55 protein-coding genes, 2 tRNA genes and 1 pseudogene (2 of these 58 cut by a window edge) are annotated in these 57,671 nt (G+C 49.1%); 13 read left to right on the top strand and 45 right to left on the bottom strand.

Annotated features, from left to right (window positions below; translation table 11 throughout):
• Positions 1 to 295, top strand: partial view of an aminopeptidase P family protein gene (locus tag DXD02_RS09965; protein ID WP_118666804.1) — the final stretch only. The gene continues 1,493 nt to the left of window position 1, outside the view; 295 of the gene's 1,788 nt are visible here — the last part of the coding sequence; the start codon falls outside the window, past its left edge; the stop codon is at positions 293 to 295.
• Positions 296 to 374: 79 nt separating this feature from the next.
• Here the strand turns inward: DXD02_RS09965 and DXD02_RS09960 are convergent, their stop codons facing one another.
• From DXD02_RS09960 to DXD02_RS09890, 16 genes are all read right to left on the bottom strand, one after another.
• Positions 375 to 1,118 carry an amino acid ABC transporter ATP-binding protein gene (locus DXD02_RS09960; protein ID WP_118666786.1) on the bottom strand — a complete coding sequence of 248 codons (744 nt, stop codon included), beginning with the start codon at positions 1,116 to 1,118 and terminating at the stop codon, positions 375 to 377.
• Positions 1,108 to 1,797, bottom strand: a complete 690-nt coding sequence (locus tag DXD02_RS09955; RefSeq protein ID WP_055217777.1) for an amino acid ABC transporter permease — start codon at positions 1,795 to 1,797, stop codon at positions 1,108 to 1,110. Before DXD02_RS09955 ends, DXD02_RS09960 begins: the two co-directional genes overlap by 11 nt.
• A gap of 94 nt (positions 1,798 to 1,891) precedes the next feature.
• Positions 1,892 to 2,692, bottom strand: a complete 801-nt coding sequence (locus tag DXD02_RS09950; RefSeq protein ID WP_306665737.1) for a transporter substrate-binding domain-containing protein — start codon at positions 2,690 to 2,692, stop codon at positions 1,892 to 1,894.
• Between the two features lie 618 nt (positions 2,693 to 3,310).
• The gene (locus tag DXD02_RS15450) at positions 3,311 to 3,460 is read right to left on the bottom strand and encodes a hypothetical protein (RefSeq protein ID WP_158565004.1); all 150 of its coding nucleotides are present in this window, start codon (positions 3,458 to 3,460) and stop codon (positions 3,311 to 3,313) included.
• A gap of 114 nt (positions 3,461 to 3,574) precedes the next feature.
• The gene (locus DXD02_RS09940; RefSeq protein WP_055228257.1) at positions 3,575 to 3,787 is read right to left on the bottom strand and encodes a DUF378 domain-containing protein; all 213 of its coding nucleotides are present in this window, start codon (positions 3,785 to 3,787) and stop codon (positions 3,575 to 3,577) included.
• Positions 3,788 to 3,950: 163 nt separating this feature from the next.
• A complete protein-coding gene (gene gatB, locus DXD02_RS09935) occupies positions 3,951 to 5,387 on the bottom strand; it encodes an Asp-tRNA(Asn)/Glu-tRNA(Gln) amidotransferase subunit GatB (RefSeq protein WP_055228256.1) in 1,437 nt (478 codons plus the stop codon).
• A 15-nt stretch (positions 5,388 to 5,402) separates the two neighbouring features.
• Positions 5,403 to 6,863 carry an Asp-tRNA(Asn)/Glu-tRNA(Gln) amidotransferase subunit GatA gene (gatA, locus tag DXD02_RS09930; protein ID WP_118666785.1) on the bottom strand — a complete coding sequence of 487 codons (1,461 nt, stop codon included), beginning with the start codon at positions 6,861 to 6,863 and terminating at the stop codon, positions 5,403 to 5,405.
• A 15-nt stretch (positions 6,864 to 6,878) separates the two neighbouring features.
• Positions 6,879 to 7,172, bottom strand: coding sequence for an Asp-tRNA(Asn)/Glu-tRNA(Gln) amidotransferase subunit GatC (gene gatC, locus DXD02_RS09925; protein WP_022462350.1), 294 nt, complete (start codon positions 7,170 to 7,172; stop codon positions 6,879 to 6,881).
• Positions 7,173 to 7,211: 39 nt separating this feature from the next.
• On the bottom strand, positions 7,212 to 8,540 hold the full coding sequence (gene aspS, locus DXD02_RS09920; RefSeq protein ID WP_022462351.1) for an aspartate--tRNA(Asn) ligase: 1,329 nt from the start codon (positions 8,538 to 8,540) through the stop codon (positions 7,212 to 7,214).
• Positions 8,541 to 8,734: 194 nt separating this feature from the next.
• The gene (locus tag DXD02_RS15445; RefSeq protein ID WP_158555021.1) at positions 8,735 to 8,884 is read right to left on the bottom strand and encodes a hypothetical protein; all 150 of its coding nucleotides are present in this window, start codon (positions 8,882 to 8,884) and stop codon (positions 8,735 to 8,737) included.
• Between the two features lie 167 nt (positions 8,885 to 9,051).
• Complete coding sequence (locus DXD02_RS09915; protein ID WP_055265995.1) at positions 9,052 to 10,266, bottom strand: LL-diaminopimelate aminotransferase; 1,215 nt, start codon at positions 10,264 to 10,266, stop codon at positions 9,052 to 9,054.
• Positions 10,267 to 10,293: 27 nt separating this feature from the next.
• The gene (locus DXD02_RS09910) at positions 10,294 to 10,842 is read right to left on the bottom strand and encodes an ANTAR domain-containing response regulator (RefSeq protein WP_022462354.1); all 549 of its coding nucleotides are present in this window, start codon (positions 10,840 to 10,842) and stop codon (positions 10,294 to 10,296) included.
• 23 nt (positions 10,843 to 10,865) lie between these two features.
• Complete coding sequence (gene glnA / locus DXD02_RS09905) at positions 10,866 to 12,197, bottom strand: type I glutamate--ammonia ligase (protein WP_117761554.1); 1,332 nt, start codon at positions 12,195 to 12,197, stop codon at positions 10,866 to 10,868.
• Positions 12,198 to 12,336: 139 nt separating this feature from the next.
• The gene (locus DXD02_RS09900) at positions 12,337 to 13,821 is read right to left on the bottom strand and encodes a glutamate synthase subunit beta (protein ID WP_022462356.1); all 1,485 of its coding nucleotides are present in this window, start codon (positions 13,819 to 13,821) and stop codon (positions 12,337 to 12,339) included.
• 14 nt (positions 13,822 to 13,835) lie between these two features.
• Entirely contained in the window at positions 13,836 to 18,374 is a 4,539-nt protein-coding gene (gene gltB / locus DXD02_RS09895) for a glutamate synthase large subunit (protein ID WP_117761555.1), read from the bottom strand.
• A 229-nt stretch (positions 18,375 to 18,603) separates the two neighbouring features.
• Entirely contained in the window at positions 18,604 to 20,214 is a 1,611-nt protein-coding gene (locus DXD02_RS09890; RefSeq protein WP_117761556.1) for a CTP synthase, read from the bottom strand.
• 464 nt (positions 20,215 to 20,678) lie between these two features.
• Between DXD02_RS09890 and purF the strand changes: the two genes are divergently transcribed.
• The 4 genes from purF (at position 20,679) to DXD02_RS09870 (ending at position 24,702) form a co-directional block, all read left to right on the top strand.
• Positions 20,679 to 22,115, top strand: coding sequence for an amidophosphoribosyltransferase (gene purF / locus DXD02_RS09885; protein WP_117761558.1), 1,437 nt, complete (start codon positions 20,679 to 20,681; stop codon positions 22,113 to 22,115).
• A 120-nt stretch (positions 22,116 to 22,235) separates the two neighbouring features.
• Positions 22,236 to 23,936: a S8 family peptidase gene (locus DXD02_RS09880; RefSeq protein WP_158580124.1), complete on the top strand. Its 1,701-nt coding sequence runs from the start codon at positions 22,236 to 22,238 to the stop codon at positions 23,934 to 23,936.
• 146 nt (positions 23,937 to 24,082) lie between these two features.
• Entirely contained in the window at positions 24,083 to 24,325 is a 243-nt protein-coding gene (locus tag DXD02_RS09875) for a helix-turn-helix transcriptional regulator (RefSeq protein ID WP_022462361.1), read from the top strand.
• A gap of 92 nt (positions 24,326 to 24,417) precedes the next feature.
• The gene (locus DXD02_RS09870; protein WP_055228247.1) at positions 24,418 to 24,702 is read left to right on the top strand and encodes a hypothetical protein; all 285 of its coding nucleotides are present in this window, start codon (positions 24,418 to 24,420) and stop codon (positions 24,700 to 24,702) included.
• 88 nt (positions 24,703 to 24,790) lie between these two features.
• Here DXD02_RS09870 and DXD02_RS15595 read toward each other — a convergent pair whose 3' ends face one another.
• Positions 24,791 to 24,940, bottom strand: a complete 150-nt coding sequence (locus tag DXD02_RS15595) for a hypothetical protein (protein WP_172680771.1) — start codon at positions 24,938 to 24,940, stop codon at positions 24,791 to 24,793.
• Positions 24,941 to 25,077: 137 nt separating this feature from the next.
• On the opposite strand from DXD02_RS15595, the gene DXD02_RS09865 reads away from it, so the two are divergent.
• Both DXD02_RS09865 and DXD02_RS09860 read left to right on the top strand, forming a co-directional pair.
• Complete coding sequence (locus DXD02_RS09865) at positions 25,078 to 25,440, top strand: hypothetical protein (RefSeq protein ID WP_055217741.1); 363 nt, start codon at positions 25,078 to 25,080, stop codon at positions 25,438 to 25,440.
• Positions 25,437 to 25,736 carry a hypothetical protein gene (locus tag DXD02_RS09860; RefSeq protein WP_022461427.1) on the top strand — a complete coding sequence of 100 codons (300 nt, stop codon included), beginning with the start codon at positions 25,437 to 25,439 and terminating at the stop codon, positions 25,734 to 25,736. Before DXD02_RS09865 ends, DXD02_RS09860 begins: the two co-directional genes overlap by 4 nt.
• 76 nt (positions 25,737 to 25,812) lie before the next feature.
• Here DXD02_RS09860 and pgsA read toward each other — a convergent pair whose 3' ends face one another.
• The 5 genes from pgsA to DXD02_RS09835 are packed head-to-tail and all read right to left on the bottom strand — an operon-like array spanning position 25,813 to position 28,852.
• Positions 25,813 to 26,349 carry a CDP-diacylglycerol--glycerol-3-phosphate 3-phosphatidyltransferase gene (gene pgsA, locus DXD02_RS09855; protein ID WP_055228244.1) on the bottom strand — a complete coding sequence of 179 codons (537 nt, stop codon included), beginning with the start codon at positions 26,347 to 26,349 and terminating at the stop codon, positions 25,813 to 25,815.
• On the bottom strand, positions 26,346 to 27,671 hold the full coding sequence (rimO, locus tag DXD02_RS09850; RefSeq protein ID WP_117802405.1) for a 30S ribosomal protein S12 methylthiotransferase RimO: 1,326 nt from the start codon (positions 27,669 to 27,671) through the stop codon (positions 26,346 to 26,348). Before rimO ends, pgsA begins: the two co-directional genes overlap by 4 nt.
• A 1-nt stretch (position 27,672) precedes the next feature.
• A complete protein-coding gene (gene rpoZ, locus DXD02_RS09845) occupies positions 27,673 to 27,951 on the bottom strand; it encodes a DNA-directed RNA polymerase subunit omega (RefSeq protein ID WP_022461424.1) in 279 nt (92 codons plus the stop codon).
• A gap of 15 nt (positions 27,952 to 27,966) precedes the next feature.
• Complete coding sequence (gene gmk / locus DXD02_RS09840) at positions 27,967 to 28,581, bottom strand: guanylate kinase (RefSeq protein ID WP_022461423.1); 615 nt, start codon at positions 28,579 to 28,581, stop codon at positions 27,967 to 27,969.
• Positions 28,574 to 28,852: a DUF370 domain-containing protein gene (locus DXD02_RS09835; protein ID WP_055218332.1), complete on the bottom strand. Its 279-nt coding sequence runs from the start codon at positions 28,850 to 28,852 to the stop codon at positions 28,574 to 28,576. The genes gmk and DXD02_RS09835 overlap by 8 nt, the downstream gene beginning before the upstream one ends.
• 151 nt (positions 28,853 to 29,003) lie before the next feature.
• Here DXD02_RS09835 and DXD02_RS09830 point away from each other — a divergent pair, with 151 nt between their 5' ends.
• Entirely contained in the window at positions 29,004 to 30,746 is a 1,743-nt protein-coding gene (locus tag DXD02_RS09830; protein WP_055228242.1) for an Rqc2 family fibronectin-binding protein, read from the top strand.
• A gap of 215 nt (positions 30,747 to 30,961) precedes the next feature.
• The gene (locus DXD02_RS09825) at positions 30,962 to 33,430 is read left to right on the top strand and encodes a cation-translocating P-type ATPase (protein WP_118666783.1); all 2,469 of its coding nucleotides are present in this window, start codon (positions 30,962 to 30,964) and stop codon (positions 33,428 to 33,430) included.
• A gap of 89 nt (positions 33,431 to 33,519) precedes the next feature.
• Here DXD02_RS09825 and DXD02_RS09820 read toward each other — a convergent pair whose 3' ends face one another.
• From DXD02_RS09820 to DXD02_RS09810, 3 genes are all read right to left on the bottom strand, one after another.
• Positions 33,520 to 34,083 carry a TIGR01440 family protein gene (locus tag DXD02_RS09820; RefSeq protein ID WP_118666782.1) on the bottom strand — a complete coding sequence of 188 codons (564 nt, stop codon included), beginning with the start codon at positions 34,081 to 34,083 and terminating at the stop codon, positions 33,520 to 33,522.
• 94 nt (positions 34,084 to 34,177) lie between these two features.
• Entirely contained in the window at positions 34,178 to 36,583 is a 2,406-nt protein-coding gene (gene leuS / locus DXD02_RS09815) for a leucine--tRNA ligase (protein WP_022461418.1), read from the bottom strand.
• A 233-nt stretch (positions 36,584 to 36,816) separates the two neighbouring features.
• Positions 36,817 to 38,907 (bottom strand): elongation factor G, encoded by a 2,091-nt coding sequence (locus DXD02_RS09810; RefSeq protein ID WP_022461417.1) that lies wholly within the window; start codon positions 38,905 to 38,907, stop codon positions 36,817 to 36,819.
• A 398-nt stretch (positions 38,908 to 39,305) separates the two neighbouring features.
• On the opposite strand from DXD02_RS09810, the gene DXD02_RS09805 reads away from it, so the two are divergent.
• Both DXD02_RS09805 and aroA read left to right on the top strand, forming a co-directional pair.
• Complete coding sequence (locus DXD02_RS09805; protein ID WP_055265977.1) at positions 39,306 to 40,418, top strand: prephenate dehydrogenase; 1,113 nt, start codon at positions 39,306 to 39,308, stop codon at positions 40,416 to 40,418.
• A gap of 34 nt (positions 40,419 to 40,452) precedes the next feature.
• The gene (gene aroA / locus DXD02_RS09800) at positions 40,453 to 41,736 is read left to right on the top strand and encodes a 3-phosphoshikimate 1-carboxyvinyltransferase (protein WP_117812817.1); all 1,284 of its coding nucleotides are present in this window, start codon (positions 40,453 to 40,455) and stop codon (positions 41,734 to 41,736) included.
• A gap of 60 nt (positions 41,737 to 41,796) precedes the next feature.
• Here aroA and DXD02_RS09795 read toward each other — a convergent pair whose 3' ends face one another.
• The 20 genes and pseudogenes from DXD02_RS09795 to DXD02_RS09720 all read right to left on the bottom strand — a co-directional run.
• Positions 41,797 to 42,708, bottom strand: coding sequence for a phosphatidylserine decarboxylase (locus DXD02_RS09795; protein WP_242991173.1), 912 nt, complete (start codon positions 42,706 to 42,708; stop codon positions 41,797 to 41,799).
• On the bottom strand, positions 42,705 to 43,340 hold the full coding sequence (locus tag DXD02_RS09790) for a CDP-alcohol phosphatidyltransferase family protein (protein WP_117812818.1): 636 nt from the start codon (positions 43,338 to 43,340) through the stop codon (positions 42,705 to 42,707). The genes DXD02_RS09795 and DXD02_RS09790 overlap by 4 nt, the downstream gene beginning before the upstream one ends.
• Positions 43,324 to 44,385, bottom strand: a complete 1,062-nt coding sequence (locus DXD02_RS09785) for a lysylphosphatidylglycerol synthase transmembrane domain-containing protein (protein WP_117761566.1) — start codon at positions 44,383 to 44,385, stop codon at positions 43,324 to 43,326. Before DXD02_RS09785 ends, DXD02_RS09790 begins: the two co-directional genes overlap by 17 nt.
• Entirely contained in the window at positions 44,375 to 45,049 is a 675-nt protein-coding gene (locus DXD02_RS09780; RefSeq protein WP_022461411.1) for a phosphatase PAP2 family protein, read from the bottom strand. The genes DXD02_RS09785 and DXD02_RS09780 overlap by 11 nt, the downstream gene beginning before the upstream one ends.
• 228 nt (positions 45,050 to 45,277) lie before the next feature.
• Positions 45,278 to 46,303 (bottom strand): tRNA preQ1(34) S-adenosylmethionine ribosyltransferase-isomerase QueA, encoded by a 1,026-nt coding sequence (gene queA / locus DXD02_RS09775; RefSeq protein ID WP_118666781.1) that lies wholly within the window; start codon positions 46,301 to 46,303, stop codon positions 45,278 to 45,280.
• 146 nt (positions 46,304 to 46,449) lie between these two features.
• Positions 46,450 to 50,391 (bottom strand): AAA family ATPase, encoded by a 3,942-nt coding sequence (locus DXD02_RS09770; protein ID WP_118666780.1) that lies wholly within the window; start codon positions 50,389 to 50,391, stop codon positions 46,450 to 46,452.
• A complete protein-coding gene (locus DXD02_RS09765) occupies positions 50,388 to 51,521 on the bottom strand; it encodes an exonuclease SbcCD subunit D (RefSeq protein ID WP_118666803.1) in 1,134 nt (377 codons plus the stop codon). Before DXD02_RS09765 ends, DXD02_RS09770 begins: the two co-directional genes overlap by 4 nt.
• 114 nt (positions 51,522 to 51,635) lie before the next feature.
• Positions 51,636 to 51,709: transfer RNA gene (locus DXD02_RS09760), tRNA-Met, on the bottom strand.
• A gap of 20 nt (positions 51,710 to 51,729) precedes the next feature.
• Positions 51,730 to 51,802: transfer RNA gene (locus DXD02_RS09755), tRNA-Val, on the bottom strand.
• A gap of 177 nt (positions 51,803 to 51,979) precedes the next feature.
• Positions 51,980 to 52,423 (bottom strand): DUF3021 family protein, encoded by a 444-nt coding sequence (locus DXD02_RS09750; RefSeq protein ID WP_118666779.1) that lies wholly within the window; start codon positions 52,421 to 52,423, stop codon positions 51,980 to 51,982.
• A 13-nt stretch (positions 52,424 to 52,436) separates the two neighbouring features.
• Positions 52,437 to 52,874: a LytTR family DNA-binding domain-containing protein gene (locus tag DXD02_RS09745; RefSeq protein ID WP_118594520.1), complete on the bottom strand. Its 438-nt coding sequence runs from the start codon at positions 52,872 to 52,874 to the stop codon at positions 52,437 to 52,439.
• A 58-nt stretch (positions 52,875 to 52,932) separates the two neighbouring features.
• Positions 52,933 to 53,334 carry an aldehyde dehydrogenase family protein gene (locus tag DXD02_RS16405; protein WP_330416856.1) on the bottom strand — a complete coding sequence of 134 codons (402 nt, stop codon included), beginning with the start codon at positions 53,332 to 53,334 and terminating at the stop codon, positions 52,933 to 52,935.
• A gap of 17 nt (positions 53,335 to 53,351) precedes the next feature.
• The gene (locus tag DXD02_RS16400) at positions 53,352 to 53,771 is read right to left on the bottom strand and encodes an aldehyde dehydrogenase family protein (protein WP_330416858.1); all 420 of its coding nucleotides are present in this window, start codon (positions 53,769 to 53,771) and stop codon (positions 53,352 to 53,354) included.
• 2 nt (positions 53,772 to 53,773) lie between these two features.
• Entirely contained in the window at positions 53,774 to 54,010 is a 237-nt protein-coding gene (locus DXD02_RS16395) for a hypothetical protein (RefSeq protein ID WP_330416859.1), read from the bottom strand.
• A gap of 90 nt (positions 54,011 to 54,100) precedes the next feature.
• The gene (locus tag DXD02_RS16390) at positions 54,101 to 54,232 is read right to left on the bottom strand and encodes a LytTR family DNA-binding domain-containing protein (protein ID WP_117802413.1); all 132 of its coding nucleotides are present in this window, start codon (positions 54,230 to 54,232) and stop codon (positions 54,101 to 54,103) included.
• A 9-nt stretch (positions 54,233 to 54,241) separates the two neighbouring features.
• The gene (locus DXD02_RS15440) at positions 54,242 to 54,388 is read right to left on the bottom strand and encodes a hypothetical protein (protein ID WP_158580125.1); all 147 of its coding nucleotides are present in this window, start codon (positions 54,386 to 54,388) and stop codon (positions 54,242 to 54,244) included.
• 49 nt (positions 54,389 to 54,437) lie between these two features.
• Positions 54,438 to 55,337: an ABC transporter permease gene (locus DXD02_RS09730; protein WP_117761570.1), complete on the bottom strand. Its 900-nt coding sequence runs from the start codon at positions 55,335 to 55,337 to the stop codon at positions 54,438 to 54,440.
• Complete coding sequence (locus DXD02_RS09725; protein ID WP_118666778.1) at positions 55,334 to 56,248, bottom strand: ABC transporter ATP-binding protein; 915 nt, start codon at positions 56,246 to 56,248, stop codon at positions 55,334 to 55,336. Before DXD02_RS09725 ends, DXD02_RS09730 begins: the two co-directional genes overlap by 4 nt.
• Complete coding sequence (locus DXD02_RS15310) at positions 56,248 to 56,451, bottom strand: hypothetical protein (RefSeq protein WP_147326118.1); 204 nt, start codon at positions 56,449 to 56,451, stop codon at positions 56,248 to 56,250. The genes DXD02_RS09725 and DXD02_RS15310 overlap by 1 nt, the downstream gene beginning before the upstream one ends.
• Before the next feature lie 319 nt (positions 56,452 to 56,770).
• Positions 56,771 to 56,968 (bottom strand): annotated as a pseudogene (locus DXD02_RS09720) (cell filamentation protein Fic); the annotation flags it as partial.
• Between the two features lie 144 nt (positions 56,969 to 57,112).
• Between DXD02_RS09720 and DXD02_RS09715 the strand changes: the two are divergent.
• Both DXD02_RS09715 and DXD02_RS09710 read left to right on the top strand, forming a co-directional pair.
• Positions 57,113 to 57,253, top strand: coding sequence for a CD1871A family CXXC motif-containing protein (locus DXD02_RS09715; RefSeq protein WP_020435933.1), 141 nt, complete (start codon positions 57,113 to 57,115; stop codon positions 57,251 to 57,253).
• A protein-coding gene (locus DXD02_RS09710; protein WP_117510203.1) for a 4Fe-4S binding protein crosses the window boundary here: on the top strand, positions 57,246 to 57,671 show its 5' portion. It continues 465 nt past the right edge of the window; only the first 426 of its 891 coding nucleotides appear in the window; the start codon lies at positions 57,246 to 57,248; the stop codon falls past the right edge of the window. Before DXD02_RS09715 ends, DXD02_RS09710 begins: the two co-directional genes overlap by 8 nt.

Below are 57,671 nucleotides of genomic sequence, written 5' to 3'. Positions count from 1 at the left end.
TATGCTGACCTCCGACGAACCAGGTATCTATATTGAAGGAAGCCACGGTATCCGTACCGAGAACCTGATGCTCTGCCGCAAAGCAGAAAAGAACATGTATGGCCAGTTCATGCGCTTTGAGTTCGTTACCATGGTTCCGATCGACCTCGACGGTATCGATACGCAGTATATGACGGAGAAAGATGTCGAGCTGCTGAATAATTACCACAAAGAAGTGTATGAGAAGATTTCTCCTTATCTGGAAGGGGACGAAAAAGAGTGGCTGAAAGAAGCTACCCGCCCGATTTCCAAATAAGTTCTTTCTATAACATCAAAAAACCGATGTTCTGTGCGTGTTATTTTCACAGAACATCGGTTTTTCTCATTTCTTTTTCTTATAATACTTTCGATAAAAATTCTCTCAAGCGCGGGTGCTGCGGATTTGCGAAGAATTCCTGCGGCGTATTCTCCTCCTGAATATTTCCCTCGTTGATAAAGACGACGCGGGTTGCCACCTCTCTGGCAAAACCCATCTCGTGTGTAACAACGACCATGGTCATGCCCGATTCGGCAAGCTCTTTCATAATTTCCAGAACCTCTCCTACCATCTCCGGATCGAGTGCAGAAGTCGGTTCGTCAAACAGCATGACATCCGGATTCATCGCAAGGGCGCGCGCGATGGCGATTCGCTGCTTCTGTCCGCCGGAAAGGCTTCCCGGATAGGCATCTGCTTTGTCCGGCAGTCCGACACGGGTCAGAAGCTCCATCGCTTTTTTCTCTGCTTCTTCCGATGTCATTAGTTTTAATGTCACCGGAGCGAGCAAGATATTTTCCTTAACGGTTTTGTGCGGAAACAGATTGAACTGCTGGAATACCATTCCGATCTTCTGACGCACATGGTCAATGTCAGTTTCCGGCGCCGTGATGTCAACGCCCTCGAAGTAAATTTTTCCGCCGGTTGGAATTTCCAGACGGTTTAAGGAGCGCAGAAACGTCGATTTTCCGGAACCGGAAGGACCGATAACGGCGACAACTTCTCCCTGACGGATCTCTGTGCTGATTCCGTCTAAAACTTTATTATCCTCGAAGCTCTTCTGCAGATTTTCAACTTTAATTAATACTTTTTCGTTAGTGGTCACTCTTACGCAGTCTCCTTTCCAGTTTGCCCATGAAATAGGTCAGAATCATAACAAGAATCAGATAAAAGATCGCTGCGGAGAGAAGCGGAACCAGCGCATCGTACGTACGGCTCTGTACCAGGGTTGCTGCTTTTGTAATATCGATGGTTCCAATATAGCCGATGATGGCGGTCTCTTTCAACAGCACGATCATCTCGTTGATCAGCGCCGGAAGAACATTTTTAAACGCCTGCGGAATGATAATCAGACGCATGGTCTGTGCCGAATTTAAACCAAGGCTTCGTCCCGCTTCAGTCTGTCCTTTATCCACAGACATGATTCCGGAACGGAAGATCTCGGCAACGTACGCACCGGAGTTAATACCGAATGCAATTCCGCCGATCACGATATTGTTCAGGTTTACGGTTGCAAAAATAACGGAATAGAAAAACAGAATCTGAATCATGGACGGCGTTCCGCGGATAATCGTCAGATAGACGCGTGCCACAATGTTCAGAAGTTTTAATTTACCGGTCTGCTCGTGTGTCGAACGGATCAGCGCGATGAGAAGTCCGAGCACAACACCGATGCACAGTGCAATTACCGTGACAAGCAGCGTCGTCTTCAGACCGGTCAGCCACCACTCTGTAGCACCGTTGTCTACAAAGTAGCGGTTAAACTGATGCTGTAAATTTTCCATAGAATACATCTCTCCTTTGTGGTTTCATTTCCTGCAAAAAGAGCGGCTGCACCATTTTGCCTGGCGGACAGCCGCTCTTTTTCCTCTTATTAGATTACTTTCTTACAATAACAACCTGCGTTGCATTTGCGTAAGTATCGGTGAAATCAACACTCTCCTCACGCTCCGGAGTAACGGTCATTCCGGCTGCGCCGAAATCTGCTTTTCCACTGTTGACAGATGCAAGGATGGTTTCAAATGACATATCCTCGATTTTCAGCTCATAACCAAGCTTGTCGCAGATTGCTTTGGAAATGTCGGCATCGATACCAACGATATCATTTCCCTCTTTGTACTCCCACGGCTCGAACTCTGCGTTGGTTGCCATGGTAAGCGTTCCCTTGGAGTGGTCTGCGTCTGCCGGGGATTCATACGGATGCTGTCCGACTTCATCACCAATGTAGTTGCTCATGATCTCATCAAGAGTTCCGTCCTCTTTCAGCTCTGCCAATGCAGTGTTGAACTCGTCTCTTAACTCATTTCCTTTTTTGAAGCACATCGCGTACTCTTCGGTATCAAAAATGCCTTCTACAATTTTCAGATCATCGTTTGCTGCAACGAATTTTTCTGCCGGCAGGGAATCGATGACAACACAGTCAATCTTTCCGTTTTTCAGTGCCTGAATAGCATCGGCGCCTTTGTTGTAACGCTGCATCTGGGAATCTGCATTAACGGCATCGCTCGCCTGAGAATCACCTGTTGTTCCGGTCTGTACACCAATCTTCAGATCTGCCAGATCCTCTACGGATGTTACTTCTACTTTCTTTGCGGTAGATGCAGAACTTCCGCATCCTGCCATCGAAACAGCAAACAAAACGGACATTGCAAGTGCTGTTGCTTTTTTTGCAAAATTCATTTTCATAATAATCTCCTTCTCTCCTCATGTATATTTATTCACTTTCCCTTATTATAACAGCATCTTTCCGAAATGCAAGGAAAAACGGAAAAAAAGCAACAGAAATACAAAAGACAGCCCGGGGGTTCTTCCATGGCTGTCTTTCCGTTTTTGTATTCAGTCCGTATTTTTTCCGTCTGCTGCTGTGCAGCGCAGGATCCGCTGAATGCTCTTTTCCGATAAAGCATATTCCTCTGCGAGTTCGGAAACTCTGCTTCCATTTTGATGTTTCTCGCAAATTCCTTCATTGTGATATCTGGTTGTTCTTGTACAAGTTCCAGAATATCGCGGTGCTGTTTTTCTGTAAGAATTGTTTTCCGGCCTCTCAGCTGCGTTCTGGTCTCATAACTGCCAGTGCGTGCACGCTCTTCTATAAGGCGGTATACAGTGCTTTCATTTACTGAAAAATATTTTGCAATTTCCCTGGCATTATGAGTTTTATCCCAGGCCTCCAATACCAGTTTTCTAGCTTCATTTGTAAAGAGACTGCATTATTTAAGAGGTTTGCTATAATTGCTTTTCATCCATTCTTCATAAAAATTGCTGCAAGGGCAATCCATTCAGCAAGATCTATCACATTCAAACCAGATAGTTACTCACATACACAATACCTCTTTCCAGACTCCCCGGACTTCCGCGGAATGCCCACGCTGCGGCATCACTCGCCAGAAGAACGGCACAGGAAAGCTGCATCAGAAGTATCCGGTATTTTTTCTTTTTCTGATCCATATCCCTGCTCAAAACCATACAGAGGGCCGCAATATTTGTTTTGTCCTTCCTAAAACAGCAAAAGAAAACCCTCTCATACCGCCTTTCTCTGCGTATATGAGAGGGTTCCTGTTCTTACGCCTGTCCCAGTACGTGGTCGGAAATTCTTCCGTAGACGGAGATCAGGTAGAGGCCGCAGATGCCGACAACCGCGTAGATGATGCGGCTCAGCCACGTCATGTTTCCGAAGATCAGGGCGACGAGGTCGAGGCGGAAGAATCCGATCAAGCCCCAGTTGACGGCTCCGATGATTGCAACGGTGAGTGCGGTGTAATCCAGTCCTTTCATGTAAAGAAACCTCCTTTTTCCGGATTTTGTATCGTCTTTTTATCTCTTCCGGTTTCTTTATAAAGAATTTCCCAAAAGGAGGCAGATTATGCATTTTCTTTGATTTTTCGGGCAGAAAAATGGAGACCATTTCCAGGCCTCCATTCGTGCAATTTTGTTTTCTTTATTCAGACAGCAGCTTCTGCAGCAGCTCTCCTGCTGCTGCCGGGTTGGCTTTGCCTTTCATTTCTTTCATGACCTGGCCGACCAGAAATCCAAGGACTTTTGTCTTTCCGGATTTGTACTGCTCTACCGGGCCAGGGTTGTTTTCCAGAACTTTTCTCGTGGTTTCTTCCAGAAGGCCGGTGTCGTTTACGGTTTTCAGTCCGTGCTCCTCGACGTATGCTTCCGGATCGACATCCTCTGCAAAGATCTGCTCAAATACCTCTTTTGCCACCTGGTTATTGACCGATCCGGCTTCTGCCAGTTCGATCAGGGATGCCAGATGCTTTGGTGAAAACTGCAGATCCTCCGGCTCCTGGCCGTTCTCCTTTAAGAGACGTAAGGTCTCGCCCATCAGCCAGTTTGCCACTTTTTTCGGTTTGCCGCAGAGCGCCGTCGTCTCCTCAAAGAGATCGGACAGCTTCTTGGAACCGGTCAGAATGCCCGCATCGTACTGCGGCAGTCCGTACTGCTCCACGTAGCGTGCCTGTTTTTCCGGCTGGAATTCCGGCATGGATTTCACAATGCGGTCGATCCACTCGTCGGAAATGTGCACCGGCGGCAGATCCGGGTCCGGGAAGTAGCGGTAATCCTTCGCATCCTCTTTCGAACGCATCGCGTAGGAATACTCTTTGTTGTCGTCCCAGCGGCGGGTCTCCTGGACAACGGCTTTTCCTTCCTCGATCAGCTCGATCTGTCTTGCACGCTCTCCCTCGATCGCTCTTCCGATGGCCTTAAAGGAGTTCAGGTTCTTCATCTCGGTACGTGTTCCGAATTTCTCACTTCCAACCTCACGGACCGAAAGGTTGACATCGGCACGCATCGAGCCCTCCTGCAGTTTGCAGTCGGATGCGCCGAGATACTGAATCATCATACGCAGTTTTTCCAGATAAGCGATAACCTCTTCCGCAGAGCGCATATCCGGCTCGGATACAATCTCGATCAGCGGAACGCCGCTTCGGTTGTAGTCGACGAGCGAGCAATCCTCCCACTCATCGTGGATCAGCTTTCCGGCATCCTCCTCCATGTGGATCTCATGAATGCCGATTTTCTTCTTTCCCGCTGCGGTGTCAATCTCGACATATCCATCGTGGCAGATCGGCAGATACAGCTGGGAAATCTGATAGTTCTGCGGGTTGTCCGGGTAGAAATAGTTCTTCCGGTCGAATTTGCAGAGCTGGTTGATTTTGCAGTTTGCGGCCAGTCCGACGCGCAGGGCGTAATCGACAACCTTCTTATTTAATACCGGAAGGGATCCCGGCATACCGGTGCAGACCGGGCAGGTGTGGGTGTTCGGCGCACCGCCGAATGCGGTAGAGCAGCCGCAGAAAATTTTTGTTCGCGTCGCAAGCTCCACATGTACTTCAAGTCCGATGACGGTTTCATACTGTTTTGACATTGTTTTGCTTCCTCCTTACCATTCTTTCGGCTGCCCGAATGCACCGCGTGCCTGCTCATAGGTGTACGCTGCACGGAACAGTTTTTTCTCTGAGAAACAGTCTCCGATAAGCTGCATGCCGATCGGAAGCCCCTTATCATCCATACCGCACGGAACGGTGATGCCCGGAAGGCCGGCGAGGTTGACGGATACGGTGTAAATATCGCCCAGATACATCTGCAGCGGATCGGAAAGCGATTCCCCGAGACGCGGTGCGGTCGATGGTGCTGCCGGGCTTAAAATCATATCGTATTTTTCAAATGCGCGGTCAAATTCCTGTTTAATCAGGGCTTTCGTGCGCAGTGCTTTCAGATAATACGCATCATAGTAACCGGAGCTTAAGACGAAGCTTCCCAGCATAATCCGTCGTTTCACCTCCGGACCGAAGCCCTCGGAACGGCTCTTCTTATACATATCGTGGAGTCCTTCGTACTCTTTGGCACGGAAACCGTATTTCACGCCGTCGAAGCGTTCCAGGTTGGAGCTTGCCTCAGCGGATGCAATAACGTAGTAAGCCGGAATGGCATAATCAATGAGGTCGAGATCGAAATACTCTACTTCCGCTCCGCGTGCCTTCAGGACATCGGCAGCTTTTAAAATGGATTCCTTCACCTGCGGATCCAGGCCTTCGCCGAAGCAGCTGTTCGGAATACCGATTTTCAGATCGGAGACATCTTCTTTTAAAGCGCTCATGAAATCGTAATCGTCGCGTTTCATCGATGTCGCATCTTTTGCATCATACGAAGCGACCGTCTGCAGCAGTGCTGCACAGTCTGTCACATCCTTTGCGACCGGTCCGATCTGGTCAAGGGAGGAACCATAAGCGATCAGTCCGTAACGGGAAACGGTGCCGTACGTCGGTTTCATGCCGGTTACGCCGCAGAAGGAACTCGGCTGACGGATCGATCCGCCGGTATCGGAGCCAAGTGCCATCGGTACTTCTCCTGCTGCAACGGCTGCGCAGGAACCGCCGGAGGAACCGCCTGGAACGTGTTCGGTGTTCCATGGATTTTTCGTCACGCCGTACGCGGAAGTCTCTGTCGTACTTCCCATCGCAAACTCATCCATGTTTGTCTTTCCGATGATAACGGCTCCCGCCTCTTCGAGCCGTGTGATAACCTCTGCATCGTACGTCGGAACAAAGTTCTGCAGGATCTTTGACGCACACGTCGTCGCAAGACCTTTCGTACAGATGTTGTCCTTGACCGCAATCGGAACGCCGGCCAGCGGACCGGTGAGCTCTCCTGCGTCAATTTTCTTCTGCACTTCTGCCGCGCGTGCTCTTGCACCCTCTTCACCCACAAGAAGGAATGCGTGAATTGATTCTTCCGATGCTTTGACTGCCGCAAGAGACGCTTCTACAGCGTCCGCTACAGTGATCTTTCCTTCTTTGATTGCGGCAGAAAGCTGTACTGCTGTCATATCTTTGATTTCCATATCAATCTCCTCCTGCTATTCTACCGTTTTCGGAACCTTGTACTGGCCCTCTTTGACTTCCGGTGCATTGGCAAGCATTGCATCGCGGTCGTCGCCATTGGTTACTTCATCCTCGCGGAATACATTTCCCATCTCGAAAATGTGGGTCATCGGCTCGACCTTGCTGGTGTCGAGCTCGTTTAATTTATCTACATAATCCAGCATTTTCTGCATATCCTGCCGTGCGGATTCTTTTTCCTCATCCTTTAATTCCAGCTTTGCCAAGATGCCGACATATTCCATCGTTTCATCTGAAATCACATTTGCCATTTCACTCATTCTCCTTTTTTATTTTCCAGCAGGATCCGCTTACGGCTCCAGTCTTGTAAGATCACGCGGGAACAGCGTTGTCTCGCGGACGTTGTCCTCACCGATCAGCTTCATGGTCAGACGCTCCAGACCGATGCCAAGACCTCCGTGCGGCGGCATACCGTGTTTGAAAGCACTTAAATACTGCTCCATGCCCTCTTCTGTCATGCCGCGGGCTGCGATCTTTTCAGAGAGCATCTTGTAATCGTGGATACGCTGGCCTCCGGTTGTAATCTCCAGACCGTGGAACAGCAGGTCGAAGCTCTTTGTGTATCTCTTATCCTCTGGGTCGTCCATCGCATAGAACGGTCTCTTTTTCGACGGATATTCGGTGACGAATACGAAGTCTGCATCGTACTCCTCTTTGAAATACTGGCCGATCAGAAGCTCCTCCTCTGGCTCAAGGTCGAACGGGTTGCGGATCTTTCGGTTGTATTTCTCGGCTACCAGCTCTTTCGCTTTCGTGAACGGTACAGTTGGGATTTCTTCTGTCTTTGGAAGCATAACTTTCAGGATCTCCAGCTCTTTTGCGTAATCCTTTTTAAGAAGCTCCACCATGTACTGTAAAAATCCGGTTTCCATTGCCATGATGTCGGTGTAATCCTCGATGTAGCCCATCTCAAAGTCAAGGCTGGTATATTCGTTCAGATGACGTTTCGTGTTGTGTTTCTCTGCACGGAAAACCGGTCCGACTTCAAAGACACGGTCAAACACGCCGACAAGCATCTGTTTGTAGAACTGCGGGCTCTGTGCCAGGACAGCCGGGCGGTGGAAATATTCCAGCTTGAAGATGTTTGCGCCGCCTTCAGCGCCTTTCGCGCCGATCTTCGGTGTATGAATTTCGGTGAATCCCTGGGAATGAAGGAAATCACGGAACGCCCGTACCACGCCTTCCTGGATGCGGAATTTTGCACGCTCTCTGACGTTTCGAAGAGCGATCGGCCGCATGTTCAGCATTGCTTCAAGGGAGGTGTTCATTTTCCATTTGTTGACTGCGAGCGGCATTGGCTCAGTCGGCTCGGAAAGAACGGTGATGGTCTGCAGCCTGACTTCGACGCCGCCCGGTGCGCGGTCCTCTTTTTTGACCGTTCCGGTTACGGCAACTGCCGATTCCTCTTTCAGATCTTTCAGCGGGAAGTCAACACTTCCTTCTTCGTACACACACTGAACGAGTCCCTCGCTCTTTCTTAAGATGACAAAGGCAACCTCGCCCATGTCACGGATGATGTGTACGGCTCCTTCGAGTTTTACTTCTGTGCCTTCCGGTGTCTCCAGCAGAGTTTTTACGGAGATGTCTTCTTTTTTCTTTACGCCTGTCATAAATTCCATGTCTTGTTCTCCTCTCTTTCTCGCCTGTCCCGGATTGCTTTTTCAAATAAAAAAGTCCCGGAACAGTTTTTTAACTACTGTTCCGGGACGGGATATTTTATGTTCCCGCGGTACCACCCGCATTGCGTTTTTCTCTCCGGTTTTCCGGGGGAAAACGCCCACTCATTTATACTTAACGCGTATCACGGATCTGCCTACTTGATTTCCTGTTCGGATCTCATGTTCAGCAGACCGGCTCCGGAATGTTCCCCATTGTATGTTTCCTCCATGCTGATGCTCTCAGTCGGTGACATCGGCTTCCTGTCAGATTCCGCATACGGAGTTTCCTTCACTGCCTTTTTCATACTGTGCATTATAGCACAGCAGTTTTGCATTTGTAAACACCTAATTTTTACGGATTTTATATAAATTCTAATGCATTTTTTCGTGAATTTTATCTATACAAAATTATTTTTTCGCGTGTTTATAAAATTGCGCAGAAATTCCGTTTTATTGGTATTTCGCACACAATTTACAGTTTTTTGATTCTCTCCACTGCCTCTACTGTATTCTCATACGTACCGAATGCAGTCAGACGGAAGTAGCCTTCTCCGCTCGGGCCGAAGCCTGATCCTGGTGTTCCGACTACGTTTGCGTCTGCAAGCAGGTGATCAAAGAACTCCCAGGAAGTCATATTTCCCGGTGTTTTCAGCCAGATATACGGAGCGTTGACGCCGCCGGATACGGTGTAGCCTGCGCCCTTTAATCCGTCGTAGATGACTTTTGCGTTCTTCATGTAGTAAGCAACCTGCTCTTTTAACTGTGCTTTTCCTTCCGGAGAGTAAACAGCCTCGCCGGCTCTCTGGATGATGTACGGAGCTCCGTTGTATTTCGTTCCGTGACGGCGTGCCCACAGGCTGTGCAGAGTCACATCGCCGGATTTGATGTCTTTCGGGATAACGGTGAATCCAAGACGCATACCGGTAAAGCCTGCGTTCTTGGAGAAGCTGCGCATTTCGATGGCACATGTTCTTGCACCCTCGCACTCATAGATGGAATGCGGAATGTCTTTTTCTGAGATATATGCCTCGTATGCAGCATCATACAGGATGATGGCTCCTACTTTATTTGCATAATCAACCCATTTCTGCAGCTCGGCTTTGGAAACCATAGCGCCGGTCGGGTTGTTCGGGAAGCACAGATAAATCAGATCCGGGGTTTCTTTCGGGAGATCCGGGGTGAAGTTGTTTTCTGCAGTACACGGCATGTAAATCACATTCGTGAAACGCTCGGTTGCTGCGTCGTAGTCACCGGCACGGCCTGCCATTACGTTGGAGTCTACATAAACCGGATAAACCGGGTCGCATACAGCGATCTTGTTGTCCAGGCTGAAGATCTCCTGAATGTTGCTGCAGTCGCATTTTGCGCCGTCCGATACAAAAATTTCATCAGATGAGATATCGCATCCTCTGTCCCGATAATCATTTTTTGCGATGGTATCGCGAAGGAAAGCATATCCAAGATCTGGTGCATATCCGTGGAAGGTCTCTGCGTGTCCCATCTCATCCACTGCTCCGTGCAGCTTTTCAATGATCGCCGGTGCGATCGGCTGGGTTACGTCGCCGATTCCAAGACGGATGATTTTCGCGTCCGGATTTGCCTCGGTGTAAGCTGCAACTTTTTTTGCAATGGTGGAAAACAGATAGCTTCCCGGCAATTTCAGATAATTGTCATTGATTTTGAACATTATTATGTCGCTCCTTTTCACTTTTTCTTACTCTGTCAAAAGCGTCAGCACCATCTGTGCCGTTTCAACCAGATTGGTGCCGCTGTCCATGCTGCATTTCTGCATGTAGCGATGGGCCTCCGACTCGGTCATGTGATTTCGTTCGATCAGAAGGCTTTTTGCACGATCGATGATGTGCTGTTCCTCGGCGCTGCGCACCTTGGGCTTTGCCCGCTCTTTCTTTCTGCGCCGTGCCGCACTCTGCAGCATCATCTCCAGTGTATTGACCAGCTCGTACACGGAAAGCGGCATCGTAACCGCCATGATTCCGGTTCCCTCCACCGCACTTAATGCGCGGCTCGATGCAATCAGAAGCATCTGGAAGCCGGACGGCATACACTCATTCAGATCCGTAAAAAACATATCCGGAAGCTTGTAGCCGCAGATGACGATACCGCCGTTTAAGTTGTTCATCTCTCCGAGCGCCGCTGCCGCTGTCGAACAGACAGCATCGATTTCATATCCTCTTTTTGCCAGAATATCCCGGATGCGCTTTCCATCTTCTATTTTGGGAAGTACTATCACTATGCTGCTCATGCATTTTCAGGCCCCTTCGTCGTCTAAATACGGTACAGATATTTCTCGGTCTCCCAGTCGGATACCTGGCGGAGATACTCATGCCACTCTTCTTCTTTGGCATTGATATATCCATCCACAAATTCCTGGCCGAGTACCTGACACAGAAAATCGTCTTTCTTTAACTCTGCGACCGCTTCTCCAAGGCTTCCCGGGAGAAGGGTGATCTGCATCGCGTTTCGTTCTTCTTCTGTCAGATCGGAAATATTGCGGTCCACCGGGGACGGCGGAACGATTTTCTGTTTGATACCGTCAAGTCCTGCTGCCATGCAGACAGCAAGTGCTAGGTACGGATTGGCTGCCGAATCCGGGCATCGAAGCTCAATGGCCATGATACCGTCTCCCGTCAGCGGAATGCGGATCAGCGGGCTTCTGTTCTTTGCAGACCATGCCACGTAGATCGGTGCACCGTATCCCGGTGTCAGACGTTTGTAGGAGTTTACAAGCGGATTGGTAATCGCTGCGATTCCGCTGATGTGTTTCATCAGTCCGCCCATAAAGTAATATGCCTCTTTGCTGAGCCCGTATTCATCGGATTTGTCGGCAAACACATCTTTTCCCTCCTGAAACAGGGAGAAGGAAAGATGAAGACCCGATCCGTGAACTCCGGTTTTTGGTTTTGGCATAAAGGTTGCGTGAAGACCATGACGTTTTGCAATCGTACGGATAGCAAATTTGGCAGTCATCAGCTGATCTGCCGTCCGAAGTGCTGCAGCCGGACAGAAATCCAGTTCGTGCTGGCCTGCCGCTACCTCGTGGAAGGAAGACTCAACGTCGATTCCCATTTCTTCGAGAGTCAGCACCATATCGCGCCGCGCGTTTTCTCCCAGGTCCAGCGGTCCAAGATCCAGATAACCGCCTTTGTCGTGCGTTACACTCGTTGCTCCGCCGTCCTCATCGGTGTGGAACAGGAAAAATTCACACTCCGGTGAGATTTCAAACTCATAACCCATCGCTTTCGCTTCGGAAATTACCTTCTGAAGGATGGTTCGGGAACTCTTTGCATAAAGATTCCCCTCTCTATCATACACATCACAGATCAATCTTGCAACCTTTCCTTGCTGCGGACGCCACGGAAGTATTGCAAAGGTGTCGAGATCCGGGTGCAGAAACATGTCTGCTTCCTCGATGGTGACAAATCCTTCGAACGAAGAGCCATCGAAAACGCACTGATTATTCAGGGCTTTTTCCAGCTGTCCGGCGGTGATGGCCATATTTTTCATCATTCCAAACATATCGGTAAACTGCAGGCGGATAAATTCAACATCTTCTTCCTCCGCCATCTGAAGGATCGCTTCCTTCGTATACTTTGCCATATCGATTCTCTCCTTTATCAAAGACGATTCTAAACGAAAAGGGTGTTTTCACGCGGCAGGGCAGAAAGACACCTTGCGTAAAAACACCCTTGTTTTGGGCATATTATAGCAGTTTTTCGCGTGTTTTGTCAAGAAAAACTTAGAGATTCGTGTATCCCATCAGGGATTCATCGACTGCCTTTGCTGCCTCGCGTCCCTCGCGGATCGCCCATACGACCAGGGACTGGCCGCGGTGCATATCGCCTGCGGTGAAGACATTTTCTTTTGTTGTCTGGTATTTTCCGTCATCTGTCTTCACGTTGGTGCGCTGGTTGACTTCCACTTTAAATGCATCGGTCACATATTTCTGGGATCCTAAAAAGCCTGCTGCAATAAGAACGAGATCTGCCGGGAGAATCTCTTCGGTTCCCTCAACCGGAACCATCATCATGCGGCCGGATTTCTCATCTTTTTTCGGTGTCAGTTTTACGGTCTTGATCTGGCAGACTTCACCTTTTTTGTTTTTGATAAATTCCGTTACGGTTGTCTGGTAAATCCGCGGATCATGGCCGAATACGGCGATTGCCTCTTCCTGGCCGTAATCCGTCTTGCAGATCTTCGGCCACTCCGGCCACGGATTGTTCTCGGCACGCTGATCCGGTGCTTTCGGCATCATCTCAAGCTGTGTCACAGATTTGGCACCGAGACGGATGGAAGTTCCGACACAGTCATTACCGGTGTCGCCGCCTCCGATGACAACAACGTGTTTGCCCTTGGCATCGATGTAGGCATGATCCTCAAAATTGGAATCCAGAAGACTCTTCGTTACGGAAGTCAGGAAATCGACAGCAAAGTAGATGCCCTTTGCATCTCTTCCCTCTGCCTTGATATCTCTTGGATTTGCCGCACCGCAGCAGAGCAGGACACGGTCAAATTCTTTTAAGAGTTTGTCAGCTTTTACATCTTTTCCGATATCAGCATTCGTCACAAACTCGATGCCCTCGGCCTTCATCAGATCCACACGGCGGTCGATGACGCTCTTATCGAGTTTCATGTTCGGAATACCGTAGCGTAAAAGTCCGCCCACGCGGTCGCGGCGTTCAAAGACCGTAACAGAATGGCCGCGGCGGTTGAGCTGCATCGCTGCTGCAAGGCCGGAAGGACCGCTTCCTACAACGGCAACGCGTTTTCCGGTGCGCACTTTCGGCGGCTGCGGCGTAATCAGGCCGGTTGCCCATGCGTTTTCGATGATCGCGCGTTCATTTTCCTTCGTGCAGACCGGGTCTCCGTTTACGTTGCATGTACAGGCTGCTTCGCAGAGTGCCGGGCAGACACGGGAGGTAAATTCCGGAAAACAGTTTGTCTTGGTGAGGCGGCGGTATGCCTGCTCATAGTTTCCAAGATACACAAGGTCATTCCACTCCGGAACGAGGTTCTGCAGCGGACAGCCGGAGGCCATTCCCGCAATCATGGTTCCCGCCTGGCAGAACGGTACACCGCATGCCATACAGCGGGCAGCCTGCATCTGCTGTTCCTTTTTCGGGAGCTGCAGATGAAATTCCTTAAAGTTTTTGATACGCTCAAGCGGGGCAACGGTGTTTCCCGTCTTGCGCTGATATTCCATAAATCCAGTTGGCTTACCCATAATTCTTCTTCCTCCTACTTACGCATGCTTTCGTAAAATGCTTCAATCTGTGCCTGTTCGCTGCTAAGGCCCTTGTCTTCCATCTGGGCACTCAGCATCATCATGCGCTTATAGTCATTCGGAATGATCTTCTTGAATTTCGGCAGATATTCGTCAAAGTGTGTGAGAATTTCTTTACCTTTTTCAGAGCCGGTGTGTGCGACGTGTTTTTCAATCATGTTTTTCAGCTCTGCAATATCGTATTTGCTTTCTACCAGTTCAATCGAAATCATTTCCTTGTTCAAATTGCGGTACAGGTTGCTCTTTTCATCCAGGACATAAGCGATACCGCCGCTCATGCCGGCTGCAAAGTTCTTTCCGGTTGCGCCGAGGACAACGACACGGCCGCCGGTCATATACTCGCATCCATGCTCACCGACACCCTCGACAACGGCGTAAGCACCGGAGTTTCTGACACAGAAACGCTCTCCTGCGATACCGTTGATGTACGCCTCACCGCTCGTTGCGCCGTAGAGGGCAACGTTTCCGACGATGATGTTTTCTTCCGGTTTATACTTTCTTGCTTTCGGCGGGTAGACAACCAGTTTTCCGCCAGAGAGGCCTTTTCCGAAGTAATCGTTCGAATCGCCCTCAAGTTCCAGGGTCAGTCCTTTTGGAATAAATGCTCCGAAGCTCTGTCCGCCGGCACCCTTGCACTGTACGGTGTACGTATCCGGCTCCAGAGAGGTGCCGAATTTTCTGGTGATCTCGGCACCAAGAATCGTTCCCACGGTACGATCGGTGTTGGTGATCTCGACTTTGACGGTCTTCTTCTCTTTCTTATCCATTGCCGGACCGAATTTCTTTAAGAGTACCTTCTCATCCAGGGTTGCGCCAAGTTTGAAGTCGTAAACATCTTTCGGATCGAACGTTACCTTCTCGCCTGCTTTTGCAAACGGATTGTTCAGGATCTGGCTTAAGTCTACGCGGTCTGCGTGCTCGTTCGTCACTTTATCATTTCTCTTTAAGAAGTCGGAACGGCCGACCATCTCGTCAACGGTGCGGAAGCCAAGTTTTGCCATGTATTCCCGCATCTCTTCTGCGATGAAGCGCATGAAGTTGATGACGTACTCCGGTTTGCCGCGGAAACGTTTGCGCAGCTCCGGGTTCTGGGTTGCAATACCCATCGGGCAGGTATCGAGGTTGCAGACACGCATCATAACGCATCCCATCGTTACAAGCGGTGCGGTCGCAAAACCGAATTCCTCGGCGCCAAGGAGTGCTGCAATCACAACGTCACGGCCGCTCATCAGCTTACCATCGGTCTCGATCATGACACGGTTACGGAGGCCGTTTTTGATCAGCGTCTGATGGGTCTCGGCAAGGCCTAACTCCCATGGAAGTCCTGCATTGTGGATGGAACTTCTCGGTGCTGCTCCCGTTCCTCCATCATATCCGGAAATCAGGATAACCTGTGCTCCGGCTTTTGCAACACCGGCTGCGACAGTACCAACACCTGCTTCGGATACCAGTTTAACGGAGATTCTTGCATTCACATTCGAGTTTTTCAGGTCATAAATCAGCTGTGCAAGGTCCTCGATGGAGTAGATGTCGTGGTGCGGCGGCGGGGAAATCAGGGATACACCCGGTGTGGAGTGACGTGTTTTTGCAATCCACGGGTAAACCTTTCCGGCCGGTAAGTGGCCGCCCTCGCCCGGTTTTGCACCCTGAGCCATCTTGATCTGGATCTCTTTTGCACTGACAAGGTATTTGCTGGTAACGCCGAATCTTCCCGATGCTACCTGTTTGATCGCGGAGCATCTCTCCGGGGATTCGAGACGGTCATCACTCTCACCGCCCTCACCAGTGTTGGATTTTCCATGCAGACGGTTCATGGCAATTGCCAGTGTCTCATGTGCCTCCTGAGAAATAGAACCGTAGGACATCGCACCTGTTTTGAATCGTTTTACGATAGAATCTACGCTCTCAACTTCTTCGAGCGGAACGCCCTGCTCCGGATAATCGAAGTCCATCAGGCTCCGCAGATAGCCGCTCTCCTCGCTGTCGACCATTGCTGTGTACTCTTTGAACATCTTGTAGTCGCCGCGTCTTGTGGACTCCTGCAGTGTATGAATGGTGCGCGGATTGTAGCGGTGCTCCTCGCCCTGGCTTCTCGATTTATGACGGCCGATACTGTCCAGTGTCAGATCGGTAGACAGCTCCAGCGGATCGAATGCCTGGGAATGACGCTCATCGACATCTTTTGCAATGTCTTCCAGGGTAATACCGCCGACACGGCTGACCGTACCGGTGAAGTATTTGTCGATGACATCTGCTGAGATACCGATGGCCTCGAAGATCTGGGAACCCTGATACGACTGGATCGTGGAGATACCCATCTTCGCTGCGATTTTTACGATACCAGAGATGACTGCGTGGTTGTAATCTTCAACGGCTGCGTAGTAATCTTTCTTGATCATGCCCTCTTCGATCAGCTCATGGATCGTGTCGAGTGCCAGATACGGGTTGATTGCGCAGGCACCGTAGCCGAGCAGTGTTGCGAAATGGTGCACCTCGCGCGGCTCGCCGGACTCCAGAATAATCGCAAGAGAAGTTCTCTTTTTCGTTTTTACCAGATGCTGATGAACCGCAGATACAGCCAGGAGGGATGGAATCGCCACATGGTTCTCATCGACGCCGCGGTCAGAGAGAATCAGGATGTTGGCTCCTGCCCGGTGTGCACGGTCAACCTCGACGAAAAGGCGGTCCATCGCACGGTCAAGCGGTGCGCTCTTGTAGTAGGTGATCGGAACGGTCACTGCCTTGAAGCCTTCGACTTTCATGTTCTTGATCTTCAGCATATCGGTATTGGTCAGGATCGGATTGTTGATCTTTAATACCTGGCAGTTCTTCGGCTCCTCCTCAAGCAGATTTCCGTCACGTCCGACGTAAACGCTTGTGGAAGTTACGATCTCCTCACGGATGCAGTCGATCGGCGGGTTCGTTACCTGTGCGAAGAGCTGTTTGAAATAGTTGAACAGCGGCTGATGCTCATGGGAGAGAACGGCAAGCGGGGTATCGATACCCATCGAAGCGGTTGCCTCGACACCGTTTAATGCCATCTTTCCGATGGAGGAACGGTACTCCTCGTAGGTGTAGCCGAACGCTTTCTGCAGGCGCATCCGCTCTTCTTTCGTGTACTCTTCGACCGGCAGATTCGGGATTTTGATATCCTTTAACTGTACCAGATAACTGTCGAGCCATTCGCCGTACGGCTGTTTCTTTGCGTAATATTCTTTGACTTCCTCATCGTTTAAGACTTTTCCCTGTACGGTGTTGACGAGAAGCATCTTGCCCGGATGGAGACGCTCTTTTAAGACGATTTTTTCTTCCGGAACTTCCAGAACACCGACCTCAGAGGAAAGGATCAGGAATCCATCGTTGGTGATGTAGTAACGGGAAGGACGAAGACCGTTGCGGTCGAGCACTGCTCCCATCACATCTCCGTCGGAGAACAGGATCGATGCCGGTCCGTCCCACGGCTCCATCATCGTTGCATAATACTGATAGAAATCACGTTTCTCCTGGGAAATCGTATCGTTGTTTGCCCATGGCTCCGGGATCGTGATCATGACAGCCAGCGGAAGATCCATACCGCTCATGGTCAGGAACTCGAGTGTATTGTCGAGCATTGCAGAGTCAGAACCCTGGGTGTTGACAACCGGCAGAACCTTGTGCAGTTCATCCTGCAGCATCGGAGAGGACATCGTCTCCTCACGGGCCAGCATCTTGTCGGCGTTTCCGCGGATGGTGTTGATCTCGCCGTTGTGTACGATGAAACGGTTCGGATGGGCTCTCTCCCAACTTGGGTTCGTGTTCGTGCTGAACCGGGAATGCACCATGGCGATTGCAGATTCATAATCGACATCCTGCAGATCGCGGAAGAAGGTGCGGAGCTGTCCTACGAGGAACATACCTTTGTATACGATGGTACGGCTGGAAAGGGATGGCACGTAGGTGTTGTCGTTGCTCTGTTCGAAAACACGGCGTACGACGTACAGACGACGGTCGAAAGCGATTCCCTTTTCCACATCCTCCGGTTTTTTGATGAATGCCTGCATGATGTAAGGCATACACTCTCTTGCCTTATGGCCGAGAACTTCCGGAACGGTCGGCACGTTTCTCCATCCAAGGAGTTCCAGTCCCTCTTTTTCCACGATGATCTCAAACATCTTTTTTGCCTGGTTCCGTTTCAGCTCATTTTGTGGGAAGAAGAATACGCCGACGCCGTATTCCCGTTCTCCGCCTAATGAAAAACCGAGGGTCGAACAGGCTTTGGAAAAGAATTTGTGCGATATCTGCAACAAGATTCCTACTCCGTCTCCTGTTTTACCCTCGGCGTCTTTGCCGGCTCTATGTTCAAGATTTTCTACGATTTTTAATGCGTTTTCTACGGTCGCATGGGATTTTTCACCTTTGATATTCACGACGGCTCCGATACCGCAGTTGTCGTGTTCAAAGGAAGAACGGTACAGCCCTTCTTCTCCCATGACACGCTCTTTGCTCTGTGTCATACGGCTTCCCTTCCTTTACTTTCCTTATTTTCGGTTATCCTTTGTCTTTTCTGAAAAGAATGGAGGGGAATCTTTTGTTCCCCGCCGTTCTTTCTGGATTGCCCTTACTATACTCTATTTTTTTCGTCCTGTAAAGAGCAAATTTAATTTTTATATAATTTTTTATATTTTTTCTTAACTTTCTTAGGTTATTACTGCATTTTACCTAATTTTTCATACCATTTATCGATTATTTTGCCGCATGGTACTCGGCTGCTGCTGCGATCAGGCCGCGGAACAGCGGATGCGGACGGTTCGGACGGGATTTGAACTCCGGATGTGCCTGCGTTGCGATGTAGAACGGATGATCTGAAAGTTCTACCATCTCAACGATTCTTCCGTCCGGAGAAACACCGGAGAGAACCATGCCGTTTTCGGTCAGTGCTTTCCGGAAATCGTTGTTTACTTCATAGCGGTGGCGGTGACGCTCGGAAATCTCTTTCTCACCGTACAACTCCTGTGCTTTCGATCCGTCTGCCAGGACGCATGGATATGCGCCGAGACGTAACGTACCGCCGATATCCTCGATTCCATCCTGATCCGGCATCAGTGCGATCACCGGGTGCATGGTGTTCGGGTTCATCTCGATGCTGTGTGCGTCGTGGTAACCGAGAATGTTTCTTGCATATTCAACAATCGTCAGCTGCATGCCGAGGCAGAGGCCGAGGAACGGAATCTTGTTCTCTCTTGCATATCGAATCGCTGTGATCATGCCTTCGATACCGCGGTTTCCGAATCCGCCCGGTACCAGAACACCGTCCACATCGCTCAGATACTCTGCCACGTTCTCCTCGGTTACCAGCTCGGAATCCACCCATTTCAGGTGTACGTTTGCATGGCTTGCAATTCCGCCGTGTTTTAATGCCTCAACAACGCTCAGGTATGCATCATGCAGCTGGATATACTTTCCGACGAGCGCAATCGTCACCTCTTTGTTCGGATGGCGGAGTGCTTCTACCATATGGGTCCAGTCGGACAGATCCGGTTCCGGGCATGGAAGGTGAAGGCTCTCGCAGACAACCTGCGCCAGGTTCTCTTTCTCCATGGCAAGCGGAGCTTCATACAGATACTCCACGTCCAGGTTCTGCAGAACATGGCTTGACGGAACGTTGCAGAACAGAGCAATTTTATCTTTGATCTCGGTGGTCAGCGGATGCTCGGACCGACATACGATGACATCCGGCTGAATACCGATTCCCTGCAGCTCTTTTACGCTCGCCTGCGTCGGTTTTGTTTTCATTTCACCGGAAGCTTTCAGATATGGAATCAGGGTAACGTGGATCAGAATGGCGTTCTCGTGTCCGACGTCATGCTGGAACTGGCGGATTGCCTCCAAAAACGGCTGGCTCTCGATATCGCCGACGGTTCCGCCGACCTCAATGATGGCAATACGCTCCTCGTCTACTTCTTTTCCGCGGTAGAAACGGCTCTTGATTTCGTTTGTAATGTGCGGAATGACCTGTACGGTGCCTCCGCCGAAATCACCGTGGCGTTCTTTCTGCAGAACAGACCAGTATACTTTTCCGGTCGTCACGTTGGAATTTTTATCCAGGCTCTCGTCGATGAAACGCTCGTAGTGGCCGAGATCGAGGTCTGTCTCTGTGCCGTCATCGGTAACGAAAACCTCGCCGTGCTGAATCGGGTTCATCGTACCCGGGTCAACGTTGATGTACGGGTCAAATTTCTGCATCGTCACTTTGTATCCTCGGGCTTTTAAAAGCCGTCCAAGGGACGCCGCCGTGATTCCCTTTCCAAGGCCGGAGACTACTCCGCCTGTCACAAAGACATATTTTACTGCCATATTGATTTCCTCCTGCTTTTCTCTTCTGATATTTTCTTTTCCGTCACAAGTTTCTCTAAAAGGAAATGTCGCCTGCCGGCGACATCTCTATGATGAAAGCCAGTTACTCCGCGCCTGCGTCGCTCCCGTAACTGCTGACAACATTCGTAATCCGGGCTATCGCCCTACTTACTCATGTCGTCTTGCCCGGCCAATATCTATGAATTCGCTCATGCAAGCATGGCTCATCCATAGCTGCTGTCCGGGGCTTTCATTCAAAATCAAAAACGATTATAACACATCTCGAATTTCCTGCAACTTTTTTTTACTATTTTTTATTATTTTCGACATTTTCCACGAAATCCTAAATTTCTGCACCATATTTTATACATATCACGATTTTCTTGACATCATCCGCAAAAATGAGTATGATAATCAATGTTTTTAAAACATGCAGGTCTACAACTGAAAAAAGGAGAATACCTATGCAGCCATCGTCAAACAATTGTTATGATACCGGTCTCCGGGAGGAATGTGGTGTTTTCGGCATTTACGATCTGGATGGTGCCGACGTCAGTCCTTCGATCTACTATGGCCTTTCCGCCCTGCAGCACAGAGGACAGGAGTCCTGCGGAATTGCCGTCTCTGACACCAGCGGTCCAAAGGGCCATGTGAAATCCTACAAAGGCCTTGGCCTTGTCAACGAAGTTTTCAAAGAATCCAAATTAGAAGAGCTGTCCGGCAACATCGGCATCGGCCATGTCCGGTACTCTACCACCGGTTCCACTACCGTAGAGAATGCACAGCCGCTCGTTCTGAATTATCTGAAAGGCTCCCTCGCCCTTGCGCACAACGGAAATCTGGTCAACGCTATGGAACTGCGCGAGCAGATGGAAAACACCGGCGCAATTTTTCACACTTCGATTGACTCTGAAATCATCGCCTACGGCATTGCGCGGGAACGCGTTCATTCCAAAACGGTAGAAGAAGCGATTCTGCGCACGGTAAAAGAAATCCGCGGCGCCTATGCCCTTGTCATCATGAGCCCGAGAAAACTCATCGGCGTGCGCGACCCATATGGCTTAAAACCGCTCTGCATCGGAAAGCGGGACAACGCCTGGGTTCTCGCCTCGGAAAGCTGCGCCCTCACTTCGATCGGCGCTGAATTCGTCCGCGATGTCGCTCCGGGAGAAATTGTAACGTTTGACAAAACCGGAAATCTGAAATCCGAATTTATGCCGGTTGACGTAAAAAAAGCGCATTGTATTTTTGAATATATTTATTTTGCCCGCCTCGACAGCAAAATAGACAATATCAGTGTCTACGAAGCCAGAATCCGCGGCGGTGCAACTCTCGCAAAGACCTACCCGGTTGATGCAGACCTCGTCTGTGGTGTCCCGGATTCCGGACTTGCCTCCGCAAAGGGCTATTCCGAAGAATCCGGCATTCCGTTCGGTCTTGCGTTCCACAAAAACAGCTATGTCGGCCGTACCTTCATCAAGCCGACCCAGAAGGAACGGGAATCCAGCGTCAAAATCAAGCTGAGCGTTCTCGAATCTGTTGTAAAAGGAAAACGGATCGTGCTCGTCGACGACTCCATTGTCCGTGGAACAACGATTTCGAATCTGATTACGATGCTGCGGAAAGCCGGTGCGACCGAAGTTCATGTCCGTATCAGTTCCCCGCCGTTTCTGTATCCATGCTATTTTGGAACCGATGTGCCTTCCAACAAGCAGTTGATCGCAAGCTCCCATTCCACCGAGGAAATCCGCCAGCAGATCGGAGCGGACTCCCTGGGCTACATGCCGATCGAAAAGCTCCAGAACATGGTCGGTGACCTGCCGATCTGTCGTGCATGCTTCGACAGTCATTATCCGATGGAAGTACCAAAGCAGGATATCAGCGCTCTTCTGGAAAGCTGATTTCGTTTTCTTTCCCCTTACCGTGCAGATCTTGCACCCGGTAGGGGGATTTCTTTTTTGAGCATGCATACTTTTCTGTATGGTTTGCATACAATACCTTCAAAAACAAAGGATCTCTTTATGGATCTTACGGACATCATCTATTCCAACGATTACATCAACATTCTGATTCAGAATTACGTGGCACAGTCCGAGCGGTACCAGATGCTCTTTCCAGAATCCAGTGCCCTTCTTACACTGAATTCGCAGTATTCCGTTCTCTTTCTCGAGCGCAGCCTGCTCCCGGAAAATCTCTTTGGTGAAATTCTTTTTACCGGACTCCCGAAACTTTTCACGCCGCTTTCCACCCTCTCTTTAGAAGTCTCCGGCATTGTACAGACGCAGAATCTCTACGGCGGCGGGTATACCGGCAAAAATGTAATCCTGGGTTTTCTGGACACCGGCATCGATTACCGCCACCCCGCCTTTCTGCGCAGCAACGGCCAGAGCCGGATTCTTTCCATCTGGGATCAGACCGACCGCACAGGCACACCGCCGCCGCAGTTTCCCTATGGCAGTCTCTACGAAAAGTCTGACCTTGACGATGCGCTTCGAAGCAGGGATCCTCTTTCTGTCGTTCCGGTCACGGATCCGGACGGACACGGAACATACGTCGCCGGAGTCGCTGGCGGTACTCCGAATGCGTCCGCCGGCTTTCTCGGTGCTGCACCGGAAGCCGATTTCGCTGTTGTTAAGTTAAAACCGGCGAAACAGAATCTGAAAGACTTTTATCTTGTCTCCACCAATGCTCCCGTCTTTGAAGAAGATGATCTTCTCTCTGCGATGCGTTTTCTAAACGAAGTCGCAGCCAGGGAGGGAAAACCACTGGTCATCTGTCTGGCACTTGGAACAAATCAGGGAAGTCATTCCGGAACCCTTCCCATCGCTCTGACGCTGGCGCGCTACGGAAATACGCCGGGCATTATTCCGGTCTGCGCCACCGGCAACGAGGGAAACGCCGCTCACCATTATTATGGCTCCGTATCCGAAAATGACTCCCCGAAAAATGTAGAGTTTCTCGTTTCCGAAGGCAGCCGCGGTTTTGTCCTGGAGTTCTGGGGACAGGTTCCGCAGCTTTTTTCCGTCGGATTCCGCTCTCCCGGCGGAGAAACGATTCCGCGGATTCCCGTCTCTTTGACTCAGGAACAGAGGATCACCTTTGTTCTGGAACGCACCGTCATCTACGTCAACTACGAAGTCGTTCAGACGACGACCGGCAGCCAGCTCATCCTGATCCGCATGCTGGATCCGACGCCCGGCATCTGGACACTTCAGGTTTACCGCGCCTTTCCTTCCCCTCCCGATTTCCACGTCTGGCTTCCGATTACCGGATTTTCCACTTCCGATGTGATCTTTCTGGAACCCGACCCGTACACGACACTGACGACACCCTCCGCCACCATTCCCGTTCTGTCTCCCTCCACCTATCAGGCATCCAATAACAGTTTTTCACCGGAATCCGGACGCGGCTTTACCCGGCTTGGTGAAATCAAACCCGATTTTGCTTCCCCCGGGATTTCCGTCACCGGACCGGGACCGGCAGGCTCCTACGAAAACCGGAGCGGCGCAAGCGCGTCCGCTGCCATTACATCCGGTGCTGCCGCTCTCTTCCTGCAATGGGGCATTCAACGCACCCCATCCCGCTATTTTACGGCGCAGGAGCTGAAAAACTATCTGATCCGCGGCGCTGGCCGAACTGATACCATTACTTATCCAAGCCGCGAGTGGGGATACGGAAGATTGCAGTTATATCAGAGCTTTCTAAGCCTTATGACAAACTGATTTTCCCGCTCACAGGTTTGCTTCTATGGTATATCCGTTTGTTGATGCAAACTTTTAATGTGCAAGTGCCTTGTTTTTGATTGTTTTCCGTTGTATCATTACGTATTATCATTATATTTATAAAACTAAAAGGGGGATTCCTGACTATGAATTACGAACGCTTGAACGATCTTCGCCTTCTTGGACTTACGATTGCCTACTACCGAAGAGCAAAAGGAATGACGCAGGCCGAACTTGCCGAGGCGGTACATATCAGTCGTACCCATATGAGCAACATCGAAGCGCCAAATACAAAAACCTCTATTTCGTTGAATCTTCTGTTCGATATCGCTGAGGCACTTGACATTCCGGTGAAAGAGCTTTTTGATTTTCAGGGACGCAGTCTGTAGGGTCTTTGAATTTTTCTCTTTAAGAGTAACCCCGCCCGGCAGTTTTTCATATCATGAATTGTAAGCAAAATGATTCCTTTGGAGGAACAAACATGAGTGATTTAGCTGCTACAAACTGTGGATGCGGATGTGACAACGGCTGTGGCTGCGATAATGGATGCGGTGTTTCCAACAACAACCTGTTCGGAAACAATGGCTGCAGTATTATCTGGATTCTGCTTCTCCTCTCCTGCTGCGGCGGATGTGGATGCGGAAACAACAACAATGGCTGCAATTCCGACTGCTGGCTCGTTCTGATTCTTCTGTTCTGCTGCGGCGGATGGAACAACAACGGCTGTGGATGCGGCAACAGCAATAACTGTGGATGCGGCTGCTGACCTTTTTTCAGTCCTCCCAGATGTTCGGGCAGAAAAAGCCCCGGGTGCGGATCAACCGCCCCGGGGCTTTTTTCACCAGAATTCTCTTTCAGCGAAACCGTTTCGGTTTCCGTGCTTCTCTTTCCCGCTTTTCCATCTCTTCTCTTTTTTCTTTTTTTCTCATACATTCCAGATCTATTTCATAAAAGGCATTCCCTTCGAGTACCTGTTTTCTTTTTGCTGTTTCTTTTCCATCCATTTTCCGGCGGTCTCCTTTTTCTTTCTTCCTCTTATCATATGTTTTTTCCCGCCTTCTGTCATTTTTTCCGGCCTGGAACATAAGATAAAGAGAAATAAAAAGACAAATGCAGGAATGCTGCCAGGAAGGATCTTAATTTGAATCAGGAACAGGAACAAAATGTGGAACAGATGACACCGCTGGACCAGATGATCGCACAGGATCAGCTTCAGATGCTGAAGGCTGCCATTCCCTACGCCTCCTTCGGCCTGCAGCCCTCCCTTGCGATTTTGAGCAAATGGCTCGAGCTCCAGCGGACCATTCAGCTTTTTTCCCGTCCGGCCGACCTTTCCATGATGTCTGTTGATGCCCCGCACGTCTCTCCGCTTGAGATGCTGCAGGATATTTCCCGTTTTGCCGCCGGTCCACAGCGGGATCTTCTCTCCCAGATGTTTCAGACCATGCAGATGGTCCAGATGCTTCAGAATATAAATCCCGGAAATGAGGAGGATCTGCTATGAGTTCGGATGATAAGCAAAACGACTGGTCGCAGGACCCCTCTCTTTCCGGAATTGACTTTGCCCGGCTTCAGGCACTGCAGCAGATGGCCTCTCAGAGCCGTGGAAAATCCCAGGCGGAAATGATGCCGTTTCTTCTCTCCCTGATGCAGGGAAATCAGGGCGGCGCACAGTTTTCCGCCTCCGAGGCGGACCTGATCATCTCTGCCATCAAAGCCGGAAAATCCAAACAGGAAGCGGCAAAAATTGACCAGATGGTACGCCTCTTCCGCTCCGCTGCTTCCGGGAAAAAACGCTGAAAAACTACAAACCAAAAAACGCTGCCGGTCTGGAATCCCAAACCGGTCAGCGTTTTTATTCTGTGCTTTTTCCTGCCTAGTTCTGCATGGAAAGCACGTTTTTATTTTTTACCAGGTAATCAATCAGAGAAACAACGGTCAGAATCAGTGCAACCCAGATCAGCACGGTATTCAGCACGGAAAGTGCCGGAATGTCGGCGATCAGAAGAATGATCATAATCATCTGGCTGATTGTTTTCGATTTTCCCCACCAGCTTGCTGCGATGACAATTCCATTGTCCGAAGCAACCAGGCGGAAACCGCTGATGATAAATTCTCTTGCGATGATAATAATAACCATCCACGCCGGAAGCTTGTCCAGCTCTACAAAGCAGATCAGTGCAGAGCATACCAGCAGCTTATCTGCCAGCGGATCCATAAACTTTCCGAAATCGGTAATCAGATTGTCACGTCTTGCAATGTAGCCGTCCAGCGTATCCGTGATGCTGGCAGCGGCAAAGATTACCAGTGCAATCCATTTGGACGCGCTTCCGCCCACGCCAGACAGCAGGAAGAACACGAAAAACGGAATCATAATTACCCGCAGAATCGTTAATTTGTTTGGTAAATTCATTGACTTATCTCTCCTATCAGATCATATTCCAGAGCACCGGTAATTTTCACTCTTACGAAGTCGCCGGATACGAGTGTTTCCGGTGTATTGACAAATACATAGCCGTCTACACCCGGTGCGTCCGCCTGGCTTCTGCCCACATAGGCATCCTCATCCGCCACTTTGCCCTCGATCATAACAAGAAGCTCCTGGCCGATCCTGCGCTCGCCGAGTTCTGCAGAGATATCCTGCTGCAGCTCCATCAGTTCTGCCTGACGGTCCAGTTTTACCTCCTCGTCGATCTGATGCTCCATCGCAGCAGCCGGTGTTCCCTCCTCCGGAGAGTAGGTGAATACGCCGAGACGGTCGAACTCCATGTCGTTGATAAACTCGAGGAGTTCTTTGTGCTGCTCTTTTGTCTCTCCCGGGAATCCTGTGATCAGCGTGGTGCGCAGTGTGATATCCGGCATCTCGCTTCTCAGGAAATCAATTTTGTCGATCAGCTCCTGTTTGGAGGTTCTGCGACCCATGCGGCGCAGGATCTCATCGTTGGCATGCTGAATCGGCAGATCCAGGTAGTGACAGACTTTCGGCTCTTCCTTCATCGTCTGAACGAGTTCCGGATAGATGTCCTCCGGATAGCAGTACAGAATCCGGATCCAGTAGAGCTCCGGAATTTTGCAGAGCTCTTTTAACAGAAGGTGGAGAGACGGCTTTCCGTACAGATCGATACCATAAATGGTTGTCTCCTGCGCAACGAGAACGAGCTCTTTGACACCCTGTTCTGCCATCGTCTTCGCTTCTGCTATCAGTTCCTCCATCGGAACGGAGCGGTACGGTCCGCGCAGCTTCGGAATGATGCAGTAGGTACAGTGCTTGTCACAGCCCTCTGCAATTTTCAAATATTCGTAATGGCCGCCTGTCGTTACAACGCGCTGTGCGTCAATTTTCGGCAGTCCTTTCAGATCGGCATACTCCTGGAAGCGGTCGCCGCCGAGGACATCCTGAATGGCATCCAGGATTTTGTCATAGCTGTTCGTTCCAAGTACGGCGTCAACCTCCGGAATCTCCTCAATGATTTCATCGCGGTAGCGCTCTGCCATACAGCCCGTTACCAGAAGAACCTTACAGCTTCCCGCTGTACGGTACTTCGCCATTTCAAGAATATTTTGAATGCTTTCTTCTTTGGCGTCGTGGATAAAGCAGCATGTGTTTATCACGATAACCTCTGCATCTTCCTCGGAATCGGTGATCTCGAAGCCATGCTCTACCAGAAGACCCAGCATATGCTCGGAATCTACCAGATTTTTATCGCATCCAAGGGAAATAAACAGAATTTTCATATTATTCAATTACTGGCTCCTCTTTTGTTTCCTCTTCCGCTTCAACTTCAGATTCCGGAAGGATTGTAACCTCTCCTTTGTACATCTCCTCTACGGCGATGGAGAGCGGTTTCATGCCTTTTTTCACTTTTACAAGCGGTTCTGCTCCGCCGATGATCTGTCTTGCACGTTTGCTTGTTGCAAGTACCAGAGAGTAACGGCTGCTGACAACCGGTGCCTCGTCCAGATCCTGGCCCTCGTTAATAGTTGCAATCAGTTCCTGATAAGATGGATGAATCATAATAAATGCTCCTTTCTATTTTTCCAGACTTTTTTTCATCTGTTCGATAAAATCTTTCTGGTTGCTGCTCATGAAATGCTGGCTCTGAATGGTCTCATGCATCTGTTTTACGCAGGTTTCGAGGTCGTCGTTGATCAGGACATAATCGTACTGGTCCATGCCCTGTGCTTCCTCTTTTGCACGCTCCATTCTGCCTTTGATGACTTCTTCTGTTTCCGTTCCGCGTCCCCGGAGGCGTCGTTCCAGCTCCTCGGCGGTCGGCGGTGTGATGAACACAAGAAGGGTGTCCGGACGTTTTTCCTTGACCTGAAGTGCTCCCTGGATTTCAATCTCAAGCAGAACATCTTTTCCGGCATCCAGCTGCTCCTCTACGTATGCCTTCGGCGTTCCGTAGGAATGTTTTACGTAACGCGCATATTCGAGGAAGGCATCCTCTTCTACCATGCGGTCAAACTCTTCTTCTGTACGGAAAAAGTACGATACGCCGTCTTCCTCGCCCGGACGCGGGTCTCTTGTGGTGACGGAGATGGACAGCGCATAGTTGTCGTACTCCTCCATCAGGCGTTTCATCAGTGTTCCTTTTCCTGCTCCGGAAAAACCGGATACTACAGTAAGTATTCCTCTACTCATTTTCAGATTCCCCTCGCTCTTTTTCTGTTTCCCAGCCGCCGTTGAATCTGCGGCTGATCGTTTCCGGCTGCAAAGCCGAAAGGATGATAAATTCTTCTCCGGTGATGAGCACTGCTTTCGTGCGTCTTCCCTGCGTCGCATCGATGATGCGGTTGCTTTCCTTTGCACGCTGCACCATACGCTTGACGGGCGCCGCCTCGGGACTCACCACTGCTATTATTTTATCCGAATTTACGACATTGCCGAATCCGATGTTGATCAGTTTTGCCACAATCCGTCCTTTCCTGTACCTTCTGAAGTCTTTTTCAGAAAATACATCTACCCATACAGATTTATTATAATTCATTCAGAAAGCCTAGTCAAATCTTTTTTTCTGTATTATAATGAAAATACCAGAATTTCAAACAAAGGAGATATTTTCTATGGCTTTTGATGGAATTACCATTGCAAATATTGCACAGGAACTGAATCAGACCATCGTCGGCGGAAAGATCAACAAGATCGCACAGCCGGAAAACGACGAGCTGATGATTACAATAAAAAACAACCGTACCGTTTACCGTCTTCTCCTCTCGGCAAGTGCTTCGCTTCCGCTGATCTACCTGACGGACAACAATAAGCCCGGCCCGATGACCGCACCGAATTTCTGTATGCTGCTCCGCAAACACATCGGCAGCGCCCGCATTCTCTCCGTTACCCAGCCGGGACTCGAGCGTATTCTTATTTTTGAGCTCGAGCATTTGAACGAACTCGGCGATATCTGCCGCAAGAAGCTGATTGTGGAGATCATGGGAAAACACAGCAACCTGATCTTCTGTCAGGAGGACAATACGATCCTTGACAGTATCAAACATATTTCCGCCAACATGAGTTCTGTCCGTGAGGTTCTTCCGGGCCGCACCTGGTTCATTCCGCACACGCAGGATAAGAAAGATCCGCTCACGATCACAGAAGAAGAATTTTTCGATTTCGTCTGCACGAAACCGATGGCTGCCGCAAAGGCAATCTACACTTCCCTTACCGGCTTCAGCCCGCTGATGGCGGAGGAAGTCTGCTGCCGCGCCGGCATCGACGGCGGATTTGCGGTCAATGCACTCGAAGAAAATGCAAAGCTTCATCTGTTCCGCACCTTCTCTTATCTGATTGAGGATATCAAAAACGGCGCATTTACGCCGAACATCGTATACCAGGGCGATGAGCCGAAAGAATTTTCCGCACTGAAACTGACGCAGTATCAGGATTTGCGGGAGGAAACATACGATTCGATCTCCGGTGTACTGGAAACATACTATGCCATGAAAAACCGCATCACCCGCATCCGTCAGAAATCTTCCGATCTGCGCCGTGTCGTCAATACCGCACTCGAACGGAATGTCAAAAAATACGACCTGCAGCAGAAACAGTTAAAAGACACCGACAAGCGGGAAAAATACCGGATTTACGGTGAGCTTTTAAATACGTACGGCTACAGCTGCCAGCCGGGCGATACTTCGCTGAAAGCCGTCAATTACTATAACGGCGAGGAAATCACGATTCCGCTCGACGGAACGCTCTCTGCCGGCGAAAATGCGAAAAAATACTTCGACCGCTACGGAAAGCTGAAGCGGACCCGTGAGGCACTCGAAGAACTTCTTGTCGAGACGAAAGAGGAAATCGACCATCTCGAATCCATCAGCACGGCGCTTGATATTGCGCTCGATGAGGCGGATCTGGTGCAGTTAAAAGAAGAGCTGATCGAGTACGGCTACATCCGCCGCAAGGGACCGACAGGGAAAAAGCAGAAAATCACCTCCCATCCGTTCCACTACCGCTCTTCCGAGGGCTTTGACATTTATGTCGGCAAGAACAACTTCCAGAACGAGGAACTTTCGTTTAAATTCGCCTCCGGCAACGACTGGTGGTTCCACGCGAAAGGCCAGCCGGGCAGCCATGTCATCGTAAAGACGAACGGTAAAGAGCTGCCGGATTCCGTCTACGAAGAGGCCGCTGCTCTCGCCGCCTATTACTCGAAAGGCAGACAGGCACCGAAGGTGGAAATCGACTACACCTTAAAGAAAAACCTGCGCAAACCAAACGGAAGCAAACCGGGTTTCGTTGTTTATTACACCAATTACTCCATGATGGCGGAGCCGAACATCCGCAATCTTCAGGAAATACAGGACTGAATTCAGAATACAAAAGACTTTTCGCACATTCCTATCTGTTCCTCTTTGCGAAAAGTCTTTTTTTCGTAAAATTTAATACTTCCTTCATTTCTTTTTCGATGCTCTATGGTATACTTCTTAGTATGGAAAAAGATTCCAGACGTGATCTTTTTCAACCAAACCACAGTGAGGCTGTCTCTTCTTTATCAGGACAGCCGGAGAGGAATATAACTGTTATGAACAAAACAATTCCCGAAATCATTCACCGCCGTGTTCCAACGACGCGCTATGAGGCAGACCCTTCCGAAGGCCTTTCCGCCGAGCAGGTTGCCGAGTACCGCGAGAACGGCTGGACCAACCGCGCGGTGGAACCTCCGTCCAAGACAACGGCCGAGATCGTAAAGAGCAATGTCTGTACGTATTTCAACCTGATTTTTCTGATTATTGCCATCTTTCTGATCCTTGCCGGTTCGTTCCGGGATCTTACGTTTCTGCCGGTCATCATCGCGAACACGCTGATCGGTATTGTACAGGAGATCAAGGCGAAAAAGACGCTGGAAAAGCTGTCTGTTTTAAACGCGCCGAAGGCTACTGCGATCCGTGACGGGGCTGAGGTAACACTCGCCGCGGAGGATCTCGTACTCGATGATATTGTTGTATTTACCGCAGGAAAACAGATCTGCGCTGATGCCGTCGTGCTTGAAGGTGAGGTACAGGTCAACGAATCGCTGCTTACCGGTGAATCCGATGAGATTACCAAGCGCACGGGCGACGAACTGATGTCCGGAAGTTTTATCGTCTCCGGAAGCTGCAAGAGCCGTCTGACCCAGGTCGGTGAAGATTCCTACATTTCCCGTCTGACCCTCGAGGCAAAGGCCATGAAAGAGGGCGAACAGTCCGAGATGATCCGCTCCCTCAACAAGCTGGTAAAGGTTGTCGGCATTCTGATCATTCCGATCGGTCTTCTGCTCTTCGGTCAGCAGTTTTTCGTCTCCCACGAAACGTTCCGTGAGAGCATTACCTCGATGGTGGCCGCCGTGCTCGGCATGATCCCAGAAGGTCTTTACCTGCTTGCGAGCGTTGCCCTTGCCGTCAGCGTTATGCGGCTGGCTTCGCAGAAGGTTCTCGTGCATGATATGAAATGTATCGAGACGCTGGCTCGCGTCAACGTGCTCTGTGTCGATAAGACGGGAACCATCACCGAGACAAATATGAAAGTACATGACCTGATTCTGGTCGGCTCCAGTTCAGTCCCTGATACAGAATCCGGCGAAAATGCTCCCGCACCGCAGAAAGAAGAGCTTTCCCTTGCGGTCGGTGATTTCGCATCTGCCATGTCAAACGACAACATTACTATGGCGGCACTGAAAGAATATTTTAAAGACAACAACGGCAGAACTGCCGTTTCGATGACTTCGTTCTCCTCGGAATTCAAGTATTCCAGTGTGACATTTTCGGATGTCTCCTACGTGCTCGGTGCCCCGGAGTTCGTTCTCCGCGATGATTTTGCACGCTATCAGAGTGAAATTGAAGCGTATACCTCAAAGGGATTCCGTCTCCTCGTCTTCGGCACATCCGAAACTGTACCGGATGGAAAAGCACTCTCCAGCCGTGTCACGCCGCTTGGCTACGTGCTTCTCTCCAATCCGATCCGAAAAGAAGCACCGGAAACGTTCCGCTACTTCGAAGATCAGGGTGTCCATGTCAAGGTCATCTCCGGTGATACTCCGGTAACGGTATCTGAGGTTGCCCGCCAGGCAGGGATTACACACGCAGAGGATTATATTGATGCTTCCACTCTAAAGACACCGGAAGAGCTCGAAGAAGCAATCCTGAAATACACCGTGTTCGGCCGTGTCACACCAGACCAAAAACGCCAGTTTGTCCAGGCTTTAAAGAAAAACGGCAAGACCGTTGCGATGACCGGCGATGGTGTCAACGATGTGCTCGCATTAAAGGATGCCGACTGCTCCGTTGCGATGGCATCCGGAAGTGACGCTGCCGCACAGGCTGCACAGCTCGTTCTGCTGGACAACGACTTTTCGAAGATGCCTTCTGTCGTACTGGAAGGCCGCCGCGTTGTCAACAACCTGCAGCGTTCGGGAACGCTGTTCCTGGTAAAGAACATTTTCTCGTTCCTGCTGTCCATCTTCTCACTGATCTCGATGGTGACGTATCCGCTGGAGCCGTCCCAGATCTCGCTGATCAGTATGTTTACGATCGGTATTCCAGGCTTCCTGCTCTCGCTAATGCCGAACAAAAACCGGATCGAGGGCCACTTTATCACGAACATTCTGACACGGGCCCTGCCTGCGGCGCTGACCGACTTTTTAATGGTCGCAACACTCGTCGTCTTCGGCCAGGAATTTGCGGTCGGCTCGGAAGATATTTCGACCGCTGCCACCGTACTGCTCGCCATTGTCGGTTTTATGATTCTCTACCGGATCAGCAAGCCGCTCAACTGGATGCGCTGGACGATCCTGATCGGCTCGATTATTGCCTTCATTTTCTGCAGTACCTATCTGAACCAGCTGTTCGCCATTTCTGATATGTCCAGAAAATGTATCATGCTGCTGGTCGTATTCTCTGTCGCAACAGAGCCGGTTCTGCGATATTTGAGCATCCTCGTGGATTCCATTTCCTCTTTTTACCGGAAGCAGAAAATTTTCTTCCTGCGAAAACGGGAAGCGAGAAAAGCGAAATAAAACGTAAAACCAAACATCAAAAATGCCGTACAGCGTTGGAAATTTTTCTCCGCCTGTACGGCATTTTTTGATTTACCAATCACAGTTTTTTACTTTCTCATCTCCGGATCTTCCGCGTAATGCGTCCGCTCGCCGCCGATGTATTTCGGTCTCGTCCGCGCGCAGACAACGTGCGCATCTCCGATCGTTTTCTGCGATACCCGGACCGGAACGGCTACTGCCTTCAGCTGCATGCCGATCAGCACATCACCGATATCAATACCTGCATGCGCCTGCACACGCTCTACGGTGACAGCGTCCTCCAATCCATAGTATGCCGCCATCGCAAACGATCCGCCGCCATGCAGCCACGGTACCGCGCAGACCGGCTCGTAACCATATTTTTCTGCCGCCGCACGCTCCAGAACAACCGCACGGTTCAGATGCTCACAGCACTGCGCCGCCAGATACAGCCCGTGCTCCTTCGTACACGCACACAGCGCCTCAAACACCGCCTGCCCGATCTCCTGGCTGGAATCCGTTCCGAGCTTACTGTTGTGAATTTCACTCGAAGAACATCCCACTACCAGAATCTGTCCCGGTTTCATCTGCGCTGTCGTAATCAGCTCCTCTGCGACGGCACGCGCTTCCTGTCTGATTGTTTCAAGATTCATTTTGTATCCCTCCTTGCTAAACAGCAATATTTATGCAAAAGGAGACTGACTCTTTTTCCAAGAATCAGCCTCCTTTCTTCAGCTTACATAATTATTATTTCTGAACGATATTCACAATTCTTCCCGGTACGTAAATTTCTTTTACGATGTTTCCGGTCAGTTTGTCTGCAACTGCCTCTTTTGCAGCGGCGATTGCGGTCTCTTTATCTGCATCTTTGGCGATTTTGATCGTTCCGCGCATTTTGCCGTTGATCTGAACAGCGATCTCGGCTACTGCCTCTACGGTCTTCTCCTCGTCAAACTCCGGCCATGCGGTCTGATACAGACGACCTTCATATCCAAGGTCTGCCCACAGTTCCTCGGTCATATGCGGTGCAACCGGATTCAGCAGGATCAGAAGGGTTTCGAACTCTTTTCTCGTTACTTTTCCGGCTTTGTAGAACTCGTTGACCAGGGTCATCATGGCTGCGATCGCTGTGTTGTATTTCAGGGACTCATAGTCGCTGGATACTTTCTTGATGGTCTGGTGCATTTTGGACTCCAGCTCTTTGGAGTAGGAATCTCCGTCTACCAGGCTGTCCTGCAGTTTCCATACACGCTCGAGGAAACGACGGCATCCTTTTACGCCTTCCTGAGACCAGGATGCGCTTAAGTCGAAGGCACCGATGAACATCTCGTACGTACGCAGGGTATCTGCACCAAACTCAGCTACGATATCATCCGGGTTGACAACGTTTCCACGGGATTTACTCATCTTCTCGCCGTTCTCGCCGAGGATCATTCCGTGGGAAGTACGTTTCTGATACGGTTCCGGGCAGGTAACTACGCCCTGATCGTACAGGAATTTATGCCAGAAACGGGAATACAGAAGGTGAAGGGTGGTGTGCTCCATTCCTCCGTTGTACCAGTCAACCGGCAGCCAGTATTTCATAGCTTCTTTGCTTGCCAGAGCCTCTTTGTTCTTCGGATCGGTATAGCGGATGTAATACCAGGAAGAACCAGCCCACTGCGGCATGGTATCGGTCTCACGTTTTGCAGGTCCTCCGCAGCACGGGCAGGTGGTGTTGACCCAGTCTGTCATGGCAGCCAGCGGAGACTCGCCGTTATCGGTCGGCATGTAGCTCTCTACATCCGGCAGCTCCAGCGGAAGGGATTCTTCCGGAACCGGAACATAACCGCATTTGTCGCAGTGTACGATCGGAATCGGCTCACCCCAGTAACGCTGACGGGAGAATACCCAGTCACGCAGCTTATAGTTTGTTTTTGCTTTTCCAACGTGGTTCTCTTCGAGCCACTCAAGAATTTTCTTTTTTGCTTCCGCAACGGAAAGTCCGTTCAGGAAACCGGAGTTGACAAGAGTTCCCTCTGCAACGTCGGTGTAAACTTCGTTCTGTACGTCGCCGCCTGCAACAACCTCGATGATCGGCATGTTGAATTTCTTTGCGAACTCCCAGTCACGCTCATCGTGTGCCGGTACTGCCATGATGGCGCCGGTGCCGTAGCTCATCAGTACATAATCGGAAATCCAGATCGGGATCTCTTTTCCATTAACCGGGTTGACTGCGGAAAGTCCGTCGATCATGACACCGGTCTTGTCTTTTGCAAGCTCGGAACGCTCGAAATCGGATTTTCTGGCTGCCATCTCACGGTATGCGCAGACCTCATCCCAGTTCTTGATCTCATCTTTGTACTGGTCGATGTACGGATGCTCCGGGGAGAGTACCATGTACGTAACACCGAACAGGGTATCCGGGCGTGTGGTGTAGATAGTCAGCTTCTCCGGTTTATCTTTCAGGGAGAAATCAACCTCTGCTCCGTGGGAACGTCCGATCCAGTTTTTCTGGGAAGTTTTGACACGCTCAATATAGTCAACGCCGTCCAGACCGTCAATCAGCTTGTCTGCATACTCGGTGATCTTCAGCATCCACTCGCTTTTTACTTTGCGGACAACCGGGCTTCCGCAGCGCTCGCACACGCCGTTTACAACTTCCTCATTTGCAAGGCCTACCTTACAGGAAGTACACCAGTTGATCGGCATCTCTTTTTTATATGCCAGTCCGGCTTTGAAAAGTTTCAGGAAAATCCACTGGGTCCAGTGATAGTATTCCGGATCCGTCGTGTTGATCTCTCTGTCCCAGTCGAAGGAATATCCAAGAGACTGAAGCTGGTCTTTGAAGTGATGTACGTTGTTTTTGGTAACGATCTTCGGATGAATGTGGTTTTTGATCGCATAGTTCTCCGTTGGAAGACCAAATGCATCCCAGCCCATCGGATACAGAACGTTGTAACCCTGCATTCTGCGCTTTCTGGCTACAATGTCCAGTGCAGTGTACGGACGCGGATGGCCTACGTGAAGTCCCTGTCCTGACGGATACGGAAATTCAACGAGTGCGTAGTATTTCGGTTTTGTATAATCATCTGTGGCGGCAAAGGCTTTTTCATCCTGCCAGATCTTCTGCCACTTTTTTTCAATGTCCTGTGGCTCATATCTTTTACTCATAGGTAACCTCCTGCATGTTCAAGTTCAAAGTTCTTTTTTCTCACACCGCCGCCTAGGACAGCATGCACATTTGAACATATAGCTGTATTCTATCACTCTTTCCCTGTTTTTACAATTTATTTTTTCCTATATCCTCCGTTTTTCTTCAAAAACCGCAGAAAAATCCGGTTTCCGGGCGAATTCTGCTCCCGAAACCGGATTTTCTCTGTTTTATCACACTATTTTATAAAGCTTTATTCTTCTGCTTTTTCAACCTTCGAAGCTCTTGCCTCAATCTCTTTTGCCTGGATATCGGACGGAGCCTGCTCATATCTCGCAAACTCATAGGAGAAATCACCGCTTCCGCCTGTCATGGAGCGGAGTGTTGTGCCGTATCCGTAGATCTCAAGTTCCGGAACATCAGCCTCGATAATCGTATGGCCCTTGTGATCCGGATTCATGCCGAGCACACGGCCGCGGCGTTTGTTGAGATCGCCCATGATATCGCCGGTGTATTTATCGTCTACAGTGATCTTCATCGAAACGATCGGCTCAAGGAGAACCGGGGATGCTTCCATAAAGCCTTTCTTGAACGCCTGGATCGCTGCGGTCTTGAATGCCATCTCGGAGGAGTCTACCGGATGATAAGAACCATCATACAGAACGGCTTTGACGCCGACTACCGGATAAGCAGCCAGAGGGCCTTTCTGTACGGCTTCCTGGATACCTTTTTCAACAGCCGGGAAGTAGTTCTTCGGAACGGCGCCGCCGACAACTTCCTGCTCGAAAACGTATGGTTTCTCGAGATCTCCGGAAGCGGAGAAGCGCATTTTTACATGACCGTACTGGCCGTGGCCGCCGGACTGTTTTTTGTATTTTGCTTCTACATCCGAATTTTTGCGGATCGTCTCGCGGAAGGCTACCTTCGGACGGGACAGCTCTACTTCTACTTTGTAGCGCTCCAGCAGCTTGCTGACGATAATATCGATGTGCTGGTCGCCCATGCCGTACAGCAATGTCTGATGGTTTGCAGAATCATTGACTGCCTTCATAGTCAGGTCTTCCTGCATCATCTTGGCAAAGGCCTGGGAGATCTTATCTACATCGGCTTTGTTCTTCGGTTTATATCGTTTTGCGGTGTACGGAGTCGAAACATCCGGTTTTCCGTAGCGGACCTGATTGTTCTTTGTCGCAAGGGAATCGCCGGTTCTTGCATCGCCGAGTTTTGCGATGGCACCGATATCTCCTGCATGAAGCTCCGGTACTTCGATCGGCTTGGAGCCTTCGAGCACGTACAGCTTGCTCAGTTTTTCTTCGGATTCCTGATCTACATTATAGAGCACATCATCGCTTTTAATAACGCCGGAGCAAACCTTAATCATTGAATATTTTCCAAGGAACGGATCCACGATCGTCTTGAAAATGGTCGCGCTCTTCGGTTTCGCGAAGTCGTAATTTGCCTCGAAAATTTCGTTCGTATTGAGATTGATGCCGGCACACGGACGGGTGGACGGATCCGGGAAGTATCCGCAGATATCATCAAGAAGATTCGATACGCCCTGCAGATTGACCGGGGAGCCCATGCATACCGGAACGATGGTGCCGTCTCCTACGTTCATGGCAAGCGCTGCGGAAATCTCTGCTACCGAGAACTCTTCTCCGCCAAAGTAGCGGTCCATAAACTCTTCACTTGTTTCTGCCACGGATTCCATCAGGGTTTCACGGTACTTCTCCAGATATTCTACGGAGTAATCCGGAATCGGGCATTCTTCTTTTTTATCTTTTTCGATATATCTGCGGCCTTTGTTCTTTACAATATTGATATATCCTACAAATTTACCGTTTTCACGCAGAGGCATATGAAGCGGTGCGATTCGTTTTCCGTACAGTTCGGTGAGCTGCTCAACGACTTCTCGGTAGCTGACATCGTCCTGATCCATTTCCGTTACGAAGATCATACGCGGAAGATTGTATTTCTCGCAGAGTTCCCATGCTTTCTGGGTTCCGACCTGCACGCCGGCCTTTCCGGATACCACGATTACAGCGGCATCTGCTGCGGAAGCGGCTTCCTGTGCTTCTCCTACGAAATCAAACATTCCAGGAGTATCCAGAACATTGATCTTATTTTTTCCCCATACGACCGGGACAAGCGTTGTGGAAATAGAGCATTTGCGCTTGATTTCTTCTTTGTCAAAATCGCTGACGGTATTTCCGTCCGTCACTTTTCCGAGACGGTTTGTCATACCGGAAAGATAAGCCATAGCTTCGGTCAGACTTGTCTTTCCGGAGCCGCTGTGCCCCAGCAGCACCACATTTCTGATTCGGTCAGTTCTAAAAACGTCCATATGTAATACCTCCCATGTAAGTAAATTTGCAGATTGCAAGGCCGCTCTTATTCGCCTTTCTGCTTTTTATCAAGATTCACGTCTTCCGTTCCTCTTATCATAGTCACTATTCTACTAAAGTTTTTGCTTTTTTGCAAGTATATTATTCATATTTCACAATATATTTCTGAATTTTTAAATTTTATATGTATTTTAGCTGGTTATTCTGCCTTTCTTCCGCTTTTCTGTCTGGCTTTTCTGTGGAATCTGCCGGATTTTGCAAAACAAGCAAAATTGCTGCCTTTCAAAAATACTTTGTCACTTTAAAGCAAGAAATCTTTGACATTTGATTTCAGATGCTTTACAATGTCTTTTATACGATTTACCTACGAAAATTGTCAGAAAGGACTACTTGAATTATGTGTGATACATCCGAAAAAATCTGTATCGGCTTTATCGGCCTTGGCCTCATCGGCGGCTCCATTGCAAAAACCCTCAGAAAGGTTCATCCGGAGTATAAACTGATGGCCTACTGCCGCACCAAAGCGACGATCGAAGAGGCAATTCAGGAAGGCGTGATTGATATCGCGCTGGAAGAACGGGACGACCGCTTTGCCGACTGTGACTATATCTTCTTATGTGCTCCTGTCAGCACCAACATCTCCTATCTTCCGTTCGTGAAAGGCATCGCAAAACCGGGCTGTATCATCACAGACGTCGGAAGTGTAAAAGGAGAAATCCATCAGGCGGTTGAGACCCTCGGCATGACGCACCAGTTTATCGGCGGCCATCCGATGGCAGGCTCCGAAAAGACGGGATATTCCAGCGCCACCGATTACCTGCTGGAAAATGCTTACTATATGATTACACCCGGACCAGATGTTGAGATCGCGACAGTTTCCGCTTTCGTTGATCTTGTCCAGTCCTTAAAGGCGATCCCGATGGTTTTAACATACGAAGAGCACGACTACATCACCGCAGGTGTCAGTCATCTGCCGCATATCGTTGCCGCTACCCTGGTCAATGCACTCGCATCCCTGGACACACCGGAAGAGCAGATGAAAACCGTTGCTGCAGGCGGCTTCAAGGACATCACCCGCATCGCTTCCTCCTCCCCGGAGGTATGGCAGCAGATCTGTCTCTCAAACCAGAAGCAGCTCTCGAATGTGCTGGATTCCTATATCCGCCTTCTCGTCCAGGCAAAATACCTGGTTGACAACAAAAAAGGCCACGAGCTCTACAATATGTTTGAAAGTTCCCGCGAATACCGGAATTCCATGGAAGATTCTTCCTATGGACCGACAAAGAAAGAATACGTCGTTTACTGCGACCTGCTCGATGAAGCCGGCGGAATCGCAGCCGTTACAACAATTCTTGCCATCAACCAGATCAGTATTAAAAATATCGGCATTACGCATAACCGCGAGTTCGAAGAGGGTGCTCTCCGCATTGAATTTTATGAAGAGCAGGCAGGCATTCTTGCCCGGAAGGTCTTAAAAGACCATGGCTATACCATTCATATCCGCAATTAAAAGCGCGTATATCTTGACAGGAGGAAGTTACGTTATGCAGTTCCAGAAAGCAGTACGTCCTCTGCGCGGAGAAATCTCCGTGCCGGGCGATAAATCCATTTCCCACCGCGCCGTCATGTTCGGTGCCATTTCAGAGGGAACCACAGAAGTTACAAACTTTTTACAGGGTGCCGACTGTCTCTCCACCATCTCCTGCTTCCGCAGTATGGGCATTGAGATCGAGAACACACCGGAGCGCATCCTCGTTCATGGAAAAGGCCTGCACGGGCTTTCGGCTCCGTCCGCCGTTCTCGACTGCGGAAACAGCGGAACAACGACACGCCTGATCTCCGGCATTCTTGCCGGCCAGAACTTTTCCAGTACACTGACCGGTGACGCCTCCATTCAGAAACGGCCGATGGGACGCATCATCAATCCGCTGACCCAGATGGGCGCTTCCATCCGCAGTATTCCGGAAAACGGCTGTGCGCCGCTTGCAATCAACAGCCATCCGCTCCACGCCATCTCCTATCTTTCGCCGGTCGCATCCGCACAGGTCAAATCGTGTGTCCTGCTTGCCGGACTGTATGCTGACGGAAAAACAAGCGTTACCGAACCGGCTCTTTCCAGAAACCATACGGAGCTGATGCTGAAATTCTTCGGCGCCGACGTTGCCTCCGAAGGGCTGACCGCATCGGTTCTGCCGGACCCGGATCTCCATGGAAATCTCGTCCGTGTGCCGGGAGATATTTCCTCCGCCGCCTACTTCATCGCCGCCGCGCTGATAGTTCCAGGCTCTGAGGTGCTCCTGAAAAATGTTGGCATCAACCCGACCCGCGACGGTATGCTCCGCGTCTGCCGCGCCATGGGTGCTGACATCACACTTCTGAATGAGCAGAACTCCGGCGGAGAACCGGTTGCAGACCTTCTCGTGCGCTATACGCCGTCTCTTTCCGGCACCGTCATCGAGGGCGAACTGATCCCGACCCTGATCGATGAAATCCCGATCATCGCGGTTCTTGCCGCCACAGCGAACGGTACAACCGTGATCCGGAATGCGGAGGAGCTGAAAGTCAAAGAATCGAACCGTCTTGATATCATGGTAAACGAACTCACCGCGATGGGTGTTTCCCTGGAAGGCACGGACGACGGCATGATCATTGAGGGCGGAAAACCGTTCCACGGCGCCCAAATCGACAGCCGCCTCGACCACCGCATTGCGATGTCGTTTGCAATCGCTTCGCTTGCCGCAGAGACACCGACGGAAATCCTGCGCGCCGGCTGTGTGGATATCTCGTATCCGACATTCTACCAGGATCTGGCACGGCTGCAGGCATAAAAAACGTTTAAACAAAAATGGATTGTGAAGATCATTTCCTCACAATCCATTTTTTTGCTTTTACCCTGTTCTTCCGGCCGTTCCAACCGTTTCTCCCTGCCGTACCCGCGTTTCGATTCCAAGCCGCGAATAATTCCAGATCCGTTTTTCCGGCACTGCGCTTCCCTTCTGTGCCAGAACGATCACTGTCGAACCACCGAAGGCAAAATAGCCTTTCTCTTCGCCGCGCTGTACACGTCTCGCCGCTCCGGCATTTTCATTGACAATCTTTCCGACCATCATCGCGCCGACCTCCATCTGCAGCAGTGTGCCGAAATTTGCGGACTGCAGCAACGTGTAGGTTCTCGTATTTTCTTTATAGATCGGGCAAAAATCATTCGCCGCCGGATTGACCGTGTGGAGTACGCCCTCAATCCGCCGTTCCGTCGAGCAGACGCCGTCATCAACAAAGAGATACCGGTGATAATCGTCCACGGAAAGCCGAAACAGAAATAACGTTCCGCCCTCATACCGTTTTGCCAGCTTCCTGTCGCGCAGAAGCTGTTCCAGCGTATATTCTGTGTTCTTGATCTCAAACTTCCCGTTCTCATGAATCGGATAAACCGTAAGCCGCGCATCACACGGGCTGATAAAATCCTGCGGCGCATTGGAAAACGGACGTGCATCCATTTTCAGCTTCCGCACAAAGAAATCATTGAACGAGATAAACTGCTTTGCGGTACATTCCTTCAGTGAAATATGATTTTTCTTTACAAACGGTGCAACCAGCGGCACCGATAAGCGGCTGTCCAGAAAGCAGCCTGCCGCACGAGATACAAATGACTGAACCAGCGGCTGCATCGCGGCTCTTCCGGCGGCATGGCTGTACATCATGTGTAGAAAACGGTCCTGCAGATCATTTTCCTCGCGGATCAAATCAAGCTTTGGATAATTTTTCCCCTGTTTTCGGTAAGGATAAGCGCAGAGTCTCAAACCGTTCTTCCTCCCTTCCAGATCAGAAGTCCGCGGAGCACAGCCACTCCAACGACCGCTACCAGCACAGCAAGCTCTTTATTCGTCGGCTTGCGGAAGCGGAAATCCGTGATAAACAGAACGCCGACCGCCAGCACCAGCAGATGCAGCCAGATTAGAAAGTATCCGCGGCAGAGCGGTGCAAAGACGAACAGCAGCGGCAGAGCTACTGACATCGAGGTAATCGGCAGTCCCTGGTAATATTTCCGGTTCTCCGAAGTTTCATTCTGACGCTTCTCTTCCATCACGTTAAAATATCCCAGACGGATCACGCCCGCAAGACCGTAGAAAACAAGAATCGGAATGCTGTAAAAATGTGTCATGCCAAGCTCATAGCAGAGCACGATCGGAAAGACGCCGAAACAAACCACATCGCAGAGCGAATCGATCTGAATGCCGAACCGCTTTTCATCTTCGGTCCTGTTTTTCTTCGTCCGCGCAATTTTTCCATCGAACATATCGCACAGTCCGGAAAAAGCAAGACAAAAAATCGCCCAGTTAAAGTGTCCCCGCGTTGCAAGAAAAATGCCGCTGATGGACGATGCAAAGCTGATATATGTTAATATTACGGTATAATCATAGAACCCTATCATATGTAGTTCCCCCTCTTTTTTCTCTTTTCGTATTCCCGATCGTAAGCTGTGCGACGATGGTAAAGACTGCACTCACCAGCAGTTCCCCGTAGTAGCCGAGCCCTCTGGAAAGCACCATTGCCGGAAGAAGCAGCGTGCTTCCAAAGACCGGCGGGAAAATTTTCAGGAACAGTGTCTCGCTGATTCCCATTCCTCCCGGAAGCGGCAGCATGTCAACCGATACGGAAATGACCGCCTGCAGCAGCACAATGGTGATAAAGGAAATGCCTGATAAATGGAAGGCGCGGTATACAAACCATGTTGCTGCAAATAAAGCAAACCTCTGTGCAAAGGTAATCGCAAGGACATTGACCAGCACCATTTTGTGGGTGCCAAGATACGCTGCCGTATTCTGGTAGACTTCCATGGAAGCTTCCAGTTTTTTCAGGCGGCTTTCTTTTCGTTTCATCAAATGCAGTTTTTCCACGATTTTCAGTCCCAAAACCAGAATTGTCCGCGCAAGCGCCGGATGAAAAACCAGAATAAGCATGGCTGTGACACAGAAGACATTCAGACCGATTCCCAGATAGAAAACCGGAAGGATTTCCGTCAGATACCGGTGCAGGAAGCCCTGTCCGAACAGAACAAGCCCAAGTCCCACCACGACCAGCACCGCTTTGTAGGTGATCGTGACGATCATCAGAATCACCGTTGATACCGGAAGAGATATTTTCTCCTTTTTCATATAGTAAAGCTGCATCGGCTGGCCGCCGCTTGCGGACGGTGTGATACAGCTGAAAAAGAATCCGACGGAAGAAAACAGAAAACATGTCCGCTTCTTCACCGGAATCTGGAAGGAATGCATCATGTACCAGATGATGATCGATTCTCCCCAGATAAAAAACACGACACAGAACAGTCCCGGCAGCAGCCACCGCACATCTGCCCGCCGCATTGCTTCCATCATTGCGCCAAGGTCTTCGCCGTGGAAAACACCGTATATCGTCAACGCAAAAATCACAACGAGAAAAACAGTATTCACGATCATTTTTTTCTTACTCTGCACGGCGTTTCCACCTCCTTCGTTCCAATATCATGCCATACCATGCACCAAGATGCGTGCGTCCCGCGATCTGCCACGTCACTTCTGCCAGAAGCGCTCCGCCAATCACATCTGCAATCACATGCTGCTTTGTTGTCAGCGTAGAGACAAACACGGCAAGTGCCGCCCAGAAAGAGAACCGCTGATACCAGCGCGGAATCTCCCGTCTTCCGCGGACTGCGATATAGCAGAACCAGCTGTTCAGGCAGTGAATCGATGGGAACAAATTGTCCGCCGCATCCATCTGGTAGAGCAAGGCAAGCATCTGATTCCAGAATCCCTGTTCCGGGATCGACGGCCTTACGTTCGTTGTCGGCAGCAGCAGATAAAATGCCATACAGACAAGCCGCGCCAGAACATCTGCTGCAAAGAACCGCCAGACAAATTCTTTCTCTCTGCTTGCGGCAATCAGATAATTTACAATCCAGACCAGATAACAGCCAAAATAAATCACGATCGTCCACGGGATCACCGGGATCTGCTGGTCCAGCACCGTTTCTATATTGTAATGTTTCCACGAACTGGTAAACGGCCGCGTTCCAAAATAAGCGATAAAATTCGCTGTCAGCGTCAGAATTAGCGGCAGGATACCATAGTATGGAAACTTTCTTCTCTCGTCTCTCTTCAAAATCCGTCCTCCCTTGTCTCAAACACGTATCAGTATACGCAAAAACATTCCCTGACACAACCCAGTTCCGCTCGTTTTCAGAAACCTTAATAAAATCTTCTGTTTTTCGGCAGGGAAAAAGAAAGATTTAGAAGATTCGCAGAGAAAAAAACGACCATATAGGGCTTCACGGGTGTTCCTATATGGTCGTTTTCTTTCAGCATCGTATTTTTGTCATAAACGAATTTTTTATTCAATCATCATGGCATCGCCGAAGGAGAAAAAGCGGTATTTTTCTCTTACAGCCTCTTCATAAGCTGCCATAATATGCTCTTTTCCAGCCAGTGCCGATACCAGCATCACCAGTGTGGACTCTGGCAGATGGAAATTGGTGATCAGTCCGTCGATCATCTTGAAGCAGTAACCCGGATAGATAAAGATCTCGGTCCAGCCGCTTCCGGCTTTTAAAATGCCGTCCTCACCGGTTGCCGACTCCAGAGTACGGCAGCTCGTTGTTCCGACTGCGATCACACGGCCGCCTGCTGCTTTCGTATCGTTGATCAGTTTTGCCTGATCTTCTTCTACCACATAGAACTCAGAGTGCATGTGATGCTGGGTGACATCCTCCACTTTCACCGGACGGAAGGTGCCAAGGCCGACATGCAGGGTTACATGGGCGATCTTTACACCGGCATCCTGCACCTGCTGCAAAAGCTCTTTCGTAAAATGCAGTCCGGCGGTCGGAGCTGCTGCGGAGCCTTCGTGTTTTGCGTATACCGTCTGATAACGGTTCTTGTCCTGCAGTTTATGTGTGATATATGGCGGCAGCGGCATTTCACCAAGCTGATCCAGAATTTCTTCAAAAATGCCTTCATAGTGGAACTGGATCAGGCGGTTTCCTTCATCCACGATATCGACTACTTCGCCTGTCAGAATTCCGTCTCCAAAGGAGATTACGGTTCCGACCTTGCATTTTTTGCCCGGTTTTACCAGCGTTTCCCAGATGTCGTTTTCTTTTCTCTTTAAAAGAAGAATCTCAATTGCCGCATCCGTTCCGACTTTGGAACCATAAAGACGCGCCGGAATTACCTTCGTATCATTGATGACCAGACAGTCGCCTGGTTTCAGATACTGCAGAATATCACGGAAATGACCATGCTTATATTCACCTGTCGTTTTATCCAGATGCATCAGGCGGGAAGCGCTGCGGTCTTCCAATGGATCCTGTGCGATCAGTTCTTTTGGCAGATCATAATAAAAATCTGATGTTTTCATTTGTTTCCTCCATTCTATGGCAGCCGGCATGATTCGCCGGATTTGCTCTGTTCATTCAACTTTTTTTGCCTAACGGATCTATTATAGCATTTTCCGTACTTTCTGACAAGGAATTCTCTCGAATCCCAATCATCTCCTGTTGTGGTCTACTCGATCACTGCCCGGCTTCCTACACCATCCCGGCTTCGATTTTTCGTCACAATGATTTTTTTCTCAATCCGCTCTTTTAACTTGGGCACATGAGAAATAATTCCGACCAGACAGTTTCCATCCGCCAGACCTTCCAGTGCTTTCACCGCCTGATTCAGGGACTCTTCATCGAGAGAACCAAAACCTTCGTCCACAAACATGGAATCTAACCGGATTCCTCCTGCATACGACTGAATTTCATCTGACAGGCCAAGTGCCAGCGAAAGCGATGCCTGAAACGATTCGCCGCCGGAGAGCGTGCGGACACTCCGCTCCGTTCCGTTATAATGGTCAATCACATTCAGTTCCAATCCGGCTTTTTCTTTCTTATTCGTGCCGTCTTCCTGCCGTTTCAGCTCATACTGTCCCTGGCTCATCGTCAGGAAACGCACATTGGCTTTTCGCAGAATCCGGTCAAAATACGCCATCTGCACATACGTTTCCAGTTCAATCTTTTGCTTTCCGCTCACATTTCCACATGCGGTATCCGCAAGCGCATTGACCCATTTGTACTCTTCTTCCACGGTCTGCATCTGACTTTGCTGATTCCGAATGGCATCATATGTGTTCTGATTCGTATTTGCCGCGTGATACTGCTCGTTATAACGCTGATCCAGAACCTGTTTCTGTTCGGAAAGTCCCCTTAAATCTTCCTGTAATCCTGTTTCTGACGGGAGCGGCTGTTCCTGTAAATCCGCTGTTTCTAACGCCTGAATCGCCGTAAGCGCCGCCTGTACTTCCGTCAGTTTTTTCTGTATGGCATCCAGTTCCTCTTTTGCTGTTTTCTGTGCTTCTTCCAGCCGTTCTTTCTGTGCTTCCAAGGCTGCAATATGTTCCAGAAGTTCTGTTTCTTCTTTTCCCGCAAGCTGCGCCTCTTTTTCCCGGATCTTTTCCAGCAGTGCTTTTCTTTCAGCCTTTTGTTCCGTTTCCCGCAGCTCTTTTTTGCGAATTTCCTGTTCTCTTTGCTCCGTTTTCTGTGTTTCTTCCTGGATTTCCTGTCGGATCTTTTTCAGTTCCTCCTGTTCTGCAAGAATACATTGTTTCTGTTCTGTCAGTTCTTTTCGCTTTTGTTTCAGCCAGTGCTGTTCCCATACAGACCGAATCCACAGTTCTCTTTCCGCATCAGCAAGTTTTTCTGCGATTTCCGATCCCGTAAATTCATTTATCTGTTTTTTCACCGTTTCTGCACTTACCAGATCCTTCAGCTGCTCCTTCCCATCTCCAGGCCTGCCTTCGGATTTCGCTCCTGTTTTCTGCTGATCCTGTTCTGCCCAGATCGCTCTCTGCTCTTCCAGATTTTCCAGCAGTTTCTCTTCTTGTTCCTTCCATCTCTTCCGATCGCTTTGCAGTACTTCAAGACGGCTCCGCACCTTCTGCAGCCGCTCATGATCCTCTTTCCGCTCAGCTTCCGCTTTTTTCTGCCGTGCGATACATTCTGCACGGCGGCTCACCTTTGCCCGCGTGGCAGCAATCTCTCCCTCACACTGTTTCTGTCTGTTTTTCCGGAAGGAAATCACCTGGGCAATCTGATCAGCCAGGGAGTTTCTGTCCTCGCTCTCCCCCGGACCCTTTCTTTGCGCAGGATTCTTTTTCTCCATAAAAGCAGTCGTTTTTTGCGCCTCCGCAATTTCTTTTTCCAACTGTTCTTCCAGTGCTCTTTTGGTTCCTTCTGCCCGGCCAAGCTGTGTCTGTTCCGCTGCAATGGTCTTTTTTATGCTTTCCAGTCTTTTCTGCCGTTCTGTCTGTCTTTTTTCCAGTTCCGCATATTCCATCTGACGTACTTTCTGTGTTTCTTCTTCCTTCCGAAGCTGCTCTGCCTTCTCGACCGCTTCCTGTTGAAATAAAACATCCGGCATCTGTGAAAGTCGCTTCTGTTCGTGTTCTTTCTGACTCTCGGGCAGTTCTCTTAACAGCCATTCCGTTAGCTGTGCACGTTTTTCCTTTACCTGTCTGCGGCAGCTGCCCGCAGCCTCGCTTTGTCCCGCAGCCGCTTCCTCCTGCATCCGAAGTTCTTCTTTCTTGTGATCCAGCGTTTCTTTATCTGGCGTATGTTCTGCTCGTCTGGCAGGCTGCGGATGATGAATAGCGCCGCAGACCGGGCATGGTTCTCCCTCTGTCAGTTTTTCTGCCAGAATTCCCGCCTGTGCATCCAGAAATAAAGATTCCATCGCCTGATATGTTTCCCGTAAAGCATCTCTCTTTTTGATTTCACGCTGGTATGCACCTTGCTTTTCTTCCAGTTCTTTGCGTCCCTGCTCCCAGCTTTCCAGCAGATTTTCCAGCGTTTCCAGCTTCTGGTGGTATTTTTCCTGCAGCAGCGCGGCTCCGTCTCTTTCGGCCAGATATTCTGCCGTTGTCGCGATATCCGCCTGTAAGTTCTCTTCTTCCTTTCGCAGTTGTGTCACCTGCGCGGCAATCTGCGTCCTTTCAGCCGTCGTTCTCTCCAGCTGTTTTTTCGTTTCTTCTAAAGTGTGGATTTTCTGTTCCAGATTTTTCTTTTCATCCAGCAGTTTTTCGCAGACCTGATCCTGCCCGGCCAGCCTTTCTGCCTCTTCGGCTGCCCTGGCCGCTGTCTCCTCTGTTTCTTTTATTTTTTTACAAAGAACGCTTTCCTCTTCTTTGTTTGCCGTTTCCTCTTTGACTGCGCCTGCAATTGTCTCGCAGTATGCTTCCATCTGCTGTATCTGCTCTGCGGCATACGCTTCTTTTTGTTCCGTCCGTGCAAGTTTCACCTCCGCATCAGAGAGACGTTCTTCCCGTGCTTTCTTCTGTTCCAGGACTTTTTTTGCACGCTCCTGCTCTGTCTGAAGCTGTTCTTTTGCTTCTGTTGCTGCCTGCAGTTCCTTTTGCAGCTGTGTCATTGCACTTTGCTCCTGCTGCACTTTTCGCAGCAGTTCCAGACACACTTTTTCTTCCCGAATCTGCTCTTCCAACTGCTTACAAATCTCCGCCTCTTTCTCTGCCTGCTCACTTCTCTTTTTCTTTTCTTCTTCCTTCGGAAGCAGAGTCTCCCATTCTTTTTCTTTCTGCTCTTTCTCTTTTTGTCTCGTCTGTCGCTCTTTTATTTTTCCCAAAAGCTGGTTTTTCTTTTCGATCTCTTCATTTAGCGTACTCTGCTCGTCTTGCAGCGCCTTTAATTTCTCATCGTCCCATTCGATGCAGCGTGCAAGCAGTTCCATACCGCGCATAACCTGGCCGTCGAATTTATTTTTCTTCAGCCGGTCAAACTCTTTTTTCCATTCTGCCTCTTCCGGGCAGACAACATTGTCCAGATACTGGCTGATGCTGCGTTTCTTTTCATCGTATATTTTCCAGCGCTCCTTTGCTGCTTCCCGCAGGCGCTTCTGCAGCTCCTGATAAATCTCTGTGTGAAACATTTTCCGGAAAATTTCACTCCGATCCGCTGTTCCTGTCAGCAGAAGCTTCTGGAAATCTCCCTGCGCAATCATCGCAATCTGTCGAAACTGACGCTGATCCAGCCCGAGAAGTTCTGTCACTTTCTTTGTCACTTCCGAAGTTTTCGTAACCGGCTGCCGCTCATCCGGAAAAATCAGTTCTGCATTCGCTTTCTCCATCGTCATGCCCTGTCCGCGGTCCTTCGGGCGCAGATATTCCGGGTTTCTCTTTACCGTATAGTCCTTTCCCTGATACGTAAACGTAAGCTCTACGAAGGTACGCACCTCCGGTTTTGCATACTTACTGCGGAACATTTCGCCTTTCCGGATTTCACCGCTCGCTTCCCCGTAAAGCGCAAACGTAATGGCATCAAAAATCGTTGTTTTTCCCGCGCCGGTGTCCCCCGTAATCAGATACAGACCGCCGCCCAGCCGGTCAAAATCAAGTTCCATCCGGTCCGCATACGGTCCGAATGCACTGATGACTAATTTCTTTGGTTTCATGCCTTCATCCCCCGTAACAATTCTTCCACCAGCGCTTTCTGCTGTGCGGTCATGCTCTGATTATTCTGTAATTCATAAAATTCCCGGAACAGTTCCAGTTCTGATTTTTCCTCCACTCGTTCCGCCGTGCCAATGTCTGCAGCAGACCGGGTTCTTTTGTTATCGTACTCCAGGCGCATCAGGTTCGGATAGATCGTTCGGAGTTTTGCCATTCCATCCGGCACATCTTCTTCATCCGTCAACGTCACCAGAAGGTAATCCTCGCAGTCGCTGTTCTTATAAAATGTTTTTGCCGTGACTTCCAGATACGTCCCCCGGATTTTCCTGAGATCGTGCAAGGGCTTTAATGGAATTGTTCTAAGCTCCACCGTTCCTTTTTCTTTTAATTCGATCACCGTAATCGTTTTTTCCTGTCCTGCTTCCGAAAAAGAATATTTCAGCGGCGAACCGCAATAGCGAACCGTGTCTCTTTCCACCTTCTGTGGGCTGTGGATGTGCCCCAGTGCAGCATAATCAAACTTTTCAAACAATTCTGCCGGAATCTGATCCAAGTCGCCAACCTGCAGTTCTTCTGCATCACATCGTTTTGCCCCGGTTACGAACTGGTGGGCCAGAATCACATTTCGATCCTGTTCATCAACCAGATCCTGTTCCAGTGCAATCCGAACTGCATCCGCTGTACACATTACTTCTTCCGCACGCTCCGGCAGGGCATGGCGCACCACCGCAGGCCTTAAAAACGGAAGCAGATGAATCCACACCGTGCCATACGCATCCTGCAGCGGAATTTTCTCTATCGTTCCATTGTATACCTTTGAAAAATAGATCCCGCTTTTTCCCATCAGGCTGGATCCAAATGCCAGACGCTCGGCGGAATCATGGTTTCCACTGATGATAAAAGTGGGAATCCGATTGGTGGAAAGCTCTGTCAGAAACGCGTCAAAAACCTGAACCGCTTCTGCACTTGGAATCGTACTGTCGTAAATATCTCCGGAAAGCAGTACGCCATCTGGTCTCTCTCTTTTTGCAGCATGCAGAATCTGCGACAAAATGTACTTCTGATCCTCGATCATCGAAAATTCATTGACTCGCTTTCCGATGTGGAGATCGGATAAGTGGAATAATTTCATAAGCGCCTCCCTGTCATTTTCCATGGTATTGTAATCTGCCGGGCCCGCCACTGGCAGCCCCCTCCGAACGTAAAACAACAAAAGCCCCTGCTTTCGCAGGAGCTCTCTCTTTCGTAGCGAGAGGGGGATTCGAACCCTCGACACCGCGGGTATGAACCGCGTGCTCTAGCCAACTGAGCTATCTCGCCATACTATATTTTTAGAAGTATGGGGCCTACAGGGCTCGAACCTGTGACCCTCTGCTTGTAAGGCAGATGCTCTCCCAGCTGAGCTAAGACCCCATATCTGTTTTCTAGCAGTTCTTACGTCCTGCTGACAATATGTATATTAGCACGCTTTGTTCTGTTTGTCAACGATATTTTTTGAAATTTTTCAAATTTTTTCTTTTGTTTCTACAATACCAGCGATTTCATGTCCTTCCGGCATACGCTGTCTTTAACTATCCAAAGTTATTTTTTCTATGCATCTTTCCGCTTTCTCATCTCTTCCAGTTTCTGGTTCATGCTTTCCGCCACCATATGGTCATTTACATATACGATCAGATTCACCGTAACATAAACTCCAATAATCAAAACCTCCATCAGCACGACCATTTTAGCTTTGCTGAAGTAAAACCATCCGAACGCTCTGCCAAGTCCCAGGACAGCACAATTGGCATAGATAAAATAGATGATCTGCCGTGCAATCATGCCCTGTTTGGATACTTCTTTTCCTTCCTCATCCGGGTACATCAGAATCGGGATGGAGCATACAGCGGAAACCAGAAGAATCTGCCAGAGAATCATGACACTGATCTGGGCATCCAGACCGCACATCACAGTAATATAGATCGCGGATGCAAGCAGAACGCACACGGTAATTTTCGAAAAAATATTTGCAAGAATTTTTATTTTATTCATCATTGTTTTCGCCTCCCTACAATCCCAGTCGTTCTTTCAGAACCGGCACATACTGCCGGGAAATAATCACTTTTTCCTCATTTTCGAGTAACGCTTCAAATCTGCCGCCAAAAGCAGGCGACAAATGCCGGATTTTGTCCAGATTTAGAATCATGGATTTGGAGGCCCGCATAAATGGAAAAGACACCAGCTGTTCTTCTAACTGATACAGTTTTTCTTTAACTTCATAAACATTCTTTTGTCCATAGGCAAAGACCTTATTGTCCGTTGCCTCAAAATAGAAAATATCCGGAAGTGCCAGAAGAGTAATTCCTTTTGCATCGTATCCCGTAATTTTTCGATCCCCGTTTTTCAGTTTGCAGATCAGATGGTTGATGTCCTCCGTCAGCACACGGCATTTGATGATGATTTCTTCCTCTTCGTCCGGAGATGGATTGATGATCGTTATCTTCACATTGGTTCCCTCTTTTCTTTTCCCTATCCTCTTTTATATCGGATTTTCTTGGAGATGTCTATCCCTTGTATGGTATGCTGTATAAAAATTTTCGAATCAGTTTCAACTTTTTTGCTGTATACGGCTGATAGCGGATCGGAAAATCCATCCATGTCTTTTTATCCACGATGCTGCGCTTATGTGTGAATTCCGCAAATCCGGCCTCACCGTGATAGCCGCCCATACCGCTTTCTCCTACACCGCCAAACGGCATCTCACTGGTAGCAAGATGAATCAGTGTGTCGTTGATGCAGCCACCGCCAAACCGGCACCTCTCCAGAACCGTTTTCTTCACCTTTTTGTTTTCCGTAAAGCAGTACAGGGCAAGCGGTTTGGGGCGTTGATTGATCCAGGAGAGTGCATCCTCAAGTTTTTCATACGTCAATACTGGCAGGATGGGACCAAAAATCTCCTCCTGCATGACCGCATCTTCCCATTCTACGTGATCCAACACAATAGGTTCGATCCGCAGTTGATAAACTTTCCAAAGACAATGCGTCTTGCCGCAAGCCGGATCTTACTGCTTTTTTCTACAATGCATGGGCTTTTTCCGCCAAGTTCCAGTGTCACGGGCGTCAGATGTCTTGCAGCACTTTCCATGACCTGCTTTCCGACCGCTACACTTCCTGTGAAAAAAATCTTATCAAATTTTTCCTGTAAAAGTGCCTGATTTTCCTCCCGTCCGCCTAAAACAACGGCAACATATTCTGGTGGAAAACATTCTTCTAACAGATCTTTCAGGACATTTGCACTGGCCGGTGCATAAGCACTTGGCTTTACCACCGCAGTATTTCCTGCCGCAATGGCATCTACCAGCGGTTCTAACGTCAGCAGAACAGGGTAATTCCACGGGCTCATAATCAGCACATTGCCATAAGGAGAAGGGCTTTGATAACTTTTCGCAGCGAACTGCGCCAGCGGTGTTCTGACATGTTTTTGTCTGCAAAGCGCCCTAAGTGCTGCTTCATCCAGCGGATTTCCCCCTGCACCAGTCCAATCTCACACATCATCTCCGTCTTGCTCTTTCCAAGATCCGTATGCAGCGCTTTGCAGAGGATCTGCTCCTGTTTTTGCAAGGCCATTTCCAATCTGCTCAAAGCCTCCATCCGCACATACAAACGCCCATTTAATGCGGTACGAACCGAAACAATACGATCCGCATTTACAATCGTTGTCTTTGATGCACGCTACATACATTTTCTTGTTATTTTCTCTTCCAGCTGATACAGTCTGCTTTTAATTTCATAAAACTTATTTGACGTATAAGCAAACACCTTGTTTTGCACTGCCTCGAAATATAAAATATCTTCTGTTCTTATGGAAACACATTATTTCTTTTCTGTGTATCCCCGGATAGATTCCCCTTTGCTTCTTACATACTCTTTTATTTCTGCAAATTCTTTCGTAAAATTTACATATTCGAGTATAACGCCCCCTTTTTCCGGGTCATCGATCTCTCTTTCTGTAATATTCATAACTGTCTCTTTTCTCATTTTTTATTCATTCTATAGTCGAAGGATATATTTACTTCCCATCTTTCTCCGGAAGAGCTGTCATGCACAAAAAAATAATTCCAAATACCACAACACATCCAACCATAAGCATCACCATCTGATTTACACTTACTACAGACCCCTGGAACTTCGGGTTACAATCCAGTGTATCACGAATCGCAGTAATCATTTCTTCTGGCAGCTGATTGTTCTCCATCTCTTCGAAGATTCCACGGAGCATATGATTTTTCAACAGAGAAGTTCCGTAGGTACTTGGCAGATACGACAGTACTTTCTGCAGGCCGCTGCCGAAATTTGAAATCGGCATGTAAGCTCCGCATAAAAATCCATACCCGGCACTTACGATCGTTCCCACTGCGGATAACTGACCCTGGGTTGTCAGTGGAAAACTGACGATGCTTGACAACGTGCTTCCAAAGAGTACCAGTAAAATTTCATCGAGAAGAACCCAGAATACATCTACAGCGCTCATATACCAGCCCATTTTGTACATATAGCCAAGGCATAATACAAGCGCAAGCCCATTCACCAGCAGGGAATTGACTACAGTAGATAAAAAATACCCAAGATAAAGCTGTGCTTTGCTGATTGGCGATACATTAAAATCTTTCCTTGTTCCGTTTGCCCGGTCCTGTACCATCGTAAGATTCACGCAGAATGTCACAGTCACACAGCTGACTGCCAGAAGAGCCGCGGCAAGCTGTGCGGCCACCGTTCCATCGATCAGTTTGTCTGAGATTGTAATCATGTCCGGGATCGCGGACACAAAGGAATCTCTGTATACGTTTGCCAGAAATGTAGCATACAGCAAAATCAGAATTCCCGGAGTAATTAAAGCCGAAAAAAACATTCCTCTGTCTTTAAAAAACAATTTTCTGTTTCGACTTATAAGTGCAAATACTGCCTTCATCTGTGCTCACCTCCCAATGTTTTTCCGGTTACAGCAAGAAATACATCATCCATTCTGCCCTTTACCACTTCATAATCACGGAATATTTCCTGATGTTCCACGATCATCCGGGTAGCCTCTGCGGTATTTTTTACTTTTAACTGATAGCCATCCCGGATCTTTTTATACTCTCTGCCCAGTGTTTTGATTTCTTCTTCTGTCACACCATAAACAGACATAGTGTCCTGCACATACTCATTTTTCAGCTCAAAAGGAGTTCCTTCTGCCACGATGCTTCCTTTATCCAGAATCACCACATAACCGGCATTTGCAGCTTCTTCCATGTAGTGCGTAGTCAGAAAAACTGTCAGCTTTTCTTCCACTCGAAGTTTTTCAATGATATCCCAGATCAAAAGCCGCGTCTGTGGGTCAAGTCCTGTCGTTGGTTCATCTAAAATCAGAAGTTCGGGCCGATGCAGCAAGGCTCTTGCAATATCAATTCTTCTTCTCTGTCCGCCGGACAGTTTTCCGACCGGCCGGTTCAGATAATCTCCGAAATCAAAAATCTCCACCAGTTCCCGCAATCTTTTTTCAAACGCTTTTCCTGTTATTCCATAAAGCGCTGCTCTGTTTTTCAGATTTTCCCTGACGGTAAGTGGCTTGTCCAGCACACTGTCCTGAAATACCACGCCAAGCATTGTTCCAACTTTCCTTCCGATCTTATCCAGATCTGTGCCCTGGATCTGAACCGTTCCGCTGTCTTTGCGAAGCTGCCCGCAGATGATCGAAATCGTTGTGCTCTTCCCTGCCCCGTTTACACCAAGGAATGCAAAGAGCTCTCCTTTTTTCACCTGAAAACTCAGATCATTGACTGCTTTTACATCACCAAAGCTTTTCTTTAAATGAGTGATTTTAATCATATCTGTTTCCATTACGCCTGCCCTCTCCTTTGATTTCTTTGCTGTTCCACATAAAAAATATCAGACAATTTCAATTGATACAAAACGTGATTTTTATATCCACATACCGATGTTTGTCCAAATACAGCTTCCCGAACATTCTGCACCCAGGATGCTTCCCTGTTGTGGCAATATACCATAACATGTTCTTCCTGCTTTGGATCAATCTGTTCCACCTCACATGTCATCCATCTCACCCTCAGTTATTCCTATTTCTTTTATATATGATTTTACAGCATTCGTCCAGTCTGCATGATGTGAAATGCAGAAATTCGCGGGTAAGATGCCAATTTCTGTTGTCTGCTCGTCTGGCGCATAGGAATTCATAAAAATAAGTGGAAAGCCATGTCAATGGACATGCAACTTTCCACTTATTCATTTTCATAAATTTTTTAATCACTTGAAACTCCACGTCATGAATTCCCGCTTATCTTAATACTTCATCTTTGATCTGTTGTCCTTCCATCTTTTCAACATTCCTCTTCTCAAAATGAGTTATGAATACGAAATCCTAAAATAGTCTAAATATTCCTTATACCGATCCTGCGCTGTCAGACAGGTATCCATCAGATAACCTTTTTCATTGTTCCATTCTTTCAGACCACGATAATAAAACATCTTCAGATCCTCTTCGATCATGAACGGAACGATATTGTACTTCAGGCATTCCTTGAACATAAGCAATCGGCCTACACATAATTTCTTCTCATCTTCAACAACTAATACTCTCAATTTATTTTTCTCCATTTTCTTAACAGGAATTTTACACCCTCTATTGTACAATGCAAACATCGAAAGGTCAATAAACGGACTTTGAACATTGAAAGGAGTATTTTAATGAAATCTGAAAAAGCAACACAGATTCTTTTACTTGCAGCCGGTCTGGTGTTTTTCCTTGTCGGGATCTTCCGCGGAGAAGCAGCGGTTGTTCTTAGCAAGGCAATAAAATTATGTATGGAGTGTGTAGGAATTGGATAAGAAAATGAAATCAAACAAAAACTTTCTGGCCCGCTTCCGCGGATGGATTCAGGCAGCTGCTACACTGCTGACCAACATTCACATCCCGAATCTGTTTAAAGGGAAAATTTATCAGGGAAATGTAAAAACGATGTGCGTCCCGGGACTAAACTGTTACTCTTGTCCTGCCGCCACAGGTGCCTGTCCGATTGGAGCTTTTCAAGCCGTGGTCGGTTCTTCAAAATTCAAATTTACCTACTACATCACCGGATTTTTCATCCTGTTAGGTGTTCTGTTAGGGCGGTTTATCTGTGGATTTCTCTGTCCGTTTGGATGGTTCCAGGATCTGCTGCATAAGATTCCGGGCAAGAAACTTTCCACCGCAAAACTGAAGCCTCTGCGGTATCTGAAATATGTGATTCTGGTCGTCTTTGTTATA

It is taken from the genome of Blautia sp. TF10-30, assembly GCF_003481245.1.
Classification (GTDB): domain Bacteria; phylum Bacillota; class Clostridia; order Lachnospirales; family Lachnospiraceae; genus Fusicatenibacter; species Fusicatenibacter saccharivorans.
Note: the sequence above shows the minus strand (reverse complement) of the source record. Positions and strands in the feature narration are given on the sequence as shown.

Coding starts and splice junctions, on each gene's coding strand:
- DXD02_RS09955 (WP_055217777.1), bottom strand. CDS start 1,797: ATGGAAAATTTACAGCATCAGTTTAACCGCTACTTTGTAGACAACGGT.
- DXD02_RS09950 (WP_306665737.1), bottom strand. CDS start 2,692: ATGAATTTTGCAAAAAAAGCAACAGCACTTGCAATGTCCGTTTTGTTT.
- DXD02_RS15450 (WP_158565004.1), bottom strand. CDS start 3,460: ATGGATCAGAAAAAGAAAAAATACCGGATACTTCTGATGCAGCTTTCC.
- DXD02_RS09940 (WP_055228257.1), bottom strand. CDS start 3,787: ATGAAAGGACTGGATTACACCGCACTCACCGTTGCAATCATCGGAGCC.
- gatB (WP_055228256.1), bottom strand. CDS start 5,387: ATGTCAAAACAGTATGAAACCGTCATCGGACTTGAAGTACATGTGGAG.
- gatA (WP_118666785.1), bottom strand. CDS start 6,863: ATGGAAATCAAAGATATGACAGCAGTACAGCTTTCTGCCGCAATCAAA.
- gatC (WP_022462350.1), bottom strand. CDS start 7,172: ATGGCAAATGTGATTTCAGATGAAACGATGGAATATGTCGGCATCTTG.
- aspS (WP_022462351.1), bottom strand. CDS start 8,540: ATGGAATTTATGACAGGCGTAAAGAAAAAAGAAGACATCTCCGTAAAA.
- DXD02_RS15445 (WP_158555021.1), bottom strand. CDS start 8,884: ATGAAAAAGGCAGTGAAGGAAACTCCGTATGCGGAATCTGACAGGAAG.
- DXD02_RS09915 (WP_055265995.1), bottom strand. CDS start 10,266: ATGTTCAAAATCAATGACAATTATCTGAAATTGCCGGGAAGCTATCTG.
- DXD02_RS09910 (WP_022462354.1), bottom strand. CDS start 10,842: ATGAGCAGCATAGTGATAGTACTTCCCAAAATAGAAGATGGAAAGCGC.
- glnA (WP_117761554.1), bottom strand. CDS start 12,197: ATGGCAAAGTATACGAAGGAAGCGATCCTTCAGATGGCGGAGGAAGAA.
- DXD02_RS09900 (WP_022462356.1), bottom strand. CDS start 13,821: ATGGGTAAGCCAACTGGATTTATGGAATATCAGCGCAAGACGGGAAAC.
- gltB (WP_117761555.1), bottom strand. CDS start 18,374: ATGACACAGAGCAAAGAGCGTGTCATGGGAGAAGAAGGGCTGTACCGT.
- DXD02_RS09890 (WP_117761556.1), bottom strand. CDS start 20,214: ATGGCAGTAAAATATGTCTTTGTGACAGGCGGAGTAGTCTCCGGCCTT.
- purF (WP_117761558.1), top strand. CDS start 20,679: ATGCAGCCATCGTCAAACAATTGTTATGATACCGGTCTCCGGGAGGAA.
- DXD02_RS09880 (WP_158580124.1), top strand. CDS start 22,236: ATGGATCTTACGGACATCATCTATTCCAACGATTACATCAACATTCTG.
- DXD02_RS09875 (WP_022462361.1), top strand. CDS start 24,083: ATGAATTACGAACGCTTGAACGATCTTCGCCTTCTTGGACTTACGATT.
- DXD02_RS09870 (WP_055228247.1), top strand. CDS start 24,418: ATGAGTGATTTAGCTGCTACAAACTGTGGATGCGGATGTGACAACGGC.
- DXD02_RS15595 (WP_172680771.1), bottom strand. CDS start 24,940: ATGGATGGAAAAGAAACAGCAAAAAGAAAACAGGTACTCGAAGGGAAT.
- DXD02_RS09860 (WP_022461427.1), top strand. CDS start 25,437: ATGAGTTCGGATGATAAGCAAAACGACTGGTCGCAGGACCCCTCTCTT.
- pgsA (WP_055228244.1), bottom strand. CDS start 26,349: ATGAATTTACCAAACAAATTAACGATTCTGCGGGTAATTATGATTCCG.
- rimO (WP_117802405.1), bottom strand. CDS start 27,671: ATGAAAATTCTGTTTATTTCCCTTGGATGCGATAAAAATCTGGTAGAT.
- rpoZ (WP_022461424.1), bottom strand. CDS start 27,951: ATGATTCATCCATCTTATCAGGAACTGATTGCAACTATTAACGAGGGC.
- gmk (WP_022461423.1), bottom strand. CDS start 28,581: ATGAGTAGAGGAATACTTACTGTAGTATCCGGTTTTTCCGGAGCAGGA.
- DXD02_RS09830 (WP_055228242.1), top strand. CDS start 29,004: ATGGCTTTTGATGGAATTACCATTGCAAATATTGCACAGGAACTGAAT.
- DXD02_RS09825 (WP_118666783.1), top strand. CDS start 30,962: ATGAACAAAACAATTCCCGAAATCATTCACCGCCGTGTTCCAACGACG.
- DXD02_RS09820 (WP_118666782.1), bottom strand. CDS start 34,083: ATGAATCTTGAAACAATCAGACAGGAAGCGCGTGCCGTCGCAGAGGAG.
- leuS (WP_022461418.1), bottom strand. CDS start 36,583: ATGAGTAAAAGATATGAGCCACAGGACATTGAAAAAAAGTGGCAGAAG.
- DXD02_RS09810 (WP_022461417.1), bottom strand. CDS start 38,907: ATGGACGTTTTTAGAACTGACCGAATCAGAAATGTGGTGCTGCTGGGG.
- DXD02_RS09805 (WP_055265977.1), top strand. CDS start 39,306: ATGTGTGATACATCCGAAAAAATCTGTATCGGCTTTATCGGCCTTGGC.
- aroA (WP_117812817.1), top strand. CDS start 40,453: ATGCAGTTCCAGAAAGCAGTACGTCCTCTGCGCGGAGAAATCTCCGTG.
- DXD02_RS09790 (WP_117812818.1), bottom strand. CDS start 43,340: ATGATAGGGTTCTATGATTATACCGTAATATTAACATATATCAGCTTT.
- queA (WP_118666781.1), bottom strand. CDS start 46,303: ATGAAAACATCAGATTTTTATTATGATCTGCCAAAAGAACTGATCGCA.
- DXD02_RS09770 (WP_118666780.1), bottom strand. CDS start 50,391: ATGAAACCAAAGAAATTAGTCATCAGTGCATTCGGACCGTATGCGGAC.
- DXD02_RS09765 (WP_118666803.1), bottom strand. CDS start 51,521: ATGAAATTATTCCACTTATCCGATCTCCACATCGGAAAGCGAGTCAAT.
- DXD02_RS09750 (WP_118666779.1), bottom strand. CDS start 52,423: ATGATGAATAAAATAAAAATTCTTGCAAATATTTTTTCGAAAATTACC.
- DXD02_RS16405 (WP_330416856.1), bottom strand. CDS start 53,334: ATGCAGGAGGAGATTTTTGGTCCCATCCTGCCAGTATTGACGTATGAA.
- DXD02_RS16400 (WP_330416858.1), bottom strand. CDS start 53,771: ATGAGCCCGTGGAATTACCCTGTTCTGCTGACGTTAGAACCGCTGGTA.
- DXD02_RS15440 (WP_158580125.1), bottom strand. CDS start 54,388: ATGAATATTACAGAAAGAGAGATCGATGACCCGGAAAAAGGGGGCGTT.
- DXD02_RS09730 (WP_117761570.1), bottom strand. CDS start 55,337: ATGAAGGCAGTATTTGCACTTATAAGTCGAAACAGAAAATTGTTTTTT.
- DXD02_RS09725 (WP_118666778.1), bottom strand. CDS start 56,248: ATGGAAACAGATATGATTAAAATCACTCATTTAAAGAAAAGCTTTGGT.
- DXD02_RS09715 (WP_020435933.1), top strand. CDS start 57,113: ATGAAATCTGAAAAAGCAACACAGATTCTTTTACTTGCAGCCGGTCTG.